The following is a 56,795-nucleotide window of genomic DNA, read 5'->3' on the forward strand; positions in this document are numbered from 1 at the left end:
AGGTCGGGTCGGTGAGCAAGCAGTTCACGGCGGCGGCGGCGATGCTCCTGGTCGAAGACGGGGCCCTGGCCGTGGACGACCCGATTGCCGAGTCGCTGCCCGGCTGCCCGCCCCGATGGCGGGATGTGACGCTGCACCACCTGCTGTCCCACACCTCGGGTTTGGGGCACTGGCCGGAGCTGCCCGGTTTCGACACCAGCGCGGTGCGGGACGCGGACGAGTTCCTGGAGCGGTTCGCGACGGTGCCGCTGCGCGGTGCGCCCGGTACCGCGTGGCGCTACAGCTCGCCGGGCTATCTCCTCGTCGCGCGGATCGTCGAGCAGATCAGCGGCCACCGGTACGGGGACTTCGTCACCGAGCGGATCCTGCGCCCGCTGGGCTTGGAGGCCACTGCCGTCGGCGTTCCCGCGCCGGGAGCGGTGGCGCATGGCTACCGGGGCGGCCGACGGGTGGACGTGGCGGAGTTCGCAGCGCTGCCCGGAGCCGGGGACGTCTGGTCGACCGTGGGCGACCTGGCCCGCTACACCTCAGCGTTCAATGCCGGAGGCGTGGTCACTTCTTCGTCACATGAGGCGATGATCGCCGCACACGCGCCAATCGCGGCAGACCCAGGCGCTGACGGACTCGTTGCCGCTGACAGCTACGGATACGGCTACTGCCTCGGTACCCTCGCCGGCCACCCCGCTCGCTTCCATCCGGGAGACAACCCCGGCTATCGGTCGTTCCTCGGCCGGCTGCCCGAGCTCGACGCGACCGTCGTGATCCTGTCCAACAGCGAGGACACCGATGTCGGGGACGTGCTGCGGCAGGTCATGCCGGCGGTGACGACCGGCGAGCCGCGCTGTCGTCGATGACGGCGCGGGCTGGGCGATCAGTTCGGCGTCGGGGCGGGGCGGTCAGTTCGTCGCCGGCCGCGACGTGCGCCCCCCGGATCACGATGCAGGGCGCGCAAGATCAGACCTGGTTGCTGCACTTCACTGCTGAACAAAAGGCGAGAGCCCCAGTCGGAAGAATCCGACTGGGGCTCTCAGCTGCGGTGGACCTGTGGGGATTTGAACCCCAGACCCCCTCGATGCGAACGAGGTGCGCTACCAGACTGCGCCACAGGCCCTTGCAACGAGTGAAACTCTAGCATCCCGATCGGGGTGCTTGGAAATCCGTTCCCGGGGGGTCGCCGTGCAGGTCACGGGCACGCCGGGAGTGGTGTCACTCGTTGGCCGCGCGCGGCCGGTCCTCGTCCGCGTACTGGTCGAAGAGCGGCGTGCGGCCGCGGTCGCGGGCGCGGCGGGGCTGGGGGGTGCGGCGGCCCGCGGGGGCGTCGGCGGGCGGGTCCGGTGTCTCGCGGCGGGACGGCGTGGGCTCGGCCGTGGAGGAGCGGGCCGCGCTCCACGTCTCCGGATCGCTGACGTCCACGCCGCTCGACGCGCGCGGCGCGACGGGCGCGGTGACGTACGTCGGTAGCGGGACCGGGACCGGCTCCCAGCTGTCGCCGGTCACGGGGCCGCGCTGGCGCTGCTGGTCGACCCACTCCGCGTGGTCGGTCTGCTCGACGAGCGCGCGGCGGCCGGCCTCCTGCGGGGAGAGCTTCGGCGCCGGCTCGGGCTCGGCGCGCTCCGCGGGCTCCTCGTCGGGCAGGGGCGCCTCCGCGACCGCCTGGTGACGGCGGGGGCGGTTCTCGCGGAGCCGCTGGGCCGCGGCCTCGGCCCGCCGGCGGTCCATCGTGAAGGCGAAGCGCCGCCGTTCCTGGGCGCGCATCTGGACGATGTAGGCGCTGAGGAGGACCGCGGGCACAGCGGGCGCCCACAGGAAACCGAGCCCGCCGACGGCCGCGACCACCGCGCCGAGGGTGAACCCGAGGAAGAGGACCGTGGTCGTACGCCTGCGCCGGGCGAGCACCTTGCTGCGGCGCGCGCGCTCGGCTGCCGCGGCGCGCTCGGAGCGACGGGCGGGCCCGGGGCGACGCGCGGCGGCCCGGTCGGCGTCCTGCTCGGCGCTCTCACCGGCGTCCCGGCGAACCTCGGTTCGGGGCGCGGCGAAGGCCCGGACGTCCACGGAACTCAAACGGTCCGTGACGGCATCCGGGTCCACGTCGGGCTCGGGCTGCTCGGCGGTGCGTTCCCGCAGCTCCCTGGCGTAACGGCGCTCCATGGCCGCGCGTCCGGACAGCAGCCGGATGGCGGTGGAGAAGCGCTCCGTCGGACGGGCTTCGTTCAGCTCGTCCTGCCTGCGGAGCCACATCGGCACCAAGTAGGCGGCCCAGGCCCCGACGATGACTGCGTAGATGAGGCCGCTGCTGCTCACGCAACACACCGTAGAGGGATTCGCGCCAGGGCATCCGCCAATTGGCCCGGTGTGTCGCACGATCTGGCTGATATCACGGAACTTTTTTGTGATTGTTCAGATCGAACCACGGCCGGGAGTGACCAATTTCGAACACTTATTTTATTCCCCTGGCCGTTCCGGGTCGTGCCTGGTGCCAGCGGTGGACCATGCCCTCCGGCACCTCCTCCGCCGTCAGCGCAAAGACGAGGTGGTCCCGCCACGCGCCGTCGATGTGAAGATATCGAGGACGCAGACCCTCTTCACGGAATCCGAGTTTCTCCACGACGCGGCGGCTGGGCTCGTTCTCCGGGCGAATGCAGACCTCGATCCGGTGCAGGCCGATCGAGCGGAAGCAGTGGTCCACGGCGAGAGCGACCGCCGTCGGCATGACGCCGCGGCCGGCGACGCTCCGGTCGACCCAGTACCCCACATGGCCCGAGCACATCGAGCCCCAGGTGATCCCGGCGACGGTCAGCTGTCCGACGAGGGCGCCCTGGTAGTCGATCACGAACGGCAGCATCCGGCCGGCGTTCGCCTCCGAGCGCAGATGGCGGACCATCTGCCGGTACGTCGGGCGCTGGACGACCGGGCCGCCCGGGGCCGGCGGCGGGATCGTCGCCTCCCAGGGGCGCAGCCAGTCGCGGTTGCGCCGGTTGACCTCACGCCAGGCCCGTTGGTCGCGCAGCTTTATGGGGCGGAGGGTGACGTCTCCGTCCACCAGGACGACGGGCCAGCTGACGCTCATGACTCGCCGGTATGGTCGCCGCCGCGCAGCTGGTCGACGGCATGGCGCAGGATCGGCTCCAGGACCGTGAGCCCGTCCCGTACTCCCCCGGTGGAACCCGGGAGGTTGACGATCAGCGTGCGGCCTGCGACGCCGGCGACGCCGCGCGACAGCACGGCGGTCGGCACCTTCGCGCGGCCGTGGGCGCGGATCGCCTCCGGGATGCCGGGGACCTCGTGGTCGAGGAGGGCGCGGGTGACGTCGGGGGTCCGGTCGGTGGGCGAGATGCCGGTGCCGCCGGTGGTGACGATGACGTCGTACCGGTCGGCCACGCCCGCGCGCAGCGCCTCGCCGACCGGGTCGCCGTCGGGGACGACCCGGGGGCCGTCCACAGCGAAGCCCATCACCGTGAGCTTCTCGGCGATGACCGGGCCGCCCCGGTCCTCGTAGACACCGGCGGACGCCCGGTTGGACGCGGTGACGACCAGTGCCCGGTAGGGGGCGGTGGCGTGCTCGGCGGTCATGCGTGCGCTCCCTGCGTTCCCGGCGCCCCCTCTGAACCCTGCGCTCCCGCAGAGCCCTGCGCCTGCGATGCCTGCGGTGCCCGGGACGCCCGCGCGGCCTCACGGGTCCAGTCGCCGGACTTGCCGCCCGACTTCTCCTCGACGCGGATGTCGGTGATGACGGCCGTCTTGTCGACGGCCTTGATCATGTCCACGACGGTGAGGGCGGCGACGGAGACCGCTGTGAGCGCCTCCATCTCCACGCCCGTGCGGTCCGTCGTCTTCACCGTCGCGGTGATCTCGACCGCGTCGTCGGCGACGAGAAGGTCCAGCTTCACGCCGGAGACGGCGAGCGGGTGGCAGAGCGGGATCAGAACGGGGGTGCGCTTCGCCCCCATGATCCCGGCGATCCGTGCCGTGGCGAGGGCATCACCCTTGGGGACGCCCTCACCGCGCAGCAACTCCACCACGTGCGACGAGACCAGGACGCGGCCGGTGGCACGGGCGGTGCGGGCGGTGACGTCCTTCCCGGATACGTCGACCATGCGGGCCGCCCCCGCCTCGTCGATGTGCGTCAGCCTGCCTTGCGTACTCATCTGCGCCTGTGCTCCCGGTCCGGGCCCGTCGCGGCCTGTGTGGTGTGACACGCTACCGCCACCGGGGGCCGGTCAGCCCAGGAGGACCACGACGACCTCGGTGCCGGGCTCCACCGACGTCTCGGACTCGGGAACGACGATCAGACAGTCGGCGTGGGCGAGGGCCGCGACCAGATGGGAGCCCGCGCCGCCGACCGGGGTGACGCTGCCGGACTCCGCGTCGTACGTGCCGCGGAGGAACTGGCGCTTGCCGGCCGGGGAGCCGAGCGCCTTGTCCGCCTTGAGCACGGCGCGCGCGGTCGGGCGGTGCACGTCCGGCAGGCCCATGAGCGTACGGATCGCGGGGCGGACGAACAGCTCGAACGAGACGTACGAAGACACCGGGTTGCCGGGCAGGGCCAGCAGCGGAGTGTGGTCCGGGCCGATGGAGCCGAAGCCCTGGGGCTTGCCCGGCTGCATGGCGAGCCTGCGGAAGTCGATCCCGCTGCCCGGCTCGTCCTCGTCGCCGACCGAGGAGAGCGCCTCCTTGACCACGTCGTACGCGCCGACGCTCACGCCCCCCGTGGTGACCAGCAGGTCGGCGCGGACGAGCTGGTCCTCGATGGTGGCGCGCAGGGTCTCGGCGTCGTCGGTGACCGCGCCGACCCGGTACGAGATCGCGCCCGCGTCCCGCGCCGCGGCGGCGAGCGCGAAGCTGTTGGAGTCGTAGATCCTGCCCTCGGTCAACTCCTCGCCGGGCTGGACCAGTTCGCTGCCGGTCGACATGACCACCACCCGGGGGCGGGGGCGGACGCGCACCGTGCCGCGGCCGATCGCGGCGAGCAGCCCGATTTGGGGCGGCCCGAGGACCGTGCCGGCTTCGAGGGCGAGGTCGCCCACCTGTACGTCGCTACCGCGGGCCCGCACATGGGCGCGCTCCTCGGCGGGCCGGTGGACGCGGACCTCGCCGCTCGCGCCCTCGGGGGCCTCACCGGCCGGGAGCATGGTCAGGGCCGCTCCCCCGCCGGCGCCGCCGTCGGTCCACTCGACCGGGACGACGGCCTGCGCGCCGGGCGGCAGGGGGGCTCCGGTCATGATGCGGGCGGCCTGACCGGGGCCGACGGTCGGCAGAACGCCGCCGCCCGCGGCCACGTCGCCGATGACGGTCAGGACGGAGGGGAACTCCTCCGTGGCGCCCGCGACATCGGCGACCCGGACCGCGTACCCGTCCATGGAGCTGTTGTCGAACGGCGGCAGCGCGACCGGCACGGTGACGTCCTCGACGAGGACACAGCCCTGCGCGTCCGGCAGTTGCAACTCGATCGGGTCGAGCGGGCGGATCGCGGCGAGGATGTCCTCGAGGTGGTCGTCGACCGACCAGGTCGTACTGCTCACGGTCCTACATCTCCTCGGTCACAAAACTGCGCAGCCAGTCCCGGAACTCCGGGCCCAGGTCCTCACGTTCGCACGCGAGTCTGACAATGGCACGCAGATAGTCACCACGATCGCCGGTGTCATAGCGGCGGCCCTTGAAGACCACGCCGTGGACCGGACCGCCGGAGCTCACCGCGGCGTCCGTGGCCGACTGCTCGGCCTCCGCGAGCTTCTGCAGGGCGTCGGTGAGCTGGATCTCGCCGCCGCGGCCCGGCTCCGTCTCACGCAGTATGGCGAAGACGGCGGGGTCGAGGACATAGCGGCCGATGATCGCCAGATTGCTGGGCGCGTGGGCCGGGTCCGGCTTCTCCACCAGGTCGGTGATCTTGACGACGTCGCCCTCGGCGGTGGGCTTCACGGCGGCGCAGCCGTAGAGGTGGATCTGGGCCGGGTCGACCTCCATCAGCGCGATGACGCTGCCGCCCTCGCGCTCCTGCACCTCGACCATGCGCGCCAGGAGCGGGTCGCGCGGGTCGATCAGGTCGTCGCCGAGGAGGACCGCGAAGGGCTGGTCACCGACGTGCGGTTCGGCGCACAGCACGGCGTGGCCGAGGCCGCGCGGGTCGCCCTGTCGCACGTAGTGCATGGTGGCGAGGTCGCTGGACTCCTGGACCCTGGCGAGCCTCCCGGCGTCGCCCTTGCGGGAGAGCGCCTCCTCGAGCTCGTAGTTCCGGTCGAAGTGGTCCTCGAGGGGGCGCTTGTTGCGTCCCGTAATCATGAGCACGTCGGAGAGACCGGCCGCCACGGCCTCCTCCACGACGTACTGGATCGCGGGCTTGTCGACCACAGGCAGCATCTCTTTGGGAGTGGCTTTCGTGGCAGGCAGGAACCGGGTACCGAGGCCTGCGGCGGGGATGACAGCCTTGCTGATCCTGGAGTGCGACTGAGTCATGCGGAGACAATAACCGCTGAACATGGGCGGAAGATGATGCTCCGGTTAACTTCGTGACCATAAGGACGTGTACAAGATGTTTACGGATGGTCAATGAACGCCGACATGTCGGAAAAGAGTGAGCTTCGGGCCGAACTTCTGGGCGCTCGCAGGCTCTTGTCGGCACAAGACGTCCAGGAGACCGCCGCGGTTCTCGCGCGACACGCCCTGGGCCTGCCGGAACTGGCGGACGCCGGCACCGTCGCCGCCTATGTCTCGGTCGGGCGCGAGCCCGGCACGCGCGCGCTCCTCGACGCGCTGCGCGCCAGGGGCGTACGCGTTTTGCTGCCGGTGCTGCTGCCCGACAACGACCTCGACTGGGGGACGTACCGGGGTCCGGACCGCCTGAAGCCCGCCGGGCGCGGCCTGCTGGAGCCGGCCGGAGAGCGGCTCGGCCCGGACGCGGTCGTATCGGCGGACGCGGTGCTGCTGCCGGGCCTCGCGGTGGACGCCCGCGGTATGCGGCTCGGGCGCGGCGGCGGCTCGTACGACCGGGTCCTGGCGCGCCTGGCCGCCGCCGGGGCGCACCCGGCGCTGGTGGTGCTCCTCTACGCGAACGAGGTGGTCGCGCGGGTCCCGGTGGAACCGCACGACCACCCCGTGCACGCGGTGGTGACGCCGGACGGCGTCAGCCGGTTCACGGGACCGAGTAGCCCGGCGGGTGGAGAGTGAGCGTGTCGACGGCGTCGGCGGACACCGCGTTCGCGCTGTAGGCCCAGTCCAGCAGTTCGCCCTGCGCCCACTTGTCGGTCTGGTCGGTGTAGTGCGCGCTGAACGCGTGACCGGACGCGCCGGTGAGGTTGATCCACCGGGACTCGTCCCAGTCGCCGACGTTGACGACCATCCGCATCGAGGGAACCCACACGACCTCGTAGCCGCCGGCCGCGTTCCAACCGGTGGCGTTCACGGCCGCCTCGCCGCCGCCCAGGTTCCACGGGCCGCGGTTGAGCATGCGCTGCAGGAAGCCGGGGCCCTCGGTGCCCAGCGTCTGGTTCTTCAGCGTCAGCTGGTGCAGACGGCCCCAGCTCCAGCTGGAGGCGTCCTTGCCGAGCTTGGCGGTCAGCTCCCAGCGGGCGTCCACCATCGCGCGGCCGAGCAGCTCGTCACGCTGGTCGGTCGCCTCCTCCGTACGGGTGCGCGGCGACTGCCACCAGGCGTTGTCCTCGTCCTTCAGCAGCCGGCGCACCACCTCGAACCAGCGGTCGCCGCCGTCCGGCTGGGCCGAGTCCGCGTCGCGCTGGCCGCACTCGCGCACCCGCTCCTCGAGGTCGTCGTCCGGCGCGGTGCTGTCGGCGGGCCGGACGCTGAGGCACTCGCCCTCGACGCGCAGCTCCTTGGGGAGCTTGTTGCCGAACGCCAGCTTCAGGACGTTGCGCCACACGGCGTTGAAGTAGGCGGCGGCGCCGGAGTCCGGCTCCTGGGTGTAGTCCCAGCCCTCCAGCAGCTTCTGCGCCTCGCGGACGTACGGGTCGGAGATGTCGATCTTCAGCAGATAGGGCGTCAGCAGCTTCGCGATCTCGCTGCTGTTGTCCATCTGCATGGTGCGCATGTCTTCGGTCGAGATCTTGCCGCCGTCCTGGATCTTCGACTCGACCAGATCGTTGATGCGCTGGCTGCGGGCGCCGTAGCCGTAGTCCTTGGTGATCAGATACGGGTACTTCTCGGCGTCGATGACGGCCTGGTTGGCGGTGACGATGTAGCCGCGCTCCGGGTCGTACTCGTACGGCAGCTCGTCGAAGGGGATGTAGTTGGTCCACTTGTACGCCGGGTCCCAGCCGGGCGCGGGCATCGAGCCGTCGCCCTCGGCCCTGACCGGGATCCTGCCGGGCGCCTGGTAGCCGATGTGGCCCTCGGTGTCGGCGTAGATCAGGTTCTGCGAGGGCACCTCGAACTTCTGCGCGGCCTTGCGGAAGCTCTGGAAGTCGCTCGCCCGGTTGAGCTCGAAGACGGCGTCCATGGTGTTGCCCGGCTGGAGCGCGGTCCACTGGAGGGCGACGCCGTAGCCCGTGCCGCGGTCGGGCGCGGCGTTGGACACGGGGGCCTTCTCGCCGACCTTCTCCAGCTCGTCGCTGCGGTCGGAGACCAGGGGGCCGTGGCCGGTGGAGCGGACGGTGATCGTCTTGCTGGCGCCGCCGGCGACCTTGATGACCTCCGTCCGGGTCGTCAGCTGCTTCTCCTCGTCGCCGACCAGGTAGCTGTCGCCGGTGAGCTTCTCGAGGTAGAGGTCGGTGACGTCGGCGCCGAGGTTGGTGAAGCCCCAGGCGATGTCCTTGTTGTGGCCGATTATCACGCCCGGCGTGCCGGAGAAGGTGTAGCCCGCGACGTCGTACCGGCACTTCGGGGAGGTCTCCCGGCAGTGCAGACCCATCTGGTACCAGAGCGAGGGAAGCTGCGGCGCGAGGTGCGGGTCGTTGGCGAGCAGGGGCTTGCCGGTGGTCGTGTACTCGCCGGAGACCACCCAGGAGTTGGATCCGATGCCGTTGCCGCTGGGGCCGAGGAGCGCCGGGATGGCGTCGAGGGTGTCGGAGAGCGCGGACAGCTGCGAGTTCAGGCCGGAGGCGGCGTCCGCCGCGCTGCCGGTGCCCGTGCCGGTTCCGGTGCCGTCGCCACTGCCTGTGCCCGTATTCGCTCCGGTGGAGCCGTCGTCGAGGTCGGAGGGCTTGGCCGCCGGGTCGAACTTGCCGGTGGCCTTGCTGATGCCGCCTTCCTCCACGATCGGCTTGTTGCGGTCGAACGGATAGGCCGGGTAGAGGTCCTTGATCTGCTTCTCGCTCAGCCTGCTGGTCAGCAGGGAGCGGTCGATCTCGTCCTCCATGTTGCCGCGCAGGTCCCAGGCCATCGCCTTGAGCCAGGCCACCGAGTCGACCGGCGACCACGGCTCGGGCTTGTAGTTGTTGGTGAAGGCCAGCGCCGCGTACTCCACCGAGATCTCCTCGGCGGAGCGCCCCTCGAGGTACGCGTTGACACCCTCCGCGTAGGCCTTGAGGAACTTCTTCGTCTCGGCCGACAGTTTGGTGTCGTACTCCTGCTGCGCGACGCGGCGCCAGCCGAGCGTGCGGAGGAAGGCGTCCGTCTCGACCTGCTCGGAGCCGAACATCTCGGAGAGCCGGCCGGACGTCATGTGCCGGCGGACGTCCATCTCCCAGAAGCGGTCCTGCGCCTGGACGAATCCCTGAGCGCGGAACAGGTCCTCGTCGCTGTCGGCGTAGATCTGGGGGATGCCGTGGCCGTCCCGCTTGACCTCGACCTGACCGCTCAGCCCTTCGAGTTGGATCGAACCGGTGGTCTGCGGGAACGAGGCACGCACCGTACTGATGCTCCAGTACGCCCCGTATCCGACGCCCGCGACAAGCGCCAGCACCAGGACGAGCACGAGCAGTCGGGCGCGTCGCCCCTTCTTCTTCTTGGGGGAAGAGGCGGTTGTGTTGGCGGGCATCGCTGTCCTTCGAGGGGCAGGGTGGTCCTGGGAATGCTGAGGCAACTCTAGGCGCAGCATCCGACCGGCCCGGACGCGGTATCCACAAGGCACCCCGCACCCTCGGACAAACAGATCATCACACCGTCAAGGGCCCGTAAAAGATTAGGTAAGGTAACGAAGTGTCGCCTGCCGGTACGAAGATCCGGCCGCATGGCGCGAAGGGAAGGATCGGCCACTGACTGTCCACCAGCTCAACGAACTCCTGCTCGTCTGCTCGCTCGTCCTGCTCATCGCCGTGGCGGCCGTGCGCATCTCGTCGCGCAGCGGCCTGCCCAGCCTGCTGCTGTATCTCGGCATCGGGATCGCGATGGGCCAGGACGGGCTGCTCGACCTCCAGTTCGACGACGCCGAACTGACGCAGGTGATCGGCTACGCCGCGCTCGTGGTGATCCTTGCCGAAGGTGGACTCGGCACGAAGTGGAAAGAGATCCGGCCCGCGCTGCCCGCGGCCGCCGCCCTGGCGACCGTCGGCGTGGCGGTGAGCGTCGGAGTGACGGCGACCGCCGCCCACTATCTGGTGGGGCTCGGGTGGCAGCAGGCGCTGATCGTCGGCGCGGTCGTCTCTTCGACCGACGCCGCCGCGGTCTTCTCCGTACTGCGCAAGGTGCCGCTGCCGTCCCGGGTGACGGGAGCCCTCGAGGCCGAGTCCGGTTTCAACGACGCCCCCGTCGTCATCCTCGTGGTGGCCTTCTCCTCCACCGGACCGATCGAAGCCTGGTATCTGCTCGTCGGCGAGATCGCGCTGGAGCTGTCGATCGGCGCGATCGTCGGTCTGGCCATCGGCTGGCTCGGCGCCTACGGCCTGCGCCACGTGGCGCTGCCCGCCTCCGGTCTCTACCCCATCGCCGTCATGGCCATCGCCGTGATGGCGTACGCCGCCGGCGCCCTGGCGCACGGCAGCGGCTTCCTCGCCGTCTACCTCGCCTCGATGGTCCTCGGGAACGCCAGGCTGCCGCACTCCCCGGCCAACCGGGGCTTCGCCGAGGGGCTGGGCTGGATCGCCCAGATCGGCATGTTCGTCCTGCTCGGCCTGCTGGTCACACCGCACGAGCTGCTCCGGGACTTCTGGCCGGCCGTGGTGGTGGGACTGATACTGACCGCGGTCGCCCGCCCGGTCGGGGTGTTCATCAGCCTGGCGCCCTTCCGCATCCCCTGGCAGGAGCAGGTGCTGATGTCCTGGGCGGGCCTCCGCGGCGCCGTGCCCATCGTCTTCGCGACGATCCCCATGGTGTCCGGCGTCGAGGGCAACGACCGGATCTTCAACATCGTCTTCCTCCTGGTGGTCGTCTACACCCTGGTGCAGGGCCCGACGCTGCCCTGGCTGGCGAGGCGACTACGGCTCGGCGACTCGTCGGAGGCGGCCGACCTCGGCATCGAGTCCGCGCCTCTGGAGCGGCTGCGGGGGCATCTGCTGTCGGTCGCGATCCCCGAAGCGTCGCGGATGCACGGAGTGGAGGTCGCGGAGCTGCGCCTCCCGGCGGGATCCGCGGTCACGCTCGTCGTACGCGACGGCAAGAGCTTCGTGCCGCTGCCGACGACGGTGCTGCGCCACGGCGACGAACTCCTCGTGGTGGCGACCGACCCCGTAAGGGACGCGGCGGAGCGGCGGCTGCGCGCGGTCGGGCAGGGCGGCAAGCTGGCCGACTGGCTCGGCACGGGAGACAGGAGAGGCAGAGGAGCCACCGGGACCAGGGGAGGCAAGGGAAGTGCGGGAGGCGCGGGAGGCATCTGGCACCGCAGACACGGTTGACCCGTGGGAGACAGGGCTGAACCGCGGACTCCGGGACTGAATCACAGGAACAGGGCGTGTGATCCCTGTCATTTCCCAGGACAGGCCGGGAAAAATCCCTGTAGCATGAAGGCACACTGATCGACCAACTCTGCCTGACGCAGAGCTGGCGCGACCGTATGGCGGCCGCGGAGTTCCTCTGAGTGGACCCCGGCATCTACCGCAGTTCCGCGCAAGAGGACAGCTCTCGGCGGCTCCCGTACACCCAGGGGAGCGCTACCAGGCGGCAGAAAGGCAAGGACCGTGGAGTCCACGGTCTCTTCTGGCAAGCGCCCTGGTTACGGGCAGCTGCTCCGTACCGCAGGCGCATGGACGTTCCTGCTTCCCGGGTTCGCCGCACGCCAGCCCTTCGCCATGCTCACCATCAGCATCGTGCTGCTGGTGCAGCACACCACCGGCTCGTACGGCACCGCCGGCGCCGTGGCCGCTGTCACCGGCGTGTCCATGGCACTCTTCGCGCCGCAGAGCGGCAAGCTCGCCGACCGCTTCGGCCAGGGCGCCGTGCTGGTGCCCGGCGTACTGATCCACACGGCCTCCGGGGCCGCGCTGACCACGCTCGCTCTCACCGGCGCCCCTCTGTGGGCGCTGTTCGCGGCGGCCGTGCCGACCGGCGCCTCGGTCCCGCAGGTGGGCCCGATGGTGCGTGCGCGCTGGGCCTCACGGCTCCAGGGCTCGCCGCTGATGCCGACCGCCGCGGCCTTCGAGTCGGTGACGGACGAGTTCACCTTCGTGGTGGGCCCCGTCCTGGCCACCGCCCTGTGCACTGGCGTCCACCCGGCGGCCGGCCTGATCGCCGAGTCCGTGCTCACCCTCGCCGGCGGACTGCTGTTCGCGGCCCAGCGCCGCACCCAGCCCGCCCACGGCCTCTCCCTGGCCGACGCGCAGACGAAGCGCACGTCCGCGCTGTCCGTACCCGGCGTGCGGGTCCTGGCGGTCGCCTTCCTCGGGATCGGCTCCGTCTTCGGCGGCATGCAGGTGTCCCTGACGGCGTTCACCGAGGAGATCGGCCAGCCCGGCATGAACGGCGTGCTGTACGGGCTCTTCGCCGCCGGCAACATGCTCGCCGGTGTCGCCGTCGGCACCATCGCCTGGAAGACCGGACCGCGCCGCCGGCTGGTGCTGGGCTACGCGGGCCTCACCGCCGCCGCGTCCCTGCTGTGGACGACGGACTCCGTGGTGCTGCTCGGAGCGCTGGGCCTGGTCGTCGGGCTCTTCATCGCCCCCGCCCTGATCACGGGCTACACGCTCGTCGACTCGCTGGTGCCCGCCTCCGCCCGCACCGAGGCCTTCACCTGGCTGACCGGCGCGGTGGCCCTCGGTCAGGCGGCCGCCGTGACGGCGGCCGGACAGCTGGCCGACGGATACGGCGCGAGCGCCGGATTCGCCGTGCCGCTGATGGGCACCGCACTGGCGCTGACCACCCTGGTGGCACTCCGTTCCCACCTGACGCCGAAGGCTCCGGGACGGGTCGCGGCACGTGGGATCGGTCACCGAGTGCCGGTGACGGTGGACTGATCCAGCGGAATACGTCAGTATGGAGCGTCGTTAGCACTCATCGAGTGAGAGTGCCAGGAGGAAGACAGTGCCGACCTACCAGTACCAGTGCACCGAATGCGGCGAGGGCCTCGAGGCGGTGCAGAAGTTCACCGATGACGCCCTGACCGTGTGCCCCAGCTGTGAGGGACGCCTGAAGAAGGTGTTCTCCGCGGTCGGCATCGTCTTCAAGGGCTCCGGTTTCTACCGCAACGACAGCCGCGGCTCGTCGTCGAGCAGCGCACCCGCGTCCTCGTCGGCCACGAAGCCGTCGGAGTCCAAGACGTCGTCCTCGGCCTCCTCGTCGACGGCCTCCTCCTCGTCGTCGAGCACGTCGAGCACGAGCTCGTCCGGCTCCGCAGCCTGATTCCTACGTTCTGAGGACCCCGCCCCGGCAGCGACCACGGCGGGGTCCTCGGCGTGTTCGCGTGCGGATACTGTGTGCGCCATGGCGACCAATTCGAACGCAAGCGAAGCGGCCGGACCGGCGGAGATCGGCGTCATCGGCGGCTCCGGTTTCTACTCCTTCCTGGAGGATGTCACCGAGGTCCAGGTCGAGACCCCGTACGGCCCTCCCAGCGACTCGGTGTTCCTCGGTGACGTCGCGGGCAGGCGGGTCGCCTTCCTGCCGCGCCACGGGCGGGGGCACCATCTGCCGCCGCACCGCATCAACTACCGCGCCAACCTCTGGGCACTGAGGTCGGTCGGGGTCCGCCAGGTGCTCGGCCCCTGCGCGGTCGGCGGCCTGCGCCCCGAGTACGGGCCCGGCACGCTGCTCGTACCCGACCAGTTCGTCGACCGTACGAAGTCCCGCGCGCAGACGTACTTCGACGGCCTGCCGCTGCCGGACCGGACCGTCCCCAACGTGGTGCACGTGTCGCCGGCCGACCCGTACTGCCCGAGCGGGCGCAGGACCGTGCTCGAAGCGGCACGCGGGCGCGACTGGGAACCGGTCGACGGCGGAACGCTGGTGGTCGTCGAAGGCCCCCGCTTCTCGACCCGCGCCGAATCCCGGTGGCACGCGGCGATGGGCTGGTCGGTGGTCGGCATGACCGGGCACCCGGAGGCGATCCTCGCCCGTGAACTGGAGCTCTGCTACACGTCGATCACGCTGGTCACGGACCTCGACGCGGGCGCGGAAGCGGGCGAGGGCGTCTCGCACGAAGAGGTGCTGGAGGTGTTCGCGGCCAACGTCGACCGGCTGCGGACCGTGCTGTTCGACGCGGTGGCCGGGCTGCCGGCGACCGAGAAGCGCTCCTGCTCGTGCGGGGACGCGCTGGCGGGCATGGACCCGGGGATCCGGCTGCCGTAGGCGGGTCCTGCGCGGGGCCGCTTCTGCGCGGGGGCCGGGGGCGGGGGCTGGCCCGGACGAGGCGCTGGTCGGGTTCGGGCGGCGGCCGGGTGCGAGCAACTGGGGGCCGGGCCGGTCGGCGGCCGGGGCCGGGTTCCGGGGCGTGCGATCACCCTTGCCGGTGAGCGAGTTGTCCACATCCGGCGGCCTGTCCACAGGCCGCTGCAGGTCGGCGGCGGAACGTGGATCGTGAGCAGCGGTCGGTCACGGGCACCGGGCTCGGGCCACTCCGCACAAGGCGGTGCGCAACATGTCCTTTCTGCCTTCCTCCCCTGCCTCCTCCCCCTCTTCTTCTCCCACGCCCGAGCCCTTGGGCGTGCCGCCGTTCGCACCGCTGCGCGTCCGCGGCGGGGCACAACGGCTGCGGCGCGCGGTGTGGCGACAGCGGCGAACGATGGCCGCGGGTCTGGCGGTGACGGCCGCGGCACTGGCCGCGTCGACGGCCCGTGGGGCCGATACCCCGGGCGCGCCCGCGGGACAGGAGGCCAGGGGCGGGGCGGGCGCCGGTGCGCCTGCGGCCGCGGCTCCGACACGTGGCCACCGGCCCGCCTCCGCGCTGGTGTCCGCCCCTGTACGCATCGCTGACGCCGCCACGGTCCGGCTGCTGCGGCCCGGTGACCGCGTCGACGTCATCGCGGCTTCGGACTCGCCTGCGGGTGAGGACGCCGAGGCGAAGGTCGTGGCCTCCGGAGTGCGCGTGGCCGAAGTGCCGGGCGCGGGTGACGACCCCATGGAGAGCGGGGCGCTGGTCGTGCTCACGGTGCCCCGTGCCACGGCGACGGAACTGGCCGGCGCGGCGGCCAACTCCCGTCTGGCGGTAACGCTGTGCTGACGCGTGCTGATGTATTACCGGGCCCCCTGGGGGCGGGTACGGATTGGACAAGGTGGTCGGGCGCTGCCGTAAGTTGCGAAGCTGCCCCCCTCCCCAACAGCTTGTACGAAAAGAGGCTCATTCGTGAGCGAGAAGAAGCCGAGCGTGCTCGAGGGCTTCAAGGCCTTCCTGCTCCGCGGCAACGTGATCGACCTCGCGGTCGCGGTCGTCATCGGTGCCGCCTTCACCAACATCGTGAACGCGGTGGTGAAGGGCGTGATCAATCCGCTGGTCGGCGCGTTCGGCACCAAGGATCTGGACGCCTACGCCTCCTGCCTGAAGGCGCCCTGCAAGCCCGGCCCCGACGGCGAGATCCAGGGCATCCAGATCATGTGGGGGTCCGTGCTCGGCGCGACCCTCCAGTTCGTGATCACGGCCGCCGTCGTCTACTTCCTCATGGTGCTGCCCATGTCGAAGTACCTGGCCCGCCGGGTCGCCGCCCAGAAGGCGAAGGAGGGCGTGCAGGAGACGCTCGAGGTCACCGAGCTGGAGGTGCTGAAGGAGATCCGCGACACCCTGGTGGCACAGCGCGGCTCCGGCACTGCCGGCTCCGGGGGCGCGGCCGGCCCGTCGGGTACGCCGGGGGCCGACGAAGGCCGCTGACGCGGCCGGCGCTGCGTCAGCGCTCAGATGTGGTGGGGCGGCTTCTCGTCGAGGAAGCGCGCAAGATCGGCGGCACTGTCGCCGCTCGCGGGAGGCCGCTCACCCCACCCACGGTCCGTATCGTCCGCCGATTGCTGGTCCAGCGGATCGTCGAAGATCAGCCTCGGCTCGGGACGCTGCTGTCCGGGCTGCTTCGCGTCTCGCGGTCCGGGGGCGGGGGCGGTGCTCATACTTCCAGGATACGGCGAAGTACCGCCGCTTCCTCAAGGCCAGAGCCAGGCAACGCGGGGACCAATCCCCGGCCGCGCTCGCGGCCCGGCCGGCCCCGCCCGTGGCCCGACTGGTCCCGCCCGTGGCCCGACTGGTCCCGCCCGTGGCCCGACTGGTCCCGCCCGTGGCCCGACTGGTCCCGCCCGTGGCCCGACTGGTCCCGGTGTGGGGGCCTTTCACTGGCACAGGTGCCCTTCGCCGGCGCGACAACGCGGCGGGACACGGTCCGCGGCGCCGACAGGGCGGGCCGGCGGCGGTCCCTCGGACTGCCGGGTCGCCGGGCTACCGGACCGCAGCGCCTGTCAGCTCGCCCGGCGGGCCGCCGGGCGCCGCAGGACCAGGACCGTACGCCCAGGCAACGAGCCGGTCCGGCGCGGGACGGCCCCGGCCCGCCCCAGCAAGGAGCCCCTCCAATTAACCTGACGGGCATGGTCGTTATGGAGAGGGTCGACGGTCCGGCGGGCGGTCTCACGGACGTCGCGGGCCTGCGGGTCGGTCATGCGCAGGTCGCCGGGCCCGGTGCCCTCAGCGGCACCACGGTCGTCCTCGCGCCTGCGGGCGGAGCGGTCGCCGCTGTGGACGTCAGAGGCGGAGGTCCCGGCACCCGGGAGACGGACGCCTTGGACCCGCGCAACGTCGTCCAGCGCATCGAGGCGGTGGTGCTGACCGGTGGCAGCGCGTTCGGCCTCGATTCGGCCGCCGGCGTGATGGCCTGGCTGGAGGAGCAGGGCCGCGGCGTACGCGTCGGCCCCGACCCCTCGCAGGTCGTGCCGGTGGTGCCGGCCGCGTGCGTCTTCGACCTGGGGCGCGGCGGGAACTGGCAGGCGCGTCCGGACGCGTCGACGGGTCGCGCCGCCGTGGTCGCGGCGGCCGCCACCGACGAGGGCGCGCCGGTCGAGGAGGGCTCCGTCGGCGCCGGGACGGGCGCGGTGATCGGGCGGCTCAAGGGCGGGATCGGCACGGCGAGCACCGTCCTCGACTCCGGGATCACCGTCGCGGCGCTGGTCGTGGCCAACGCGGTGGGTTCGGCGGTCGATCCACGGAACGGCGTCCTCTACGGCGAGTTGGTCACCGAGGGCGTGGACCGCGCGGCGCTCCCGGCCTCGGCCGTGCACGCCGCGGCCCAGCTGCGGCTGGCGGAGGCGGGCGGGCAGTACGGGCCGCCGCCGCTGAACACGACGCTCGCCGTCGTCGCCACGGACGCCGATCTCACCCGCTCGCAGGCGCACAAGCTCGCGGGCACGGCGCACGACGGCATCGCGCGCGCCGTGCGGCCCGCGCACCTGCTCAACGACGGCGACACGGTGTTCGCGCTGGCCACGGGCTCGGTCGCACTGGACTCCGGCAGTCCGCTCGCGCTCAACGACGTGCTGGCCGCCGGCGCCGACGTGGTGACCCGGGCAATCGTGCGCGCCGTGACGTCGGCGGCGAGCGTCGACGGACCGGGTGGCAGCTTCCCTTCCTACACGGAGTTGTACGACATCGACTGACGTATCGGGCGCCCGAGTGGGGGGCGCGCGGGAACTTCTGCCGTGCGCCCCTTCGTTTTACCCAACCCAGAAGCACACTGTCAGACGGAAGCGCTACTTTTAGCAATCACCAAGTGACTTGTGGCGACGGCCTGGAGACCCCTCTTGAACGATCCCATCGAGCCGTACGGTCCGTACGATCCGTATGAGGCAACCGAGACGCACATCGAGCGACTCCTGGGTCGGGCGCTCAACTCCTTCGATCTGCCCGACTCGACGGTCGAGCGGCTCGATACCGCGCTGGCACACGCCAGTTCCCTGCACTCGTCACACCACAGCGCGTCGCTGCACCGTTCCACGTACCGCCATGCCTATCTGCTCGGTGACGGCAGTTCCCTCGTGCTGTGGGAGCTGGTGCACAACACCGGGCGCGACGGCACCGACCAGCACGAGCTGTACGCGGAGGAGTCCGAGGCGCGGCTGGCCGCGTCCCGGCTGCCCGCCGGTTTCCCCGGGTTCGCCGGGTCGGGGAGCACGCTCGGCCAGGAGCTCGGTATGGACCTGGACGACGAGCTGGACGACGAGCTGGAGCTGCTCGCCGCGCTGATGGCACCGCCCCCGGCCCCGCTGCCGCCGATGTACGTGCCCGACAACTCCGCAGACCACGCGCGCCGGCTGCTGCGCCGGGCGGAGAACGACGACCGGCCGGGCGAGGAGACGGCGCGTCTGCTGCGCGCCGCGTTCGCCCACCACATCACCCAGGTCTTCGGACGCCAGTTCCGCGTCGCCGGGAAGGACGCGGGCTTCACGCTCTACGAACACGCCTTCCTGCTGCTCGACGGCACGGAGCGGAGTCTGTGGGAGGTCGAGCACACGGCGACACCCGACGGCCGCCACATGTGCGAGGTGTACGAGGCGGAGCACGACGCCCGCGAGGCGATGGAGCTCCGCGCCCGGGTCCGGTAGCCCGTCCCGCCGCCCCGGACCGCGGGCCCACGTGCCCCGTAAGGCACAGGTCCCGTGGCGGGGCGGGCCGGTCGCAGGCCCGACCGGTGACCCGCCGCGACTGTCGACCCCGCGCACGACGGTGCCCGTGCCACGGCAAGTGGCACGGGCACGGGCACGGGGTATCGAGGGCACGGGGGCTAAGGACGTTCAGCGCGAAAGCGCCGACTCCGGCTCCGGTTCGGCGTCCCGCTTCCCGAGAGGCACCGCCGGGTCGCCGCCCCCGTCGCCGCCCTCACCGTCGCCCAGGACATCACTCTCGACGTGCTGCTTCGGCCGCGCCGGCAGGGCGAACATCACCAAGAAGATCACGACCAGCACCCCGACCACCCACCACAGGGAGCTCTCGAAGGCCTCCACGAAGGCCGGGCCCATGACGTCCGGCGACGCGGCCGCGTGCTCAGGGACCGGCCCGCCCCCCGACGCACTCCTCGCCGCTTCGGCCGACGCGTCGATCGAGCGGAAGAAGACGAGAGACACCAGACCGAGGCCGAGCGCCATGCCCATCTGCGCGGTCGTGTTGATGAGTCCGCTCGCGGAGCCGGCGTGCTCGCGCGGCACGTCGGAGAGGACGGCGTCGGTCAGCGGCGCCACGATGAGCCCCATGCCCACGCCCATCACGACCAGCGGCAGGGTCATCTGCCACGAGTGGATGGCCATGCCGTAGCGGTCGGCCTCCCATATGTAGATGACGAGACCGGCGGCCATCGTGGCCGCTCCGGCCTGCAGCACCTTGCGGCCGAACCGCGGCACCAGCAGCTGCACGGACATCCCGGCCGCCGCCGAGACGGCGACGGAGAACGGCACGCCGGTCAGCCCTGCCCGCAGCGGGGTCCAGCCGAGACCCCGCTGCATGTAGAGGGTCCAGACGAGGAAGAAGATGCCCATCACGACGCCGAAGGTGAGCTGTACGGCGATACCGGCGGCGAAGCTCTTGACCTTGAACAGCGACAGTTCGACCAGCGGCGAGCCGTCCTTGCGCGTCTTGTGCTTCTCGTACGCCACGAAGGCGGCGAAGACGAGCAGGCTGCCGGCCATGCACAGATGGCCCGAGAGCGGCCAGCCCAGCTCGCGGCCGCGGGTGAGCGGATAGATCAGCATCAGCAGGGCGGCCGTCACCATCACGACGCCGACGAGGTCGAGCCTCAGCGCCTTGGGCGCACGGGACTCGAGGATGAACTTCCGGCCGAGGATCAGCCCCGCGATGCCGACCGGCAGGTTGATGAGGAAGATCGGCCGCCACTCGAGGCCGAAGAGGTTCCACTGGGTCAGCAGCGCGCCGAGCAGCGGACCCGAGACCGCGCCGAGGCCGACGACGGCACCGAACAGCCCGAAGACCTTGCCCCGTTCGTGCGCCGGGAAGGTGACGTGGACGATCGACAGCACCTGCGGCACCATCAGCGCGGCGGTCGCGCCCTGCAGCAGCCGGGAGCCGACGAGCATCTCCGCGTTGACGGCGAATCCGCACAGCGCGGAGGCGAGCGTGAAGCCGGTGATGCCGACGAGGAACAGCCGCCTGCGGCCGTAGATGTCGCCCAGCCTGCCGCCCGTGATCAGACCGGCGGCGAACGCGAGCGCGTATCCGGCGGTGATCCACTGGATGGCGCCGAAGCCCGCGCCGAGGTCCTGCTGGATGCTGGGGATCGCAATGTTGACGATGGTGACGTCGACCAGGTCCATGAAGGCCGCGGTCATGACGATCGCCAGGGCGATCCAGCGCCGGCGGTCCGTCGCCGCCTCTGGTCCGGCTGCCGTTTCTGCCACGGCGGGCTGCTGTGAACTCATACGAGGAAACTAGGCAGCGTATAGGTCAGATCATGTCCTAGATGGCGGGCATCCTGAAGAACATGACGGACACTCCGGCACGACTTCTGAATCTGCTGTCGCTTCTCCAGACACCGCGGGAATGGCCCGGCAGCGAACTTGCCGAACGCCTCGAGGTCAGCCCCCGCACGATCCGGCGGGACATCGACCGGCTGCGGGACCTGGGCTATCCCGTGGAGGCGACCAAGGGCGCGGTCGGCGGGTACCGGCTGGTCGCGGGCGCGGCCATGCCGCCGCTGCTGCTGGACGACGAGGAGGCCGTGGCGATCGCGGTCGGCCTGCGGGCGGGGGCCGGGCACGCCATCGAAGGCATCGAGGAGGCGTCGGTACGGGCGCTGGCGAAGCTGGAGCAGGTGCTGCCGTCCCGCCTGAGGTACCGGGTGGCCACGCTGCAGGCGGCCACGCTCCCGCTCACCAGGGGCGACGGGGCAACGATCGATCCGAAGACGCTGACGGTCATCGCGGGGTCGGTGACGGCACGCGAACGGCTCCGCTTCGCCTACCGGGCGGGCGACGGCGCCGAGTCACGGCGCCAGGTGGAGCCGTACCGGTTGGTGTCGACCGGGCGGCGGTGGTACCTCGTCGCGTACGACCTCGGGCGCGAGGACTGGCGCACCTTCCGGGTGGACCGGGTGGCGGAGCCGTTCGCGACGGGCGCCCGGTTCACACCGCGAGAAGCGCCGGTCGGGGACGCGGCGGAGCTGCTGAGCCACTCGACCTCGCGCCAGCAGCAGGAACACGACGTCGATGTGAGTTTCGGGGCGCCGGCGTCGTTCGTGGCGGCACGGCTGCCGGAGCACCTGGGCGCACCGGCCCCGACGGGTGAGGAGAGCTGCCGGCTGCGGACACGGTCGGCGGACTCGGTGGAGTGGCTGGCGCTGCGGCTGGCACTGGTCGACTGCGAGCTGACCGTCCATGGGCCCGCACCGCTGCGCGCCTACATGACGGACCTGGCGACCCGACTCGCCCGCGCCACGGCCTGACCCGGTCCGCGAGGGACAACGAGTCACGCCACGACGGCCACCCCCGGCGCGCCCCGCACCGCGGTCTCGGCCGGAGGCGGACCCCCGGCCGAGCCGACCGGGCGCAGCCCCGCGGGCTACGCGGCCGGCTCGAAGCCCGTGTCGCGGGCCATCCGCTTGAGCTCGAGCAGCGCGTGCTTCTCGATCTGGCGGATCCGCTCGCGCGTCAGGCCGTGCTCCTTGCCGACCTCGGTCAGCGTCCGCTCCCGGCCGTCCTCGATCCCGTACCGCATACGGATGATCGAGGCGGTGCGGTTGTCGAGCTTGCCTATCAGGTCGCCGAGCTCCTCGCTGCGCAGCAGGGTGAGCACGGACTGCTCCGGGGAAACGGCCGAGGTGTCCTCCAGCAGGTCACCGAACTGGGTCTCGCCCGCGTCGTCCACGGCCATGTTGAGGCTGACCGGGTCCCGGGCCCAGTCGAGGACGTCTATGACGCGCTCCGGGTTCGAGCCCAGCTCCTTGGCGATCTCCGAGGGCTCGGGATCCCGGCCGTTCTCCCGGTTGAACTCGCGCTGGACGCGGCGGATGCGGCCGAGCTCCTCCACCAGGTGGACGGGGAGCCGGATGGTGCGGGACTGGTCTGCTATGGAGCGGGTGATCGCCTGGCGGATCCACCACGTCGCATACGTGGAGAACTTGAATCCCTTGGCGTAGTCGAACTTCTCGACCGCGCGGACCAGGCCTGCGTTCCCTTCCTGGATCAGATCGAGCAGCGGCAGTCCGCTGCGCGGATAGCGCCGGGCGACAGCCACGACGAGCCGCAGATTCGAGCGGATGAAGATGTCCTTGGCGCGCTCGGCCGCTTCGGCCAGCGCCTCCAGCTCCTCCCGCGTGGCACCGCCCGCCTCGCTCTCCCCCGCCGCGGCAGCGGCTGATGTCACGTTCCCCTCGAGGATCTGGCGGGCGTACACACCTGCCTCGATGGTCTGGGACAGCTCGACTTCCTTGGCGGCGTCGAGCAGCGGCGTGCGCGCGATCTCGTCGAGGTACATGCCGACCAGGTCGCGGTCGGCGATCTCCCCGCCCACGGCGCGAACGCTGCTTGCCCTGTCGGTCGCCCCACCGGAGTCGGACTGACGACGGGCGACGGCACGGGTTGCCATGCGAGCTCCCTTACTGAGTAGGTCGCGACACCCTCCCGGGTGCCCTGCATCCGAAGGAAACAACGACTGGAATCCGGACAGAATTCCCATCGGGTGCATCGAATTCCGCGATCATGCAGTACCCTGTGCCGCCACCCAGAGAGGGAACGATGCCGCCGGAACACGCGGAAGTGCAGGTCAGGGCGGGCACCGACGCCGACCTCGAAGCGCTTACGGACATCTACAACCACTATGTCCGCGAGACCCCCATCACCTTCGACACCACGGTCTTCACCCCAGAGCAGCGCCGCCCATGGCTGCACTCTCACCCTGAAGACGGCCCGCACCGGCTTCTGGTTGCTCAGGATGTCCGTTTTGTCGACAGTAATCCGCCGGCCGGCCTCCTCGGATACGCCACCAGCAGCCCCTTCCGCCCCAAGCCGGCCTACTCGACCTCCGTCGAGGTCAGTGTCTACTGCACCCCCGAGGCCGCCGGGCGCGGCATCGGCACGCTTCTTTACGAGGCGCTCTTCAAGGCGCTGGGGACCGAGGACGTGCACCGGGCCTACGCGGGCGTCGCCCTGCCGAACGAGCCCTCGGTCCGTCTGCACAGCCGCTTCGGCTTCCGGCACGTCGGCACGTACGAGCAGGTGGGCCGCAAGTTCGGCCGGTACTGGGACGTGGCCTGGTTCGAGAAGCGCCTGGACTGAGCCGCCCGGCCGGCCCTGCGCACCCCGCGCCGCCCGGACCGACCCGGCTCGTCCCACGCCACTCGGCCCGACCCGGCCCACCCCACACAACCCCGGTGGGCTCAGCCGAACTGCACCGACCGCTTCGCCAGCCCCATCCAGAAGCCGTCGATGACGCTGCGGCCGGTCCCGACCTCCGCCTCCGACGCGCCCAGGGTGACGAACAGTGGCGCGAAGTGCTCGGTACGCGGGTGGGCGAGCCTGCCTGCCGGAGCCTTGTTCTCGAAGTCGAGCAGCGCGTCCACATCGGCGGCCGCCAGTGCGCGCTGCCCCCAGTCGTCGAACTCGGCCGACCAGCCGGGCGTACCGCCGTGCCGCAGCGCCGCGAGGTTGTGGGTGAAGAAGCCGCTGCCGACGATCAGCACGCCCTCGTCCCTGAGCGGGGCGAGACGTCGTCCGATCTCGAGCAGCTTCTGCGGGTCGAGCGTGGGCATGGAGATCTGCAGCACGGGGATGTCGGCGTCCGGGTACATCTCGACCAGCGGCACATACGCGCCGTGGTCGAGACCCCGGTCCGGGATGTCCTGCACCGGCATACCGGCGCGACGCAGCAGTTTGCGCACCGAGTCGGCCAGTGCGGGGGCGCCGGGGGCGTCGTACCGGACGCGGTAGTAGTGCTCGGGGAAGCCCCAGAAGTCGTACACCAGCGGCATGGTCCGGGTCGCGCCGAGCGCGAGGGGCGCCTCCTCCCAGTGGGCGGAGACCATCAGGATCGCCTTCGGCCGGGGCAGCGAGCCGGACCAGTCGGCCAGCTCCGCCGGCCAGACGGGGTCGTCGGCCAGGGGCGGGGCGCCGTGGGAGAGATAGAGGGCGGGCATACGCGGGGCGGTGGGGGTGGCGTTCATGACGGTCGGCTCCCGGTCTGCTGAACCTGGTCTGCTGCGCTGAGCGAATATTGCTTGAAGTTTCAAGCTCAGAATAACCCTAACCCCATTTAGTTCAAGTTTCAAGGAGGGGGGTCGTAGAGTGGATACATGAATAGGGCACTCAATGGTGAGGGCGGTCCCGGACCACGCTGGCTGAGTGACGAGGAGCAGCGCGTCTGGCGCGCGTACCTCCATGCCACCACCCTCCTGGAGGACCACCTCGACCGCCAGCTGCAGCGCGACGCGGGCATGCCGCACATCTACTACGGCCTGCTGGTGCAGCTCGCGCAGGCCCCGCGCCGCCGTAAGCGGATGACCGAGCTGGCCATCGACGCCAAGATCACCCGCTCCCGCCTCTCGCACGCGATCGCCCGGCTCGAGAAGAACGGCTGGGTGCGCCGCGAGGACTGCCCCTCCGACAAGCGCGGGCAGAACGCCGTACTGACGGACGAGGGCTTCGGCGTCCTGGAGCGGACTGCTCCGGGCCATGTCGAAGCCGTCCGGCAGGTGATGTTCGACCTGCTGACCCCGGAGCAGGTCGCGCAACTCGGCGAGATCATGCGGGTCATGGCGGAGGGCCTGCAGCCCCAGGACACCGGCGCGGACCTCCCCTGGCTCAGATGACCCCGCAGCCGGACCCCGCCCCGCCGCAGTAAGCGCCCCACGGCACGAAAGGGCCCGCCCGGGCCGCCAAAAGGGCCCGCAGTCGCGAAAGGGCCCCGCCCGGGTGCAGAACCTGCACCCGGGCGGGGCCCTTTCTCATGCGCGTACGACCTGCCGCTCCGGCGGCTGCGCTGCCGCCGGCCGACCGCTCAGTGCGCGATGACAGGGATCTTGACCTCGTCCTGCGCGCCGGCGTCCTTGCCCGGGCCGGCCGCGACCGGGCCGGACTGCGGGCGGCCGGTGTTGATGAGCGTGAACGCGATCGCCGCGGCGGCCGCCAGGATGCCGACGGCCCACCAGATGGCCGACGAGAAGCCGTGCACCATGCCCTGGAGTTCGAGCAGCTTCGGGTCGGTCGCCCCGGCGGCGTGCGCGGCGACGTACGAGGTCGTGGCGGAGGCCGCGATGGTGTTCAGCAGCGCCGTGCCGATCGCGCCGCCCACCTGCTGCGAGGTGTTGACCATCGCGGAGGCGACACCGGCGTCGGCCGGGTCCACGCCGTGCGTGGCCAGCGACATCGCCGGCATGAACGCCGTACCCATGCCCAGGCCCAGCATCAGCTGCGCCGGCAGGATCAGACCGAGGTAGGAGCTGTCGATCTCCAGCTGGGTCAGCAGCAGCATGCCGAGCGCCGCGAGCACGAAACCGGGGCCCATCAGCAGACGCGGTGCCATGCGGGTCATCAGCCGGGCGCCGATCTGGGTGGAGCCCGTGATCATGCCCACGATCATCGGCAGGAAGGCGAAGCCCGTCATGACGGGCGAGTAGCCCTTCACGACCTGCAGATAGAACGTCAGGAAGAGGAAGAGCCCGAACATCGCGATGATGGCGAGGCCCAGCGAGAGGTAGACACCGCCGCGGTTGCGCTCGGTCAGGACGCGCAGCGGCAGCAGCGGCGACTTCACCTTCGCCTCGGTGACGACGAACGCGGTGAGCAGCACCGCGGAGGTGATGAACATGCCCACGGTCAGACTGTCGGACCAGCCGGCGGACTCGGCGCGGGTGAAGCCGTAGACGAGCGCCACCAGACCGAGGGTGGAGAGCACCACACCGGGGATGTCGAGCGAGGAGCGGTTGCGCGAGCCCTCCGGCTCGCGGATCACCAGGTACGCGCCGACGGCGGCGACGATCGCGAACGGGATGTTGACGTAGAAGGTCCAGCGCCAGTTCAGGTACTCGGTGAGGACGCCGCCGAGGATCAGGCCCACGGCGCCACCGCCACCGGCGATCGCACCGTAGATGCCGAAGGCCTTGGCGCGCTCCCTGGCGTCGGTGAACATCACGGCGAGCAGCGACAGCGCGGCGGGCGCGAGCAGTGCGCCGAAGGCGCCCTGCAGGGCGCGGGCACCGAGCATCATCGCCTCGCCGGTGGCGGCGCCACCGAGCGCGGAGGCCGCTGCGAAGCCGAGCAGGCCGACGACGAAGGTCCGCTTACGGCCCCACAGGTCGGCGATGCGGCCGCCGAAGAGCAGCAGTCCACCGAAGGCGAGGGCGTAGGCGGTGATGACCCATTGCCGGTTGGCGTCGGAGATACCCAGGTCCTGCTGGGCGGTGGGGAGCGCGATGTTCACGATCGTCGCGTCGAGCACCACCATCAGCTGGGCGAGGGCGATGAAGACCAGGGCTTTCCAGCGGCTCGGGTCGGGGAGTGGGATGTCGGCTGTTCTGGGCATGGGTCTGGCCACCTAATCGGTACGGGAGATCACGCGGTACGAGAAGTCACGCGGTACGGCAGGTCACGCGGTCCGCGGTGAAGGGTTCTGAGCGTCAAGCGCCTTACGCGTTACGGGTTTTGAGCAGCAAAGGTGCTGCGCGGGTTGCGCACGCCAAGGGCTCGAGCGCTGTCGTGAAGAGAGGACCCGGGGAGAGCGCCGGCTCCGTCACGGCGTCACTGAGTGGTCCGTAGGTCCTCCAGAGTCGCTGCGGTGCCCGGCAGTTCGGAGCGCGCCGGCGCCTCGATCCCGTCCAGGAGCAGCTGCAGATGACGGTGGACGAACCGGTCCATGTTCGGACAGGCGGTGCCCGGCAGCGGCCGGGTGAGCTGGGAGAGCGCGATCATCAGGTCGCCCACGGCGACATCGGTGCGCATCCTGCCCGCCGACTGCGCCGCCTCGACCAGGCCGCGCACGGCGTCCTCGAGGTGCTCGCGTCCGGCGTGGAGGTCGGAGTGGTCGTGGTCGAAGGCGCCGGAGAGCATCGGGCACAGGGCGCCGATCCGTTCGTCGGCCGCCTGGTGGACGAAGCGCCGCAGCGCGGCGAAGGGGTCGGCCTCCTCGGCCGCCGCCCGGTCCGCCTGTTCCGTGGTGCGGGACATGACGCTGAGGACGACCTCGCGGACGAGGGTCGCCCGGTCCGGGAAGTGCCGGTAGAGCGTGGCGTTGCCGACGCCGGCGCGGCGGGCGATCTCGTCGAGCGGGACCTCCGGCCCGAACTCGACGAACATCTCGCGCGCGGCCGACACGATCCGCTCGCGGTTGCGCAGGGCGTCGGCCCGGGGGCGCGGCGTGCGGCGCGTCCCGGCGGCGGCGCTCGCGGCGTCACACCCGGCGGTGCCCACGCCTCCGTACTCGGCCGTGCTCACGGCTCCACACCCTTTCGGCACTCGGCCCCAAGCGGGGACACCTTCCCCGTTTCGCGGGACACCGGTGCAAACGGGGAAGGTGTCCCCGGTTATTTCCGCCACACGGTGAGACCTGGGACACATATGCGTCCCGCCGGAAAAACCCCACGATCGGACCACCCGGCGCGCGTCCTCCCGGCGCCCGACCCAGGCTGATCGAACAGAGCGCAGCCAGGGTCCGGCCTGCTGCCGGGGACCGGAAGGCGATCGCATGGAGCAGGCTCGTCACCGGATACGCGGACGGGGCAGGCTCGGCGTACTCGCCGCCTCCGGCGCCCTCGCCCTCGCCGCCCTGACCACGGCCAGCTCGACGGTCCCCGTCCCCGACCGGGTCTCGGCCGGGCCGAGCGCCGCCCCGGACTCGGCGAGCCTCGGGCCCTGCCGGATCCCGACCGCCGTCGGCGTCCAGATGTCCGAGGGCCTGCCCACCCCGGGCGGCTACGTCCGCTCCACCGGCGTGGTCCACGCCCTCAACCTGATGATCGACTTCCCGGACGCCGAAGGCAGCGGCTCCGCCCTCGACCGGCTCGCGGAGTTCTTCCCGCAGACCGAGAAGTGGTTCGCGACCAGCTCGTACGGCCGCCTCAGCTACCGGCCGCACGCCCCCGTGAACGACTGGCTGCGGATGCCGAAGCCGTTCGCCGCCTACGGGATAGAGCGCGGCTCACCGTACGAACCGGGGTACCGCCACCTGGTCGAGGATCTGGTCGCGGTCGCCGACCCGAAGGTGGACTTCGACGCGTACGACCTCGTCAACGTCCTGGTCACCCCCAACGCGGGCCCGTCCGCGCTGGACACCGTGCTGTCGGTGACGTTCTCCGGCAACGAGCAGGCGCCGGTCGCCGACGGGGTGCCGCTCGCCAACACGTCCTTCGTCTACAGCCGCCAGGACGACGGCTCCGGTTCGTACGCGGAGACCGGCTACCGCGTCCTGCCGCACGAGAACGGCCATGTCTTCGGTCTGCCCGACCTCTACACCGCCGACGGCGGCGGCGCGGTCGGCCACTGGGACATCATGTCCGAGGACTGGGGGGCCAACAACGACCTGCTCGGCTGGCACAAGTGGAAGCTCGGCTGGCTCGACAACAGCCAGGTCAACTGTGTCGCGGCCCCCGGCACCAGCGAGTACGCGCTCACCCCGCTCGCCACCCGCGGCGGCTCCAAGATCGCGGTCGTGCCGCTGACCGAGAACACCGGCTACGCGGCGGAGGTGCGCACCCGGGCAGGCAACGACGACCACGTGTGCGAGCCCGGCGTCCTCATCTACCGGGTGAAGTCCGACGTCGACACCGGACAGGGCCCGGTGACGGTCTCCGACAGCGACGACGACAGCGGCGGCTGCACCCGGCAGCCCAACGTCCACGCGGAACTGTCCGACGCCCCCTACCGGCCGGGCCAGTCCTTCACCGACCGCGAGAACGGCGTCCGCATCTCCGTCGTCGACGAGGAGGAGGAGGACGGCGGCTACCGGATACGGGTCACCCGCTCCTGAGGAATCACCCGCTCCTGAGGAGCGCCGAGCGGGCCGAGCGATTCCCGAAGGACCCGCTTGAGGATCTTGCCCGTCGGATTGCGCGGCACCGGCTCGTCCCGCACCACCACATGGGCGGGCACCTTGAAGGCGGCGAGCACCCCGCGGACGTGCTCCCGCAGCCCGTCCGCGGTGACCGTGGCACCGGGCCGCAGCTGCACGACCGCCGCGACCTCCTCGCCGAGCACCGGATGCGGCACGCCCAGCACCGCGGCGTCGGCGACGTCGGGGTGGTCGTGCAGCACGGCCTCGACCTCCACGCAGTACACGTTCTCCCCGCCGCGGATCACCATGTCCTTGATCCGGTCGACGATGCTCACCCGGCCGTCGCGCAGCGTGGCGAGGTCCCCGGTCCTGAACCAGCCGTCCCGGAAGGCCGCCGCCGTGGCCGCCTCGTCGCGCCAGTAGCCGCGCATCAGACCCTGGCCGCGCAGCCACAGTTCCCCGACCTCGCCCTCGGGCAGCGCCTCCCCTTCCGGCCCGGCGATCCGCACCTCGACGGCGGGCGCGGGACGGCCGACGCCGGCCGGGTGCTCGCGGCAGGCGTCCCCGAAGTTCGCCATGACACCGCCGCTGGTCTCGGTCAGCCCGTAGCCGTTGCGCGGCTCGATCCGGTGTCCGTAGGCCGCCGTGAGCCGGGCGACGAGGCCGGGCGGGGCGGCGGCGCCGCCGGTGCTCAGGTTGGTCAGCGTCTCCAGCCCCGCCCCGGTCCGCCCGGCCGCCTCCACGAGCTGGAGCGCGGTCGTCGGCACACCCGAGTAGTGCGTGACCCGGTGCCGCTCGATGAGGGCGAGCGCCGCCTCGGCGTCCCACTTGCGCATCAGGACGAGCGTGCCGCCGACGGCCATCGTGGAGTACAGCGTGGTGAACGCCGCCACATGGAAGAACGGGAACGTCATCAGCGTGACCGGCGCGGGCCCCTGCCCGGGCAGCACGCCACGTGCCAGTGCCGCCGCGGCCGCGTGGTAGCGGGGGTGCTGGGCCGCGCCGGCCTGGGCGAGCTGCGTGGCGACGGCGCCCTTGGGCCGGCCGGTGGTACCCGACGTGTAGATGATCGTGGCATCCGCCTCCGCCGCGACGTCGACGGCGGGCGGCGCGGCGAGCGGGTCCGCGGCGCCGAAGTCCTCGTACCGCTCGACGCCGTCCGGCACGTCCCCGCCGTGCTCCTCGTGGTGGAAGACGACGGTGCGCGCGCCGTGCGCCGCGGCCCACCGCTCCACCCGGGGCAGCCGCTCACCGTCGACCAGCAGGACGCGCGGCGTGCAGTCGTCCAGCGCGTACGTCAGCTCGTCCTCGGTCCACCAGGCGTTGAGCGGCACCGCCACGAGCCCGGCCAACTGGGCCGCCCAGAAGGCGATCTGCCACTCCGGGTGGTTGCGCATCGCGACGGCCGCCCGGTCCCCCGGCCGCAGCCCGTACGTGTCGGTGAACCGGCACGCGAGCGCGGACGCGGCGGCGAAGAACTCGCCGTACGTGTACGTCCCGCTCTCCGCCACGAGGAACGGCCGCTCCCCGTACGCCCAGGTCGTCTCGACGAACTCCCGCAGTGTGCGCGGCCCGTTCGCGTACTGCAGCGTCCCGTCCTCGCCGCGTACGACGGCGAAGGGGGCGCCCGGCGCGGTGAGGGCGGCTTCGGGGTACGCGGCGTGCGGCACGGTCGGCCCTCCAGGCGCTTTGCTCGATCCGCCGCGACGCTATGCCGCCCCCAGAACCCCGTCAAGGCCCCGCCGACCTGCGGGAACCGCCATGTCCGGGCCGGCGGCCGGCGCGGCTCGCGGAGTTCGGCGCGCGGGGTGACAGGGGCGGGAAGTTACCGGCAGATGAAGAGTCCCGCACGACCTGACGAAGACCGCCGCCGCGGCTGTGGCCCCGGCCGACCCGCCTCCTAGCGTCGTCTGCATGGCAGCCACAACCGAAGTCAAGCCCCAGGGCAGGAGCAAGGCCCCTGCCAGGGCGGCCACGCTCACCATCGCCCTCGCCACCGCCGCGTCGGTCGTCGCCCTCGTGCTCCTCGTGGCGATCGGCGAGACCATCGACCAGGTGCTCCTCGTCCCGCCGCTCGCGGCCAGTGCCGCACTCGTCTACGGGGCGCCCGCGCTGCCCCTGGCCCAGCCGCGCAGCGTCATCGGCGGGCAGCTGCTCTCCGCGCTGACCGGGTTCGCCGTACTGCTGGTGTCGGGCAGCTCGGTGTGGGGCGCCGGCGTCGCGGGCGGGCTCGCGCTCGGCGTGATGATGGCTGCGCGCACTCCGCACTCCCCGGCCGCCGCGACCGCGGTGATCGTCGTCCTGACCGAGCCGTCCGCCAAGATGTTCCTGCCGCTGCTCGCGCTCGCCGCCGTGGTGCTGGTGCTGGTCGGCGTCCTCGCGGGACGCACCGGCCGGCTGCCCCGCTACCCCACCTACTGGTGGTGACCTCCGCCCCCGCCGCGTCCCTCGTCACAGCCGTGTCCGCTCGCCCGGCGGGCAGCGAGCGGGGCGGGGCGTGACCGTCGCGCTCGCCGCTCTGCCGCTGCTGGTCACGCTCGGCCTGCTCGCCGCCCGGGTGAAGGCGTTGTACGCCGGGCTCGCCGCGTTCGGCACGGCGGCGGTGCTCACCGCGCTGGCGTTCCGCACGCCCGCCGGCGAACTCGCGGACGCCGGGCTGCACATGTTCCCCACCGCCGTGGAGCTGGCCGCGATCATGCTCGGCGGCATCCTGCTCAGCGAGCTGATGAGCCGCACCGGAGCACAGCAGCGGCTCGGCGACCGGATCGGCGGGGCGTGCGGTTCGCCGGGGCGGGCCGTGCTGCTCGTGAGCCTCGGCGTGACGCCGTTCGCCGAGTCGCTCACCGGCTTCGGCATCGGCGTCGTCGTGGCCGTCCCCCTGCTCCGCCGCCTTGGTCTTCCCCCGGCCAGGGCGGCGGCCGTCGGTCTGCTCGGTCTGGTCACCGTGCCGTGGGGCTCGCTGGCGCCGGGCAGTCTGATCGCCGCCGAGCTGGCCGGCGTCGGCTTCCAGGAACTCGGCGTGCACTCCGCGCTGTTGTCGGGACCCGTCTTCCTCATCTGTGCCGGCGCCGCGCTGCTCGCCGGCGTGGGTGTGCGCGGCGCGCTCGCCTCGGTCCGGGATCTGCTGCTCGCCGTCGGCACGCTGTGGACCGTCGTGTGGGCGGTCAACGCATTCGTCGGCGTCCCGCTGGCCGGCGTCCTCGGCGGCCTGGCGACCATCGCCGTACTCCTGCTGCTCCCGGCCGGACCGCCCGCACGCGCCCCGGAGCCGGTCGGCCGCGCCCTCGCCCCGTACGCCTTCCTCGTCGGCGGCCTGCTCGCCGGCCGGTCCGCGCTCGCCGCGCTGGGCGTCGGGGACGGCTGGTGGGGCGTGCTCGCCGGGCCCGCGGGCTGGCTGCTGCTCACGGTGGCGCTGACGCCCACGCTGCTGGGCACGCGGGAGCCCGTGCTGCGCACCTCCCTCCGGGTGGCGCTGGACCGGTGGTGGCCGGTGGCTCTGACGACCCTGGTGTTCCTCGCGCTCGGCACGCTGCTCACGGTGTCCGGGCAGAGTCGCGCACTGGCCCGGGCCGCGGCGGAACTCGGCCCCGGCTATCTGTTCCTGGCCCCGTGGATCGGCGCCGTCGGCGGGTTCCTGACAGGCTCCAACGCGGGCGCCAACGCGATGTTCGCCGCCGGCCAGGGCGCCACCGCGCAGGCTCTCGGCTATCCGGAGGTGCGGCTCGTGGCCGTGCAGAACGTCAGCGCCGCGCTGGCCTCCGGCGCGGCGGTGGCGCGGGTGGTCCTGGCGGTCCGGCTCGCGCGGGACGCGCCCGGGCCCGGTGCGGGGGAGCCGCGCGTCGCGCAGGAGGGGCGTGCGGGCACGGCGGCGACGGCCGTGCTGGAGGCCCCGGCGGAGACGGGCCGCGCGGCGGACACCGCGGTGGTGCTGCGCACGGTGCTGACGGCGTACGCGCTGGTGTTCCTGTCGCTCGGAACGATCGCGGTCCTCTGGAGGTGAGAATCGGCCCAGCACATGGCCGAAACGCCCGATGCCGCCCCCCTCACCGGGGGGCGGCATCGGCGTTTGTTCTGTTCGTACGGCCTACACGGCCATCGTCACCGGCGCGTTGGCCCAGCGCTGGGCGATGCCGAGCACCGCGGAGACCGCCGGCGGCAGCCAGGACTGCTCGCCCCAGATGATGCGGGCGACCCGGTGCTGACGCGGCACCTTGTCGAGGACGATGACATCGCCGCGCTCCACCTCACGCGCCACGGCCGCCTCGGGAAGCATCGCCACGAAGGCGCCGTTGCACATGAGCTCGAGTACCCCTCGTATCGAGCCGGCGGAGGTGAACTCCGGGGTGACGCCGTACGCCTGCGTCAGTTCGTCTCGTAACTGCTGATGCGACGGACAGCCCGAATCCATCGTCAGGATGCGGATGTTGCCCGGAACGCCGCGCACCCCGAGCATCGGCTGCACGGAAGGGCTCGCCACCGGCACCATCTCCACCGCGTGCAGGTCCGCGTGGTGCAGCGGGGCCGTGGTCTCGACGGGGTGGTCGGGGTGGGCCACGACGAGTCCGAGGTCGAGCTTGCCCGCCGCGATCTCCTCGGGGATGCGTGAGGAGTGCATGGTCATGGGCGAGACCTCGACCTTGGGATAGCGGTACTGGCACTCCCAGATCAGCCGGGTGATCTCCTTGTCGACGAGCACGGACGCGACACCGACCGATACCCGTCCGGTGGTTTCCCCACGGGCGGTGAGCGCGTCCGACAGTTCGTCGACAAGGCTGAACAGGCGTGCGACATAGGAGTGGAAGGTCTCACCGTCGGCGGTGAGCCGGACGCCGTGCGGCAGGCGCTGGAAGAGCGAGGCCCCGGTCTGTGACTCAAGGGTCCTTATATGGGACGTCACAGTGGACTGCGAGTAGCCGAGGCGGCGTCCTGCCTGCGTGATGCTTTCGGTACGGGCGACTTCCCAGAAGGTGCGGAGCTGATACAAGGCGATGTCCATCAAGTCCCTCCCCGTTCATCTGGGGAAATCATGGCTGGTACTCATCGGAAACGCCGTGCGCCCTGGGCTACTTCGTCAGTTGTCCACCGGAATCGCCGCTGCGCCCTGGGCCACTTCGTCAGCTGTCCTACCGGTATCTCCCGTACCGCTGTTTTCGGACACCGCCCGCGGGCGGTCCCGCCGCTGGTGACGTGCGGCGCGGGCGCGGTTGCCGCAGGCCGGGGAGCACCAGGTGCGGCGCGGGTGGTTCTTCACGTAGAAGAGGACGCAGCGGGGCCCCTGGCAGGCGCGCAGCGCGGCGAGTCCGGGCCCGGTGAACAGAGAGATCGCCGACTCGGCGAGCTCGGCGAGGGCCGCGGCGACGGGCCGGCCGGCGCTGTGGGCCGTGGCGCTCGGCGCTTCGGTTCCCGGGTCGTCGCCGCCCCAGGTGAGCGCGCGCCAGTGCGGCGCGGCCCGGGCGGCCTCGTTGACGGTGTCGACCGCGCCGTGTGGCGGGGGTGTCCGGTGCACGGCGGCCGCGGCCAGCGCCCGGACGGCGTCGCGCAGCGCACGGGCGGCGCGGAGGTCGTGCTCGTCGGCGCCGAGCAGGTCCTGGTCGGTCAGCCGGGTCGCGAGCCGGGGGCGGACGTCGCGCAGCCAGGCGGCGAGCTCCTCGCGCCCCGCCAGCCCCTCCTGCGGCCGGCCGCGCACCGCGTACGCCGTGTTGGCCAGCTCGATCGCGGGCGGCTCGCCGAGAAGCGGGGCGCCGCCCGACGCGAGTTCCGAGACGTTCACCAGGTCGATGCTACTGGCCCCCGGCTTTCAGGGACCGGGCGAAACGGCTCGCCGGGCCGCCGGGGGCGGTGACGCCCCGGCGACCCGGCGGTCGAGCGGTCCGACGTACGGCTACCGGCCCGCCGCCGCGCCGAGCGCTCGGCGTCGCGCCGAGGCGCGGAGGGCCGCAACGAGCGTGAGCAGCATGGTGAGGACGGAGATGCCGGTGACGACATAGAGGCCGTTGTGGTAGCCGGACAGCGTTCCGGCCGCGTCCTTTGCCGGGCCGTCGACCGTCATAGTGGCGGTCACGACGGCGAGGACGACCGCCGCGCCCACCTGGTAACCGGTCTGCAGGACGCCCGCCGCGAGACCCTGCTCGGACTCGTCCACGCCGGACGTCGCCTGGACGTTCGCGGCGGGGAAGGAGAAGGGGAAGGCCACGCCGATGAGCAGGATGCTCGGCAGGATCACCCAGACGTACGAGGACGACTCGTCGATCCGCAGGAAGAGCAGGTACGACGCGGTGTAGGCGACGAATCCCGCGAAGATCATCCACTGGACGCCGAAGCGCGAGATCAGCTTGCCGGCCCTCGGCGCGATCGTCATGATCAGCAGGCCGATGGGGAGGAAGGCCAGGGCCATCTGCATCGGGGACCACTCCCGCAGGGACTGGAGATACAGCCCGCCGATGAACTGGAAGCTCATGTAGGTGCCGAGGATCGCCGCGGCGACCAGGCTCGCCCCCACCAGCGCGCGGTTGCGCAGCAGGCCGAGGCGCAGCAGGGGCTGAGCCGCCCGGCGCTCGATGGCGACGAAGGCCAGGAGGAGGACCACAGAGGCGGCGAACATCCCGAGCGTACGGGGCGAGACCCAGCCCGCGTGGGGCGCTTCGACAATGGTGTAGACGAGGAGCAGCATCGCGGCGGTGACGGTGACGGCGCCGGCCACGTCGAACCTGGCCCCGCTCCGGTCACGCTTCACGTCACGCGGCACCAGCGCGACGGCACCGGCGAGAGCGACGAGGGCGACGGCGACGGGGAGCAGGAACGTCCAGCGCCAGTTGATCTCGGTGAGCGCCCCGCCCACGATGACGCCGGTCGAGTAGCCGACCGCTCCGCAGGCGGTGTAGATGCCGAGCGCCCGGTTGCGCTGCGTGCCCTCGGGGAAATGGGTGACGATGATGGCCAGGCTGGCCGGGGCGGTGAACGCGGCACCGATGCCCATGACGAACCGGGCGGCGATCACGACCAGTCCGTCATCGGTGAGGCCGCCGACCAGCGATCCGGCCGCGAAGACGGTCACACCGATCAGGAACATGCGGCGCCGGCCGAGCAGGTCCGCCATGCGTCCGCCGAGGAGCAGGAATCCGCCGAATCCGAGGACGTAGGAGCTGACGACCCATTGCACGGACTCGGTGCTCATCCCGAGCTCCGCCTGGATCGGCGGGACCGCGACCCCGACCATGATGTTGTCGAGGGCGTCGAGGAAGAACGCGGCGCAGACACTGATCAGCAGTCCCCACTCGCGCAGTCCCCAGGACTTCTTGGCCGGGTCCTCCTTCCTCCTGCCTCCGGCCGCCGTCCCGGCCGTCTCGACTTCTGCTTCGCTGGAAGTTGACATGAGCTGTCCTCAATCACTAGTCACGGGGCGGCCGTCGGTCGTCGGCCGATGCCGGGAAGGGCGCGATCCGGCGGTGCAGCGGTGCAGGGGTGCGGGGATACGGCGGTGCGAAGATGCGGCAGTGCGGCGGTGCGGGGATGCGGCAGTGGGTGCGGCGGTGCGGGGATGCGGCAGTGCGGCGGTGCGGGGATGCGGCAGTGGGTGCGGGGATGCGGCAGTGCGGCGGTGCTGAGATGCGGCCAAGGACACGGCACCACCGCCATGTCCTTGGCCGCCGTCACGATGCCGTCCGTCCGGCCTATCCCTTGAGGCCGAGAGGGAAGGGCGCCAGAGGTGTTCCGCCCAGGAGATGGGCTCCGGCCGACTGAACGATCTGGTCCTGGGCGAGAATGTGCTGGCACATGGTGTGGGTGTCGCGAAGCCAGCGGTCCAGCGGGGACGTCCGGTAGATCGAGGCCGTTCCGACGAGGTCGGCGAGGCGGGTGACGATCGACCGGGCGGTGCGGAAGGCGTTGACGCGGGCGAGCGCCGCGGAGACCTGCTGCTCACGGGTGGGCGGGGTACCGGATGTGAGCCGGTTCCACAGGTCGTCCAGAGTGCCGTAGACCGCGTAGCGAGCGGCGGAGAGTTCCATCTCCGCCTCGCCGATGGCGGTCTGTACGCGGTAACTGTCCTTCCAGGCCGTGTCCGTGCCCCGCTCGACGCGGTCGGCCGCCAGTTCACGTACGTGATCGAGTGCCGCACGGGCGACTCCCAGAGGCACGCCGGGAACATTGCCCAGGAACGCGTCGGGAGCGGCCAGCGGACCCGAGCCGTGGGGGTCCGTGAAGTCGAACGAGCGCTCTTCCGGGACGAACAGGTCGACGGCTCGGTAGTCCATGCTGCCGCTGCCGGCCAGACCGGTGGTGTGCCAGGTGTCAACCGTCTCGAACTCCTCGGCGCGGGCCATGATCAGCCGCCAGTTCACGGGAGCACCGTCCGGCCCGGGCTCGGGCTCTCCGTCGCTGTGGACGACGCAGCCGCCGACGACCCAGTCCGCGTGTGTGACTCCGCTGCCGAACGGCCAGCGGCCGGTGACGCGGTAGCCGCCCGGCACTCGGTCGGCGCGGCCGGACGGGAAGATCAGACCGGCGGTGATGGCGTCGGGGTCAGTGAGCATCTCCTTCACGACCGGCTCGTCCAGGTAGCCGGCGTAGATCCAGGTGTCCATGCCGATCATGGCGCACCAGCCGGCCGCGGGGTCACCGTAGGAGAGAGACTCAATCACCTCGGCCTGCTGGGCGAAGGTGAGTTCGGGCCCTCCCCATCCCCTCCGCAGGCCGACGCGGAAGGCGCCCGTGTCGCGTACCAGCCGGACGACGTCCTCGGGGAGGTGCCTGGTGCGCTCGATCTCGGCCGAGCGCTCGCGCAGCAGCGGGGCCGCCGCCCGTGCGCGCGCCAGGATCTCCTCCGCGGAGAGCGCGGAGAGAGCGGCCTGCTCGTCTCGTGGTGCGGGACGCAGGGTCTCCTGAACAGTCATTGAAAGCCTCCTGTGCCTGGGTGTTCGTCTCTCGGGCGGTCTCACGCTATGAACGGCGGCGTCTCGGCTGTCGCGTGAATGCGCACGTGATCTGGCACATCCGCACACGTGGAGCGCGGTCCCTTCCGGAACCCCCTGCACTAACCATCATCCGTGACTTTAGAGGTTAGAAACCGATCCACGCAACCGGTCATACGCGTTTGAGCAGTTAGGGCTGGAAGGGGGCCCCAGCCTGAGCTGGGGCCCCTTCCGGCGTACGGGTCGTACGGGTCAGGAGGCCGGCGCCGGTCCGTCGGCGCGGGCGGAGCCGCGTGACGACTCGAACCGCTCCCGGAGCTGTGCCCTGCGCAGCTTGCCGATACCGGTCTTGGGGATGTCCTCCCTGGTGACCGGCACGACGTACCTCACATCGACACCGAGGGCGTCGGCCAGCCGGTCGCGGACCGCGTGTTCCGCCGCGGAGAAGTCCGCCCCCTCGCGTGGGTGGAAGAAGACCGCGAGCTCCTCCGTCGCGCCGTCCTCGCCCGTCACCAGGCAGGCCACGGTGTACGAAGGCACGACGACGTCGAGCTCCTCCACCCGGGCCTCCATCTCGTGGCCGTGGTAGGTGACGCCATGAAGCTGGATGACGTCGTCGGCCCGGCCGGTGACCGTGAGGATCCCGTTCCGGACGTAGCCGAGATCGCCCGACCGGAACCAGCCGTCGGCCGTGAACGACTGCCGGTTCTGTTCGGCGTTCCGGTAGTAACCGGCGGTCACGGTGGCGCCGCTGACTTCGAGTCTGCCGGTGGCGCCGGCGGGGACGAGCTCGCCCTGCTCGTCGACGACGCGCAGGGCCGTGCCGGGCTGGGGCCGGCCCACCGGTACGTACCGGTCGTCTCCGGTGCTGACGGCGGAGAACTCGCAGTCGGCCACTCCGGCGGAGGTCTCCGACATGCCCCAGCCCGGGTGCATCGCGTCCTGGGGAAGCCCGAAGGGAGCCAGCAGCTCCAGGAACCGGCGCACCACACCGCTCCGGACGGCTTCCCCGCCGTTCATGATGTAGCGCAGGCAACTGAGGTCCCAGGAGCGCTCCTCGAGCCGGTCGGCCTGGTCGTTGAGGAGCCCGAAGGCGAAGTTGGGCGCCCATGTGGTGTCCGCGCGGTGCCGGTCGATCGCCGCGATCCAGCGCAGCGGGTCCTCCAGAACCCACTCGAACCGGGCATGGACCTGATGACAGCCGAGGTAGACGTCGCGGGCGTGGAACATGACCAGGCCGCCCACATGGTCCAGTGGCATCCAGTTGAAGGTGCGTGTCCGACGGCCGAGCCGGTTGGTCCGGGCCGTGGCGGCGGTGCGGCTCAGCACGTTCCGATGGCTGAGCACCACGGCTTTGGGCACGCCGGTACTGCCCGAGGTGAGCAGGTACATGGCCGGGTCGTCGGGGCCCGCCGCGTGCCACACGTGGTCGGGGGCGAACGCGCGCAGCCGGCCGGTGTCCCCCAGCCACGCGGTCTGCCAGCGCGGATCGGCGACGACCTCGGGTGCCACCTCCTGCCCGGTACCGGTGATCACCCTCGGATTCCCGTAGCCGTTCCAGACGCGCCGCAACAGTCCGGGCGCGGCCGCGCGCTGGTCCGAGGTCGCGCCGGCGCCGACGGGCATCGGCACGAAGCCGCCCAGGACGCACGCCCAGAAGGCGGCCAGGAGTTCCGCGCCGTCCTCCACCTGGAGAACGACCGTCTCCCCGGGGGCGGTGCCGGCCGCGCGGATTCCGGCGAGCATGCGCGCGGCGTCGTCCAGCAGTTGCCTGTACGTCATTCCGGATTCGGTTCCGTCGGCCCCGATGAAGCGGAGACCTTCCGCGCTTTCCGCGCCTTCCGCACCTTCCGTCCGTGCCGCCGCGCGCACGAGCGCCGCACCGAGGTGGGCGACGTCCGGCGTGACGGCCGGGCCGCCGTCGAGAAGAGAGATGCCGGGGTTCGTCATGCCGCCATCTCCTTCGCGGTCGCCACGACGACCAGCGGGCCATGCCCGTGGCCGGGTGCCGGCTCCTTGCGGAAGCCGCCGTACTCGGCGGTGACGGCCAGACCGGCGTCGGCCAGCAGCCCCCGTACCTCGGGCCCGGTGAGAACCGCCTGGTCGAAGAAGTTGTCGTACATGGACACCTGACCGTCGGGCCCGCGCACGAGAAGGGTCTCCTCGTTCCTCCAGGTCGCCGCGTGCGGGTTGAGCGACTGGCGGGAGAGCCGGGTGATGAGGACGCCGTCACCGCGGTGATGGGCGACGCCGTGCTGCTGGTAGTTCTCCACGAAGTTCAGCATGTGGCCGAATTCCAGGACGAGATGCCCGCCCGGCAGCAGCATCTCCCGCATCTTCTCCAGGGCGGGGCGCAGCTGCGCCCGAGGCAGGTAGTTCAGGGTCATGAACATGCTGTAGACCAGATCGAACCGGTCGTCGCGGTCTAATGTCTCGACCCGTTCACGGACGTATTCGACGTTGTTCCCGCCGGCCCGCCGCGCGTATTCGATGAAGCTGGCGCTCTGGTCCACTCCGACACACGAGTAGCCGCGCGCGCCGAGCTCCCGGAGATTGACGCCCGTAGCGCATCCGAGATCGAGTATCCTTCCGCCGGGTGGCACGAAGGAGGCGAGAAAGTCCGTTTCCGCGGCGAGATTCCGGAAGTCTCCACGCATGATTTCGTAGTACTCTCCGGGGAATTCGAAGCCTGTCATGGTGTTACCTTTCCCTTGATTGATTGATCGATTGATCGCGGCCCAGTCAGGTCAGTCGGAGAGAGTTAACTCTCTCCTTCTCCGGTATTCCCGAGGTGTGATTCCGTACCGGTCCCGGAAGAGGCGGCTGAAGTGGGACGCCCCGTAGAACCCGGACCGTTCACCGATCAGCGCGATGGGCAGATGGTCGAGCTGGGGATCGGCCAATTCGGCCCGGCAGCGGGCGAGTCTCTCGTCCCTTATCCACCGCGCGGGGCTCGTGTCGCGCTCGTGGAATATCTTCTGCAGATAGCGGAGCGAGACATTGTGGTGCTGCGCCACGGTCACCGGGCTGAGATCGGGGTCGGCCAGCCGGTCACGTATGAAGGCCTGGACGCTCAGCATCAACGCCTGCCTGCCCACTCCGGGTTCGGCGGACATCGACCGCATGCGCTCCGCGAAGAGAGCGGCGGCCAGGCCGGCCACGCTGCCGCCCAGGAGGTCGATCGCCGTATCGACCTCCTCGCTGTGCTGCTCGAGGCCGGCGAGAAGGTCGGACATCAGCGCACCGAGACCCTGCGCACCGTGCCACGCCTTCGCCGTGAGCAGCTCGGTGTTCTTCGGAGTGAGGCCCATCAGCCGATGCGGCAGCAGTAACGTCACCATGCGGAATCGTTCCGGCATGATGACCTTGTAGGGCCGTGAACTGTCGTAGCAGACGAGCTGCGTACCCCGGGCCACCGCGTGCCGTCCGCCCTGGAAGACCCATATCTCGCCGGCCAGCAGACGGCACACCCGCAGGTATCCGTACGCGCTCTGGTCGATCAGCCGATCGGGTCTGATCATTTCGCGGGGTCCGCCCTCGACGAGGGAGAACCGGACTTCCCCGAATCTTCTGCTCGCCGTACTTCCCTCCGGCTCCCCCTCGTGATCGCGGACAATTTCTACGCAGCCCTGGGACTGGCTTGAAATCTCCTGGCGGATTACAGCCTGACGTGCACTCCGTACATCGACGTCCAGCATCGAGTCACCCCCGTCCGGCGAGGACACGCAGGTTGCCAGGATCCATCTCTCCGCGGTATTACCCGGCCGCTTCTTTGCGGCCGGCGCGCCCCCCAATGGGCCGACGCTGCCCTGGACCCGCTTGTCCGTGAGAATCGGACGGTACCCGCACGCCGCGTTTACGCAATCGGGCCTTTATCGAAGTTCGTCAGCTTGGCCCGGACGCCGGGCAAACGGAGCTCAGGAGGGCGTGTACAGGCAATTCTCCGTGCGCGCCCGGACAAGTACTTCCGCCGGCCTCTCTGTAGCGTCCCTGCCATCGAACTCGTCTCCCCTACCGGAGAGGACCAATGATGAGTGAGGTATCAGCAGCACCGGCAGGAAATCTGACGGCTTTTGCCGTGAAAGACGACCTGCGTTCCGTCATGCGCAATTTCGCCACCGGCGTGTGCATCGTCAGCACATTCTCCGACGGAATATCGACCCGAACGCATAATGCGCTCACGATCAATTCGCTGACATCCGTCTCGCTGGATCCGCCGCTGGTGTCGCTGAGCATCCGCGGCGACTCGACCTTCCTGAACGACCTGATGGAGTCCCGGGCGTGGGCGGTCTCCATCCTCGATGCCGCTTCCGAGGACCTGGCCCGGATCTTCGCCCGTCCCGAGAAAGACAGGAAGAAGGCGCTGCGCGACCTGCGCGCAGAGCCGGGCGCGCAGACAGGTGCGCTCCTCTTCGACTCCGTGGCCTGGCTGGAATGCCGGTACCGGACCCATGTGGTGGCCGGCGATCACATCCTGCTCATCGGGGATGTGGTCGGTCTCGGGACGGGTGACTCGCGCACGCCACTCGTATTCCTTCAGGGGGCGTTCCGCCGGACCACGTCCGACGAGGCGTGAGCGGATCCCTTGCCTTCCCTCGATCGAAAGGTGACTGACATATGTCTGGAATCTCCATCGGTGTGGTCGGAGGCGGCGCGTCCGCCGTGTGCCTCATCGACGCGTTGGCCGGGACACAGGGTGGCCCCGGCAGCATCACCGTGTTCGAGCCGTCGCCCAATCTGTGGCGAGGCCGGGCCTATCAGGTCGACTCCGAGATCCCCAAGGTCAATTCGACACCCGACGACCTCTCCGTCCGCGTCGGCGACCCGGGACACTTCGAGCGCTGGCTGGAGAACCGGGAGCGCGCGGTCGAGGACAGCGGCAGCGTCGACCCTCATTCCGGGGTGCGGTTCACGCCGCGAACCGTCTACGGCGAGTATCTGGAGCAGACGGCCTACGCGGCACTCGGCGAACTACGCAGACGGGGCTGGCGGGTCGACCTGGTCGGCGCCGCGGTCACCGCGGCGCGGCGGACCGCCGACCATGTGCTGCTGAGCACCAGGAACGGCAGCGCGGGCGCGTTCGACTACGTGGTCCTGTGCGTCGGCGGCGACAGTCCCAAGGACACCTACGGGCTCACCGGCGCACCCGGCTTCACAGCGGACCCCTACCCCGTGTCGCACAGCCTCCGGGGCATCGACGAGCAGGACCACGTGGCCGTCATCGGCAGTGGCCTGACGGCGGTCGACGCCGTTCTCTCCCTCGCCGCGCAGGGCCATCAGGGACGGATCAGCTTGCTGTCCAGGCGGGGTGTACTCCCCGGCGTCCGCCAGCGCCCGATCCCCTTCGAGCTCCACCACCTCACCCCGGAACGGATGCGTTCCCTGGGCCGGCGGCGACGGGAGATCTCCCTCGGGGACTTCGCGGCGCTCGTCCGGGCCGAACTCCGTGACGCCGGCGCGGATCTCGACGCAGTGCACTCCGAGGTCGTCGGCGTGGACGTGGAGCCACCGGTGGACCGTCTGCGGCGTCAGTTCGCCGCCGTGAACTCGCCCGACCTGGGGCTGCGCATCCTGCAACGCGCGGTTCCCGAGATCGGCCCCGACGTGTGGCCGATCCTGCGGGAGCAGGACAAGGTCCAGGTGCTCCGCGCCCACTACCGCACCATCATGAGTCTGTGCTGCCCCATGCCGCCGAGCAGCGCGGCCGTGCTGCTCGGCCTCGTCGACGCCGGCCGGCTGGAGTTCCGCGCCGGGCTGCGGACCGTCGACGCGCGCCCCGGCGGCGGCTTCGAGCTCGTCACCTCCGACGGGACGGCCCTCAGGTCGGACAAGGTCGTCAACGCGGTCAACGCGTCCGAATGCCGGATACCCGTCGGTGCCCTGCCGCTGGTGACCAGCCTCACGCAGAGCCGCGCCGCCGGCCGCCACCCCTACGGCGGACTGCACCTCACCCGGGCGACCAGCCGGCTCGTCGCCGACGGCGCACCGGATCCGCGCCTGTACGGACTCGGCAACATCGGAGCCGGGGCGCTCTTCTTCACCTTCGGGATCCCGTCCCTGGTGGACCGCAGCGAGGACATCGTCGCCGCCATCCTTCAGCACGCCGACGCCGCGAACACGGCCCGGACCGAGGACGTCCTGCTTCCCGCGTAGCGCCGCGCGGACCGTCCGTCCGCGTTCCTTCGTCAGCCCGCCACAGAGAGACGAAAGAAACCATGACCACGAGCACCGGCACGACCGCCGAACCGCGCGGGGAGTTCCTCGCGGACACCGCGACCGGCCTGCCGATCCCCGGCGAGCCCACGTTCGACACCCCGGAGGAAGCCCGCCGACACCGCAAGCAGCGCCTGGCCGCGGCCGTCCGCCTCTTCGGCAAGTACGGCTTCGGAGAGGGGATATCCGGGCACATCTCCGTCCGTGACCCGGAACACCCGGACCGGTTCTGGGTCAACCCCTTCGGCATCTCCTTCAAGCACGTCCGGGTGGCCGATCTGATCTGCGTGGACTCCACGGGCCGCGTCGTCCACGGTAGACACCGGGTCAACCCCAGTGCCTTCGTCATCCACTCCCAGATCCACGAACTCCGTCCCGAGGCCACCGCGGTGGCCCACGGCCACACGGCGCACTCCCGCGCTCTCGGCGCACTCGGCCGTCTGCTGGAGCCCATCGACCAGGAGTCGGCCGCCTTCTACCGGCGGCAGACCCTGTACGAGGCGTACGAAGGGCCGTCCGTCTCCCTCGAGCAGGGCCGGGACATCGCGGAGAAGCTCGGTGACAACCGTGCCGCGCTGCTGCGTCACCACGGGCTCATCACCGTGGGAGGCTCTCTGGACGAGGCCGTGCACTGGTTCTTCACGTACGACAGCTGCGCCCAGGTCCAGTTGATCGCCCGGGCGGCCGGCACTCCGGAGAGGTTCACGCACGAACAGGCCGTGGCCGCGGGGGAGGGATTCGGCGACGCACAGCTCGGCTGGTTCAGCTTCCAGCTGCTCTGGGACGAGATCGTCGCCGAGCAGCCCGATCTGCTCCTGGAGGAGACGGAGAAGGAAGTGGCGCATCCGTGAGGACGCCCGCCGGCCGGGGGCCTTCCGTCACGCAGCCCTCTGGCCGGCGGGCGTCGCCCGCCTGCCGAACGTTGTCGAGGCCGGGGTCCCTGGTGGCCGGTCGTCAGGCCTTTGCCGGGTCCTGGCCCGGGCCCTGGTCCTGGAGAGAGCGCAGCTCGGCGTTCTCGCGCTCCAGGAGGGTGACCTTCTCGAGCAGTTCGTCCAGGGTGTGCCGGACCTGGGCCTCTGTGTACAGCGCCGGGATGTGCTGGGGGCAGTTCCAGTCGAACGCCTCCACGTGGATGAGCAGGGCGCGTTCGGGATGCGCCTTGTAGCCCTCCGGGGTGAGCCGGGCCATCAGCTCGGGGTCGGCGGCGGCCTCCACGGCGGAGGCCCTGCCGTACATCTTCAGCCGGGTCTTGTGCGCGTAGTCCATCAGGAAGAGCGCGACCCGGTCGTCGTGGTCGATGTTGCCGCGGCTGATGTACTGCCGGTTGCCGCGGAAGTCGGGGAACCCGAGGGTGTGGTCGTCGAGGGGGCGCAGGAAGCCGCGCGGCCCGCCGCGGTGCTGGATGTAGGGCCAGCCGCTCTCACCGACGCTGGCCAGGTAGAAGCTGTCGCGGAGGCTGATGAAGTACCGCTCGTCGGGGCCGAGGGGCTCGCGCTCGGCGGTGGGGCCGGCGGTCCTGGGCCCGTACGCGCGATAACTGCCGTGCAGGCGCTGATGGCCCTGCACCTTGGGCGAGAAGGCGATCTGGGCGTAGCGGTCGGTCATGGTCCGGCTCCTGTGGTCCAGCTCTCTCAAGGGCGGCGCGCGGCCCGTGCGCGGGGGGAGGCGCGCACGGACCGCGTGGGGGTGAAGGCTTCGAGCGTACGGGCGGGGGCGCCGGATCAGTTGTCGTGGCGGACCACCGGCCAGTCGATCTCGGTGCCGGCACCCTTGTTGAGGAAGTTGGTGAAGACGTTCAGGGCGACGTTGGCGATGACCTCGGCGATCTCACCGTCGGTCAGTCCGGCGGCGCGGGCGTTCTGCGCGTCGGCGTCGTTGATGCCGCCCTTGGTGCGCAGCACCGCGTCGGCCAGGGTGAGGACCGCCTGCGCCTTGGCGTCGGCGGACTTGCCGCGGCGGGCGGCGGCGGTCTCGGAGTCGTCCAGCTTGGCGACGTTGGTGGCCAGGTAGGTGTGGGCGGAGAGGCAGTAGTCGCAGCCGTTGACCTGGGCGACGAGCAGCGCGATGCGCTCGCGCTCCGGGGCGGACAGCGAACCCTCGCCCAGGGCGCCCGAGAAGCCGAGGTAACCCTTCAGCACGGCGGGGCTGTTGGCCATCGCCTTCGTCATGTTGGGCGTGACGCCGAGGGCCTTCTGCACGCCGGCCAGCAGTTCGGCGGCTGCACCGGTGGCGGACTCGGGCTGAATCAGGGGCAGACGGGACATCTCGGTACCTTCCGGGTCGGTGTGGTGCTCGTTGGCGGTCTGGGTCTGGTCGGTGTCGTTCTTGCGGAACAGGGCGCGGAACACGATGGTCTCCCGGTGCGGTGGTGTGGACCGGACGAGTGGACCGGTCTGGACAGTACGGGAAGTTCTCACGGTTGTAGACGCTTGTAACCGTTAGATCGGCGGGAGGTATTCCCGCCTCGGAGAGAGGAATCCCAAATGAAGGTCCGCAACTCGCTGCGCTCACTGAAGAAGAAGCCGGGAGCGCAGATCGTGCGCCGCCGCGGCAAGGTGTACGTCATCAACCGCAAGGACCCGCGCAGCAAGGCACGCCAGGGCTGAGACCCTCCCCGCCGCGAGGCGACGGTACCGGGCCGGACCCCTGCGGAACGGGAGTCCGGCCCGGTATCGGAAATTCCGCTGACGCCATCGGCGCGGCCGGTGAACTGATCTCCGGAGAGTCCGATTTCAGCCATGCGGGATGTCGTCGTTCACCGGGCTTATTTTTCACTAACGTCTTCTCCAGGACGCGACACCGCCGCCCCCGAAACCACGTGGGCCTTGTGTGCGGACAGTTTTCGCGAGCCGCCCCCCACGCCGAGACGCCTCGGCCGGCGCCTCCTTGAACCAGCGCTGTTCTTCCGCGGGTTCCGTGCTCCACCTTCCGTGTTCCACGTGTTCCGTGATTCCGCGTGTCTTGGAGAGGACGAGTTAATGAGTTCCAGAATTACCCGTGCCGGCCGGAGCCGCATATCCGGCGCTGTCGCCCTGCTGCTGGCGGCCGGCTCCCTCGCCGTCGCGACGCCCACCGCGGCCACAGCGGAGGTGCTGCCCGCCCCCGGAGGCACGAACGCGAGTGCCGCCTACGCCTGGAACAAGTACACGGTCGACGCCGTGATCAAGGCGTCCGGCGGGGCCACCGCGCCGCCCGTGGGCGCCCGCTACTTCGCCGTCGTGAGCACCTGTGTCTACGACGCCTGGGCCGCGTACGACGCCACGGCGGTCGGTACCCGGCTCGGCGGCACCCTGCGCCAGCCCGCGTACAAGCGCACCAACGCGAACAAGACGAAGGCCGTCAACTACGCCGCGCACCGGGCCCTCGTCGACCTCTTCCCCGCACAGAAGAGCAGCCTCGACGCCAAGCTGAGCGCCATGGGTGGCGACCCGGCCAACAACGAGGTCAACACGACCACCCCGGCCGGCATCGCCCACAAGGCGTGTGACGCCGTCCTGGACTACCGCCACACCGACGGCGCCAACCAGCTCGGCAACCCCGCGTACTCGGACCCGAACCCGGACTCGTACGACTACAGCAACGGGTACATGGACTACGACAACTTCGACAAGACCACGGTCGTGGACCCGTACAAGTGGGCGCCCATCCGCAAGAACGGCGTCACGCAGAAGTTCATCGGCTCGCAGTTCCCCACCGTGAAGCCCTTCGCGATGCAGAGCGCGGACCAGTTCCTGCCGCCGACGCCGCCGGCGTACAACTCGGCGGAGCAGCAGGCGGCCGAGGCCGAGCTCCTGAACTACAGCGCCAACCTGACGGACACGCAGAAGGTCATCGCCGAGTTCTGGATCGAGGCCAAGGAGTCCCCGACGGGCCACCAGAACGAGTGGGCGCAGTTCGTCTCGAAGCGTGACCAGCACACGCTGGACGAGGACGTGAAGATGTTCTTCGGCCTCAACCTGGGCATGGGCGACGCCGGCATCGCGATCCGCCACTCCAAGAAGCACTACGACATCGCCCGCCCGATCTCCACCATCCGCTACGACCACGCGGGCACACAGATGCAGGCCTGGGGCGGCCCCGGCCAGGGCACCCAGACCATCGACGGCGGCGACTGGAAGCCGTACATCTCCACCCCGGCCTTCCCCGCCTACGTCTCCGGCCACTCCACCTGGGGCTCGACCGCGGCCGAGTACCTGAAGCTGTGGACCGGCAGCGACACCTACGGTGACTCCGTCACCATCCCGGCCGGCTCCTCCAACATCGAGCCCGGCATCACCCCGGCCCAGAACGTGACCCTGAAGTGGAACACCTTCAGCCAGGCGGCCGACGAGGACGGCATGTCCCGCCTGTACGGCGGTGTCCACTGGAGGTACGACATGAAGGCGGGCCGCCAGCTCGGCATCGACCTGGCCCAGAACGCCTACAACGTGGCCCAGGGCTACTTCAACGGTCAGGCCCCTGCCACCTCCTGACCCGCGCTCACGCCAGGGCCGGGGCGCCTCCTGACAGGCGCGCCGGCGACGGCTCACGGGCCCGCCACCCACGCGGTGACGGGCCCTGCGCCGTGCCCCCGGCCGGCCGCCTCCCGGCCCGGATCGTCGCACTTGACGGAGTGTCGGAGCCGAGGTGGTGGGGCCTGTCGCCCTCGCGCATCGTCGTGGTGGCGCCGCGCACGGCGAAATCTTCCGGACGGGCGGAATAACGCTCTAACCGTTAAAGTTGTGATAGACAGTTAGGCGCCACAGAGCGCGAAGAAGGAGGAGAAGGAGCGTCATGAAGATCCACGTCGACAGGGACCTGTGTGACAACCACGGACAGTGTGTCTTCGCCGCCCCCGAGGTGTTCTCCTTCGACGACGACGACTACCTCGTCTACCAGGAGGAAGCCTGCGACGAGCTGCACGAGAAGGTCGCCAAGGCCGCCGCCGTCTGCCCGGTCCGCGCCATCACTTTCACCGGCGGCCCGCTGGAGGCCGGCGCATGACGGGCCCGCACACGCCCGCCACGGGCCGGCACGCGTCCGCCACGGGCCCTGGCATCGTCGTCGTCGGCGCCTCGCTCGCCGGAGTGCGCGCCGCGCGCGCCCTGCGCGAGCGGGGATACGGCGGCCGGCTGACCCTGGTCGGGGACGAACCGCACCTGCCCTACGACCGGCCGCCGCTGTCCAAGGAGTTCCTGACGGGCCGGGCCGACGCCGAACGCGTCCGGCTCCCGCTCGAGGGGCTGGACGCGGACTGGGCCCTGGGCCGGGCCGCCGCAGGGCTCGCCCCGGAGCGCCGCGTCGTCGTCCTGGTCGACGGTACGGAGCTGCCGTACGAGGGGCTGGTGATCGCCACCGGCTCCCGCGCCCGCGCCTGGGGCGCCGGCGCGCCACGCCACGGCGTCCACACGCTGCGGGGACTCGACGACGCGCGTGCTCTCGGCGCGGCACTGGCCCGCGGCGGGCCGCTCCTCGTCGCGGGCGCGGGCTTCGTGGGCACCGAGGTCGCCGCCGCCGCGCGGGCCGCCGAGGTGCCGGTCACCCTGGTCGACAAGGCCGCCCGCCCCTGGATCGGACGCTTCGGCGACGAGGCCGCGGCCTTCGTGGAGCGCCTGCACCGCGACGCGGGCGTGGATCTGCGCTGCGGCACCCTGGTGACGTCCCTGAAGGGCGACGACCGGGTGACCGGGGCAGAGCTGTCCGACGGGACCTCGGTGGCGGCCGACGCCGTGGTCGTCGCCCTGGGCGCGGTGCCTGCCACCGAGTGGCTCATCGGCTCGGACATCGCCCTCGACGAGGGCGTACTCGTCGACGCGTACTGCCGGGTGCTGCGCACGGACGGCAGCCACCTGCCCGGCGTCGTCGCGGCCGGGGACGTGGCGCGCTGGCCCCATCCCTGGACGCCGGGGCGCGGACTCTCCCTCGGGCACTGGAGCAACGCCGTCGAGCAGGCCGAGGCGGCGGCGGCCACCCTGCTCTTCCCCGACGAGCCGGCCGCGTACCGGCCGGTGCCGTCCTTCTGGTCCGACCAGTACGGCGTCAAGTTCCGCTCGGTGGGCCTGCCGGAGCTCGCCGACACGGTCGAGGTGCGCGAGCAGAGCGTCGAGCGCCGCCGGCTCGACCTGGCCTACTACCGCGACGGAGCGCTCGTCGGCGCCCTGACCGCCAACCGCGCGGCCCGGACCGCCTCCTACCAGGCACAACTGGCGGCGGCCCTCGTCACGGCCCCGGACGCGCCGCCCGCCGGCCGGCAGCCCGTCACCACCTGACCGCCGGCGCCCCTCCCCAGACCCCCACGAAGAACCACGGCACACGGACTTCCGGGTGCGAAGAACCTCCCGGACTTCACAAGAAGGAATGTGACTGACCATGAGCACCATGCAGACCGGACACGTCGGCATCAACGTCACCGACATCGAGCGTTCGATCGCGTTCTACAGCAAGGTCTTCGGCGTTTCCATCGGCACCGAGGGCAAGGAGGACGGCCGCCGCTTCGCCCTCATGGTCCGTGACGGGCAGCTCCTCGTGGCCCTGTGGCAGCAGTCCACGGAGGCCTTCGACACCAACCGCGCGGGACTGCACCACATGTCCTTCCAGGTCGAGTCGATCGAAGACGTGAAGACCGCCGAGCAGTCGCTCCGCGAGCTGGGCGCCGAGTTCGCCTACGACGGAATCGTTCCGCACGGCGAGGGCGCGGGCTCCGGCGGCATCTTCTTCACCGACCCCGACGGCACCCGCCTGGAGATCTACTCGCCGACCGGCGCCGAGGGCACGGCTCCGGTGGCCGGCGCGCCCACCTGCGGCTTCTTCTAAACCGCGGCACCGCGCGACCGGCCGGCCGGTCGACCGCGCAACCGCCGCGTAGGGAACCCGTACCCCCTCTGTCCGCCACCCCGACCGAACCCGGAGAGCATGTCGTGGCCACCTATCACACCGGAGAAGTAGCCGTACAGGAACGCGCGGGCCTTCGGCAGTACGCCGAGATGTCGCTCGGCGCCATCGGCTCGACCGTCCCGGACATCGCCGCGGAGTTCCTGCTCCAGCAGCCGATGGTCGTGCTCGGGGCGGCGGACGAGGCGGGCCGGATGTGGGCCACGGTCCTGGCGGGTGAACCCGGCTTCCTGCGAGCCGTCAACCCGATCACGCTGACCGTCGACGCCCTGCCCGCCCCCGACGACCCGCTGGCCGGCGTCCTCGCCGCCACCGCCCGCGTCGGGATGATCGCCATCGAGCCCGCGAACCGTCGCAGGATGCGGATCAACGGGCTCGCCCACCCCGCCAGGAACGGGCTCCAGGTCGATCTCCACCAGGTGATCGCCAACTGCCCCAAGTACATCCAGAAGCGGGACTTCACCCTGCTGCCTCCCGAGGAGCAGGCCCCCCGCTCGGCCACCACCGGCACCGCGCTCACCCCCGACCAGCAGCGCGCCGTGAGCGAGGCCGACACCTTCTTCGTCGCCACCGCCTCCCCCGAGGGCGACGCGGACGCCTCGCACCGCGGCGGCAGCACCGGCTTCGTGCAGGTGCTCTCCCCCACGCATCTGCGCTGGCCGGACTACGTGGGCAACTCAATGTTCCTCACGCTGGGCAACCTCGCGCTCAACCCGGCCGCCGGCCTGGTCTTCCCTGACTGGCGGACCGGCACCCTGCTGCACGTCACGGGAAGCGCGCACACCGACTGGGACGCCGACTCGGCGGCTCAGGTCCCCGGCGCCCAGCGGCTGGTCGACTTCCACGTCAGCGAGGTGCGCGAGGTCCGGGGCGCGGTGCCACTGCGCTGGACCGACCCCGTCTTCTCGCGCTTCAACCCGCCGGCGCCCACGGGGTCCTGACCCCCGCGCCCTCCGAGGGCGCACGCCGGCTGACCGGCTCCTCCCCGCAAGCCTCCGGGCCCGCACCGTTTCGGTGCGGGCCCGGAGGCTTTTGTGCTGCCTTCAGTCAGGGCCGGCCGACCGCGGACTGCCTGCTCAAGGGGCCTGCGGCCGACTTCGTCAGGTCCCATCGGCTGCACCGTTGGCCCCCCATCGGATAGACCGAGGTTCTGGGCCCAGGTCCCCCGCCTAGATTTGTTCATGACGGAGAGAGCGGCCGCGAAAAGGGCCACTGAATTCTCCGCGGAACGAGCGGACAACTAAATGCGATAAACGGCGGACAACGCGTCGAGCGTTATACGCCACACCAATTCGCTCAGCCCGCGAATGGACACACCGACCGGCGTATCCATTTCCCGCAGAATCTCATGCGATTACTGACCAGAGAATGGAACAAGGGGACCCCCATGTCCGAAATCGAGTACATCAAGAACGTCTTCCGGAGCGGTTTCGAGCTGACCGGAATCGAGTGGTCGACCTGGGCGGAGCCGGGCCGTGTGGGCGTCGAGCACCACGTCCTGTGGGCCCCCGACGAGGCGGCCGGCGAGCAGTCCGTCGGCCTGCTGCTGCGCTTCCCGCCCACCGCGCACGGCGACTTCCACGAGCACCTCGGCTACGAGCTGATGCTCGTCCTGGACGGCCGGCTCGACCACAGCGACGGCACCTCCTACGTCAAGGGCGACCTGGTCGTCGAGGGCCCCGGCACCGAGCACCAGATGTCCAGCGCCACCGGCTGCACGGTCCTCGCGATCCGGACCAAGCCCGCGGCGGCCCGCGAGCCGAAGCAGCCGATCCGCCCGGTGGGCGCGGCGGCGTCCGCCTGACCCACCGACGCGCCGGCCCGCCGGTGTCCGCCCCGCCCCCAGGAAAGAGAGAGGTCCATGTCTGTGCCCGCCCGACCGAGGGACGCCCGGCCTGCCACCCGGCACGGCGGCGGCCGTCGCGTCCTGGTCTCGAGTGTCTCCTCCGACTCCCACACCTGGAACCTGGTGTTCCTGCAGCTGCTGCTCGAAGAGCTCGGCCACGAGGTGGTCAACGTCGGAGCCTGTGTCCCGGACGAGCTGCTGATCGCCGAGTGCCGCCGCACCGCCCCCGACATGGTGGTCGTCAGCAGCGTCAACGGCCACGGTCACCTCGACGGCAGGCGCCTGATCGGCCGGCTGCGCGCCGAGCCCGACCTGCGGCACCTGCCGGTGGTGATCGGCGGGAAGCTGGGCACGAAGGGCGCGGAGAACGGCACGTACGGGCCGGAGCTGGTGGCGGCGGGTTTCGACGCGGTCTTCGAGGACTCGGAGGGCATCGCCCCGTTCCGCCAGTACCTCGCAGGCGCCTCCGAGCAGACGGCGCTCACCACTGGCCCCGCCGCGGCGGACGCGGCCGGCCACCTCTCCCTCACCGCGGTGATCACCTCCGAGCGCACCCCCGTCACCGCGGCGGTCCCGTCCCCGGCCACTCTCACCACGGGAGGTGCGGCATGAGCGCCGCCGATCTCACCCCGCAGTCGCCGGGGGCCACGCCGGCCCCCGCCCGGCGGGCGTCCACCGCTCCCTTCGGGGCGACGGTGGCCGCCGCCGCGGCGGCCGGACGGCTCGTCGTCCAGCCCCGCATGGGCATGCCGACCGTCCCCGCGATGCAGGAGGGTCTGCGCGCCGTCCGCGCCGCGAACGCCACCACCGTCGGCACGGTCACGCTCGACAGCTACACCCGGGTCGGCGACCACGACTCGGCCCGCAAGGCCCTCCGCGACGGCAGCGACCTCAACGGCTTCCCGATCGTGGCGCACGGCGCCGACACCACCCGGGCCATGCTCGCCGGAGTGACGGACGGCGACTTCGCGATCCAGGTACGCCACGGCTCCCCGCTCCCGCTGGGCATCGTCCAGGCCCTCCTGGACGCCGGCCTCGACGCCACCGAGGGCGGCCCGGTCTCCTACTGCCTGCCCTACAGCCGGACCCCGCTGGCCGAGTCGGTCGACGCCTGGGCCCGCGCCTGCGAACTCCTCGCCGAACGCGTGGAAGGGGCCCACCTGGAGAGCTTCGGCGGCTGCATGCTGGGCCAACTGTGCCCGCCCAGCCTGCTGGTGGCGATCTCCCTCCTGGAGGGCGTCTTCTTCAAGCAGCACGGCCTGCGCTCGATCTCCCTCAGCTACGCCCAGCAGACCAGCTTCACGCAGGACGTCGACGCGATCGCGGCCCTGCGCCACCTGGCCGCCGAGTTCATCGGCGACACCCAGTGGCACGTCGTCCTCTACACGTACATGGGCGTCTTCCCCCGTACGACACCGGGCGCGCTCGCCCTCCTGCGCAACAGCGCGGTCCTCGCCGCGACCACCGGCGTCGAGCGGATGATCGTGAAGACGCCGGCGGAGGCCCACCGCATCCCGACCGTCGCCGACAACATCCAGGCGCTCGAGGAGGCCTCCCGCGCCTCCGAGAAGCTGATCGTCTTCGGCGACCGCCCGCTGCTCAGCGGCGGCGGCGCGGGGGCGGACATCAACGACAACCCCGTGTACGCGGAGGCCCGCGCCCTCGTCGACGCGGTACTCGAACTCGACCCGGACGTCGGCCGGGCCCTGCTGAAGGCCTTCGCCAAGGGCTACCTGGACGTCCCCTTCTGCCTCCACGACGACAACGCCCAGCGCACCCGCGCCCACATCGACGAGCGGGGCGCGCTGCAGTGGCTGTCGGTCGGCTCGATGCCGCTCCGGGCCAAGAGCGCGACGGGCGCCGGCCGCCTGCGCGCCGACGACTTCCTGGACATGCTCGGCCATGTGCAGCGGCACTTCGACCAGGCGGCGCTGGAGCCCCGGGACCCGTCCACGGCCCCGCAGCCCACGCTCGCCCCCTCCACGTTCTCCACTACCGCCCTCGCGAAGGACTGAACGCCCGTGTCTGCCACCAGCAACAGCGCCAGCGACGCCACTCCCTCCACCCCCCTCTCGCTCGCCGTCATCGGCACGGGCCCCCGCGGTATCTCCGTGCTGGAGCGGCTGGCCGCCCGGCTGGCGGACGGCACGTACGGGGACCGCCCGGTCAGGATCCACGTGATCGACTCGGTGGAGGTGGGCGCCGGCCGCATCTGGCGCACCGACCAGGACGACTGGTTCACCATGAACACGGTCGTCGGCCAGGTCACCATGTACTCCGGCGCCCCCGACGACGGCCCCGCCCGCCCCGGCGCCGGCCCCTCGCTCGGCCAGTGGATCGAGGAGCGCGCCCGCACCCACGGCGAGCCCCCGCTCGGCCCCGACGACTACGCCTCGCGCCGGCGCTACGGCCAGTACCTCCGGTCCGTCTACGCCTCGGTCGTCGGCCACCTGCCCGAGCACGTGGAGCTGGTCGAGGTCAGGGGCCGGGTCTCGGGCATCGTGCCGCGCCCCGAGGGGGGTTACGTACTGGAGCTCGACGGCGCGCCGTACCTCGTCGAGGCCGACAAGGTCCTGCTCGCCACCGGCCACCCGCAGAACGAGCCCGACGACTTCGAGAGCCGCATGCTCTCCTTCGCCTCCCGCCACGACGGCGTCCACTACATCTGCGGCGACTCGGCCGCGGACATGGACCTCGGCGAGAAGGTGATCCCGCCGGCGTCCACGGTCGCCATCCGGGGCCTCGGCCTCTCCTTCTACGACGTGATGCTGAGCCTCACGGTCGGCCGCGGCGGCACCTTCGCCCGCGACACCGACGGCACCCTGCGCTACCTGCCCAGCGGCCTGGAGCCGCACATCGTCACCGGCTCGCGCAGCGGCCTGCCGATCCCGGCGCGCGGCCGCAACCAGAAGCGCCCCGACCACACCCACCGCCCGCTGTTCCTCACCAAGGAGGCGGTGGCCGAGGCCCGCAGCCGCCGCCTGGAGGCCACCGGAAGCGACCGGCTGCGCTTCGCCGAGGACGTACTGCCGCTGCTGACGAAGGAGGTGGAGCACGTCTACCAGGAGACACACCGGCGCAATGGCGGCGCGGACGGTGAACTCCCGCCCCTGGACCTGCACTCCCTGGCCCGCCCCTTCAAGGACGCGCACTTCTCCTCGCCCGACGAGTTCCGCACCCACCTCCTGAAGGTCATGGGCGCCGACCTGGAACAGGCGGAACTGGGAAACGTGGAAGGCCCGTTGAAGGCCGCACTTGACGTACTGCGCGACATCCGCAACGTCGTACGCGAGGCCGTCGACTACGGTGGGCTGCACCCGGACTCCCACTCGACGGAGTTCGAGCGTGACTTCCTCCCGGTGAACTCCCTGCTCTCCGCGGGTCCGCCGGCCGAACGGGTGGAGCAGCTCGTGGCCCTGGTGACCCAGCAGGTGGTGGAGGTCGTGGGCCCCGCGACGCGGTTCACCCCGGACGAGGAGGCCGGTGGCTTCCTGGTCTCGTCCGACCAGGTGGACGGCTCGGCCCGGATCGCCACCTGTCTGATCGACGCCCGCATCCCCACCCCGGACCTGCGCCGCGACACCTCGCCGCTGACCCGGACGATGCTGGCCGACGGCCTGGTGCGCGAGTACGTCCGCGCCGAGCCGAAGACGGGCGCCGAGGTCACCACGGGCGGCCTGGACGTGACCCGGGCCCCCTTCCACGTGGTCGACGCCGACGGCACGGTCCGCTCGGACCTGTACGCGCTGGGCATCCC

51 protein-coding genes, 1 tRNA gene and 1 pseudogene (2 of these 53 cut by a window edge) are annotated in these 56,795 nt (G+C 71.2%); 29 read left to right on the forward strand and 24 right to left on the reverse strand.

What is annotated here, in order from left to right:
* A protein-coding gene (locus tag ACWD01_RS13750) for a serine hydrolase domain-containing protein (protein WP_451161309.1) crosses the window boundary here: on the forward strand, window positions 1–854 show its 3' portion. Its footprint begins 127 nt before the window's first position; the window shows 854 of its 981 coding nt (coding positions 128–981); the start codon falls outside the window, past its left edge; it ends in the stop codon at window positions 852–854.
* Between the two features lie 183 nt (window positions 855–1,037).
* On the opposite strand, the gene ACWD01_RS13755 is transcribed toward ACWD01_RS13750, so the two are convergent.
* From ACWD01_RS13755 to galU, 7 genes and pseudogenes are all read right to left on the reverse strand, one after another.
* Window positions 1,038–1,111, reverse strand: a tRNA-Ala gene (locus ACWD01_RS13755).
* Between the two features lie 95 nt (window positions 1,112–1,206).
* Window positions 1,207–2,301: a divisome protein SepX/GlpR gene (sepX, locus tag ACWD01_RS13760; protein ID WP_451161311.1), complete on the reverse strand. Its 1,095-nt coding sequence runs from the start codon at window positions 2,299–2,301 to the stop codon at window positions 1,207–1,209.
* A gap of 136 nt (window positions 2,302–2,437) precedes the next feature.
* Window positions 2,438–3,067, reverse strand: coding sequence for a GNAT family N-acetyltransferase (locus tag ACWD01_RS13765; protein WP_451161313.1), 630 nt, complete (start codon window positions 3,065–3,067; stop codon window positions 2,438–2,440).
* The gene (locus ACWD01_RS13770) at window positions 3,064–3,570 is read right to left on the reverse strand and encodes a MogA/MoaB family molybdenum cofactor biosynthesis protein (RefSeq protein ID WP_451161315.1); all 507 of its coding nucleotides are present in this window, start codon (window positions 3,568–3,570) and stop codon (window positions 3,064–3,066) included. Before ACWD01_RS13770 ends, ACWD01_RS13765 begins: the two co-directional genes overlap by 4 nt.
* Before the next feature lie 101 nt (window positions 3,571–3,671).
* A pseudogene (gene moaC / locus ACWD01_RS13775) lies at window positions 3,672–4,145 on the reverse strand (cyclic pyranopterin monophosphate synthase MoaC); the annotation flags it as partial.
* 72 nt (window positions 4,146–4,217) lie between these two features.
* Window positions 4,218–5,519, reverse strand: coding sequence for a molybdotransferase-like divisome protein Glp (glp, locus tag ACWD01_RS13780; RefSeq protein WP_451161317.1), 1,302 nt, complete (start codon window positions 5,517–5,519; stop codon window positions 4,218–4,220).
* 4 nt (window positions 5,520–5,523) lie between these two features.
* A complete protein-coding gene (gene galU / locus ACWD01_RS13785) occupies window positions 5,524–6,450 on the reverse strand; it encodes a UTP--glucose-1-phosphate uridylyltransferase GalU (protein ID WP_451161319.1) in 927 nt (308 codons plus the stop codon).
* 93 nt (window positions 6,451–6,543) lie between these two features.
* Here galU and ACWD01_RS13790 point away from each other — a divergent pair, with 93 nt between their 5' ends.
* Window positions 6,544–7,161 carry a 5-formyltetrahydrofolate cyclo-ligase gene (locus ACWD01_RS13790; protein ID WP_451161321.1) on the forward strand — a complete coding sequence of 206 codons (618 nt, stop codon included), beginning with the start codon at window positions 6,544–6,546 and terminating at the stop codon, window positions 7,159–7,161.
* Here the strand turns inward: ACWD01_RS13790 and ACWD01_RS13795 are convergent.
* Window positions 7,127–9,925 carry a penicillin acylase family protein gene (locus tag ACWD01_RS13795; protein WP_451161323.1) on the reverse strand — a complete coding sequence of 933 codons (2,799 nt, stop codon included), beginning with the start codon at window positions 9,923–9,925 and terminating at the stop codon, window positions 7,127–7,129. The genes ACWD01_RS13790 and ACWD01_RS13795 overlap by 35 nt on opposite strands.
* A gap of 217 nt (window positions 9,926–10,142) precedes the next feature.
* Here ACWD01_RS13795 and ACWD01_RS13800 point away from each other — a divergent pair, with 217 nt between their 5' ends.
* From ACWD01_RS13800 to ACWD01_RS13825, 6 genes are all read left to right on the forward strand, one after another.
* Entirely contained in the window at window positions 10,143–11,717 is a 1,575-nt protein-coding gene (locus ACWD01_RS13800) for a potassium/proton antiporter (RefSeq protein ID WP_451161520.1), read from the forward strand.
* A gap of 282 nt (window positions 11,718–11,999) precedes the next feature.
* Window positions 12,000–13,271 (forward strand): MFS transporter, encoded by a 1,272-nt coding sequence (locus tag ACWD01_RS13805; RefSeq protein ID WP_451161325.1) that lies wholly within the window; start codon window positions 12,000–12,002, stop codon window positions 13,269–13,271.
* 67 nt (window positions 13,272–13,338) lie between these two features.
* Window positions 13,339–13,656, forward strand: coding sequence for an FmdB family zinc ribbon protein (locus ACWD01_RS13810; protein WP_451161327.1), 318 nt, complete (start codon window positions 13,339–13,341; stop codon window positions 13,654–13,656).
* An 81-nt stretch (window positions 13,657–13,737) separates the two neighbouring features.
* Window positions 13,738–14,601 (forward strand): S-methyl-5'-thioadenosine phosphorylase, encoded by an 864-nt coding sequence (locus tag ACWD01_RS13815; protein ID WP_451161329.1) that lies wholly within the window; start codon window positions 13,738–13,740, stop codon window positions 14,599–14,601.
* 289 nt (window positions 14,602–14,890) lie between these two features.
* Window positions 14,891–15,472, forward strand: a complete 582-nt coding sequence (locus ACWD01_RS13820; protein ID WP_451161331.1) for an RcpC/CpaB family pilus assembly protein — start codon at window positions 14,891–14,893, stop codon at window positions 15,470–15,472.
* Window positions 15,473–15,595: 123 nt separating this feature from the next.
* Window positions 15,596–16,114 carry a large conductance mechanosensitive channel protein MscL gene (locus ACWD01_RS13825; protein WP_451161333.1) on the forward strand — a complete coding sequence of 173 codons (519 nt, stop codon included), beginning with the start codon at window positions 15,596–15,598 and terminating at the stop codon, window positions 16,112–16,114.
* A gap of 23 nt (window positions 16,115–16,137) precedes the next feature.
* Here the strand turns inward: ACWD01_RS13825 and ACWD01_RS13830 are convergent, their stop codons facing one another.
* Window positions 16,138–16,344 carry a hypothetical protein gene (locus ACWD01_RS13830; RefSeq protein WP_189886260.1) on the reverse strand — a complete coding sequence of 69 codons (207 nt, stop codon included), beginning with the start codon at window positions 16,342–16,344 and terminating at the stop codon, window positions 16,138–16,140.
* Window positions 16,345–16,821: 477 nt separating this feature from the next.
* Between ACWD01_RS13830 and ACWD01_RS13835 the strand changes: the two genes are divergently transcribed.
* Both ACWD01_RS13835 and ACWD01_RS13840 read left to right on the forward strand, forming a co-directional pair.
* A complete protein-coding gene (locus ACWD01_RS13835; RefSeq protein WP_451161522.1) occupies window positions 16,822–17,874 on the forward strand; it encodes a P1 family peptidase in 1,053 nt (350 codons plus the stop codon).
* 144 nt (window positions 17,875–18,018) lie between these two features.
* Window positions 18,019–18,819, forward strand: a complete 801-nt coding sequence (locus tag ACWD01_RS13840) for a DUF6227 family protein (RefSeq protein ID WP_451161335.1) — start codon at window positions 18,019–18,021, stop codon at window positions 18,817–18,819.
* A 189-nt stretch (window positions 18,820–19,008) separates the two neighbouring features.
* Here ACWD01_RS13840 and ACWD01_RS13845 read toward each other — a convergent pair whose 3' ends face one another.
* A complete protein-coding gene (locus tag ACWD01_RS13845; protein WP_451161337.1) occupies window positions 19,009–20,643 on the reverse strand; it encodes an MFS transporter in 1,635 nt (544 codons plus the stop codon).
* 62 nt (window positions 20,644–20,705) lie between these two features.
* Between ACWD01_RS13845 and ACWD01_RS13850 the strand changes: the two genes are divergently transcribed.
* A complete protein-coding gene (locus ACWD01_RS13850; protein WP_451161524.1) occupies window positions 20,706–21,665 on the forward strand; it encodes a helix-turn-helix transcriptional regulator in 960 nt (319 codons plus the stop codon).
* A gap of 116 nt (window positions 21,666–21,781) precedes the next feature.
* Here the strand turns inward: ACWD01_RS13850 and ACWD01_RS13855 are convergent, their stop codons facing one another.
* Window positions 21,782–22,807, reverse strand: a complete 1,026-nt coding sequence (locus tag ACWD01_RS13855) for a sigma-70 family RNA polymerase sigma factor (protein ID WP_451161339.1) — start codon at window positions 22,805–22,807, stop codon at window positions 21,782–21,784.
* 149 nt (window positions 22,808–22,956) lie between these two features.
* Here ACWD01_RS13855 and ACWD01_RS13860 point away from each other — a divergent pair, with 149 nt between their 5' ends.
* On the forward strand, window positions 22,957–23,496 hold the full coding sequence (locus ACWD01_RS13860; RefSeq protein ID WP_451161341.1) for an N-acetyltransferase family protein: 540 nt from the start codon (window positions 22,957–22,959) through the stop codon (window positions 23,494–23,496).
* Window positions 23,497–23,597: 101 nt separating this feature from the next.
* Here the strand turns inward: ACWD01_RS13860 and ACWD01_RS13865 are convergent, their stop codons facing one another.
* On the reverse strand, window positions 23,598–24,380 hold the full coding sequence (locus ACWD01_RS13865; protein WP_451161343.1) for a dioxygenase family protein: 783 nt from the start codon (window positions 24,378–24,380) through the stop codon (window positions 23,598–23,600).
* 129 nt (window positions 24,381–24,509) lie between these two features.
* On the opposite strand from ACWD01_RS13865, the gene ACWD01_RS13870 reads away from it, so the two are divergent.
* The gene (locus ACWD01_RS13870; protein ID WP_451161345.1) at window positions 24,510–25,025 is read left to right on the forward strand and encodes a MarR family winged helix-turn-helix transcriptional regulator; all 516 of its coding nucleotides are present in this window, start codon (window positions 24,510–24,512) and stop codon (window positions 25,023–25,025) included.
* A 188-nt stretch (window positions 25,026–25,213) separates the two neighbouring features.
* On the opposite strand, the gene ACWD01_RS13875 is transcribed toward ACWD01_RS13870, so the two are convergent.
* Together ACWD01_RS13875 and ACWD01_RS13880 are read right to left on the reverse strand one after the other, a co-directional pair.
* A complete protein-coding gene (locus tag ACWD01_RS13875) occupies window positions 25,214–26,737 on the reverse strand; it encodes an MFS transporter (protein ID WP_451161347.1) in 1,524 nt (507 codons plus the stop codon).
* Window positions 26,738–26,952: 215 nt separating this feature from the next.
* Window positions 26,953–27,621: a TetR/AcrR family transcriptional regulator gene (locus ACWD01_RS13880; RefSeq protein ID WP_451161526.1), complete on the reverse strand. Its 669-nt coding sequence runs from the start codon at window positions 27,619–27,621 to the stop codon at window positions 26,953–26,955.
* 274 nt (window positions 27,622–27,895) lie between these two features.
* Here ACWD01_RS13880 and ACWD01_RS13885 point away from each other — a divergent pair, with 274 nt between their 5' ends.
* Window positions 27,896–29,176: a M6 family metalloprotease domain-containing protein gene (locus ACWD01_RS13885; protein ID WP_451161349.1), complete on the forward strand. Its 1,281-nt coding sequence runs from the start codon at window positions 27,896–27,898 to the stop codon at window positions 29,174–29,176.
* Here the strand turns inward: ACWD01_RS13885 and ACWD01_RS13890 are convergent.
* Window positions 29,149–30,870 carry a class I adenylate-forming enzyme family protein gene (locus tag ACWD01_RS13890; protein ID WP_451161351.1) on the reverse strand — a complete coding sequence of 574 codons (1,722 nt, stop codon included), beginning with the start codon at window positions 30,868–30,870 and terminating at the stop codon, window positions 29,149–29,151. The two genes, ACWD01_RS13885 and ACWD01_RS13890, sit on opposite strands and share 28 nt — an antisense overlap.
* 244 nt (window positions 30,871–31,114) lie before the next feature.
* Between ACWD01_RS13890 and ACWD01_RS13895 the strand changes: the two genes are divergently transcribed.
* Window positions 31,115–31,627, forward strand: coding sequence for an HPP family protein (locus tag ACWD01_RS13895; RefSeq protein ID WP_451161353.1), 513 nt, complete (start codon window positions 31,115–31,117; stop codon window positions 31,625–31,627).
* A gap of 70 nt (window positions 31,628–31,697) precedes the next feature.
* Complete coding sequence (locus tag ACWD01_RS13900) at window positions 31,698–33,200, forward strand: L-lactate permease (RefSeq protein WP_451161355.1); 1,503 nt, start codon at window positions 31,698–31,700, stop codon at window positions 33,198–33,200.
* Between the two features lie 84 nt (window positions 33,201–33,284).
* On the opposite strand, the gene ACWD01_RS13905 is transcribed toward ACWD01_RS13900, so the two are convergent.
* The 7 genes from ACWD01_RS13905 to ACWD01_RS13935 all read right to left on the reverse strand — a co-directional run bounded on the left by ACWD01_RS13905 (window position 33,285) and on the right by ACWD01_RS13935 (window position 41,807).
* A complete protein-coding gene (locus ACWD01_RS13905) occupies window positions 33,285–34,196 on the reverse strand; it encodes a LysR family transcriptional regulator (RefSeq protein ID WP_451161357.1) in 912 nt (303 codons plus the stop codon).
* 75 nt (window positions 34,197–34,271) lie between these two features.
* On the reverse strand, window positions 34,272–34,970 hold the full coding sequence (locus tag ACWD01_RS13910; RefSeq protein WP_451161359.1) for a CGNR zinc finger domain-containing protein: 699 nt from the start codon (window positions 34,968–34,970) through the stop codon (window positions 34,272–34,274).
* A gap of 111 nt (window positions 34,971–35,081) precedes the next feature.
* Window positions 35,082–36,572 (reverse strand): MFS transporter, encoded by a 1,491-nt coding sequence (locus ACWD01_RS13915; RefSeq protein ID WP_451161361.1) that lies wholly within the window; start codon window positions 36,570–36,572, stop codon window positions 35,082–35,084.
* Window positions 36,573–36,870: 298 nt separating this feature from the next.
* Entirely contained in the window at window positions 36,871–38,091 is a 1,221-nt protein-coding gene (locus ACWD01_RS13920) for an acyl-CoA dehydrogenase family protein (protein WP_451161363.1), read from the reverse strand.
* A 270-nt stretch (window positions 38,092–38,361) separates the two neighbouring features.
* Complete coding sequence (locus ACWD01_RS13925) at window positions 38,362–40,059, reverse strand: AMP-binding protein (protein ID WP_451161365.1); 1,698 nt, start codon at window positions 40,057–40,059, stop codon at window positions 38,362–38,364.
* Complete coding sequence (locus tag ACWD01_RS13930) at window positions 40,056–40,805, reverse strand: class I SAM-dependent methyltransferase (RefSeq protein WP_451161367.1); 750 nt, start codon at window positions 40,803–40,805, stop codon at window positions 40,056–40,058. Before ACWD01_RS13930 ends, ACWD01_RS13925 begins: the two co-directional genes overlap by 4 nt.
* A gap of 51 nt (window positions 40,806–40,856) precedes the next feature.
* Window positions 40,857–41,807 (reverse strand): helix-turn-helix domain-containing protein, encoded by a 951-nt coding sequence (locus ACWD01_RS13935; RefSeq protein ID WP_451161369.1) that lies wholly within the window; start codon window positions 41,805–41,807, stop codon window positions 40,857–40,859.
* A gap of 329 nt (window positions 41,808–42,136) precedes the next feature.
* On the opposite strand from ACWD01_RS13935, the gene ACWD01_RS13940 reads away from it, so the two are divergent.
* The 3 genes from ACWD01_RS13940 (at window position 42,137) to ACWD01_RS13950 (ending at window position 45,173) form a co-directional block, all read left to right on the forward strand.
* Complete coding sequence (locus tag ACWD01_RS13940) at window positions 42,137–42,685, forward strand: flavin reductase family protein (RefSeq protein ID WP_451161371.1); 549 nt, start codon at window positions 42,137–42,139, stop codon at window positions 42,683–42,685.
* 41 nt (window positions 42,686–42,726) lie between these two features.
* Window positions 42,727–44,262 carry an FAD/NAD(P)-binding protein gene (locus tag ACWD01_RS13945; RefSeq protein WP_451161373.1) on the forward strand — a complete coding sequence of 512 codons (1,536 nt, stop codon included), beginning with the start codon at window positions 42,727–42,729 and terminating at the stop codon, window positions 44,260–44,262.
* Between the two features lie 62 nt (window positions 44,263–44,324).
* Window positions 44,325–45,173 (forward strand): class II aldolase/adducin family protein, encoded by an 849-nt coding sequence (locus ACWD01_RS13950; protein ID WP_451161375.1) that lies wholly within the window; start codon window positions 44,325–44,327, stop codon window positions 45,171–45,173.
* 103 nt (window positions 45,174–45,276) lie between these two features.
* On the opposite strand, the gene ACWD01_RS13955 is transcribed toward ACWD01_RS13950, so the two are convergent.
* Together ACWD01_RS13955 and ACWD01_RS13960 are read right to left on the reverse strand one after the other, a co-directional pair.
* Entirely contained in the window at window positions 45,277–45,927 is a 651-nt protein-coding gene (locus ACWD01_RS13955) for a pyridoxamine 5'-phosphate oxidase family protein (protein ID WP_451161377.1), read from the reverse strand.
* Between the two features lie 116 nt (window positions 45,928–46,043).
* Window positions 46,044–46,670, reverse strand: a complete 627-nt coding sequence (locus tag ACWD01_RS13960) for a carboxymuconolactone decarboxylase family protein (protein ID WP_451161379.1) — start codon at window positions 46,668–46,670, stop codon at window positions 46,044–46,046.
* Window positions 46,671–46,805: 135 nt separating this feature from the next.
* Between ACWD01_RS13960 and ykgO the strand changes: the two genes are divergently transcribed.
* From ykgO to ACWD01_RS14010, 10 genes are all read left to right on the forward strand, one after another.
* Complete coding sequence (gene ykgO / locus ACWD01_RS13965; RefSeq protein WP_451161381.1) at window positions 46,806–46,928, forward strand: type B 50S ribosomal protein L36; 123 nt, start codon at window positions 46,806–46,808, stop codon at window positions 46,926–46,928.
* A gap of 372 nt (window positions 46,929–47,300) precedes the next feature.
* Window positions 47,301–48,794: a vanadium-dependent haloperoxidase gene (locus ACWD01_RS13970; protein ID WP_451161383.1), complete on the forward strand. Its 1,494-nt coding sequence runs from the start codon at window positions 47,301–47,303 to the stop codon at window positions 48,792–48,794.
* A gap of 301 nt (window positions 48,795–49,095) precedes the next feature.
* Window positions 49,096–49,305: a ferredoxin gene (locus tag ACWD01_RS13975; RefSeq protein ID WP_451161385.1), complete on the forward strand. Its 210-nt coding sequence runs from the start codon at window positions 49,096–49,098 to the stop codon at window positions 49,303–49,305.
* A complete protein-coding gene (locus ACWD01_RS13980; RefSeq protein WP_451161387.1) occupies window positions 49,302–50,570 on the forward strand; it encodes an NAD(P)/FAD-dependent oxidoreductase in 1,269 nt (422 codons plus the stop codon). Before ACWD01_RS13975 ends, ACWD01_RS13980 begins: the two co-directional genes overlap by 4 nt.
* Window positions 50,571–50,670: 100 nt before the next feature.
* A complete protein-coding gene (locus tag ACWD01_RS13985) occupies window positions 50,671–51,114 on the forward strand; it encodes a VOC family protein (RefSeq protein ID WP_451161389.1) in 444 nt (147 codons plus the stop codon).
* A gap of 104 nt (window positions 51,115–51,218) precedes the next feature.
* Window positions 51,219–52,133, forward strand: coding sequence for a pyridoxamine 5'-phosphate oxidase family protein (locus ACWD01_RS13990; RefSeq protein ID WP_451161391.1), 915 nt, complete (start codon window positions 51,219–51,221; stop codon window positions 52,131–52,133).
* A gap of 446 nt (window positions 52,134–52,579) precedes the next feature.
* On the forward strand, window positions 52,580–52,996 hold the full coding sequence (locus tag ACWD01_RS13995) for a cupin domain-containing protein (protein ID WP_356896316.1): 417 nt from the start codon (window positions 52,580–52,582) through the stop codon (window positions 52,994–52,996).
* A gap of 57 nt (window positions 52,997–53,053) precedes the next feature.
* Entirely contained in the window at window positions 53,054–53,650 is a 597-nt protein-coding gene (locus tag ACWD01_RS14000; protein ID WP_451161393.1) for a cobalamin B12-binding domain-containing protein, read from the forward strand.
* Window positions 53,647–55,053, forward strand: a complete 1,407-nt coding sequence (locus ACWD01_RS14005; protein ID WP_451161395.1) for a methylaspartate mutase — start codon at window positions 53,647–53,649, stop codon at window positions 55,051–55,053. Before ACWD01_RS14000 ends, ACWD01_RS14005 begins: the two co-directional genes overlap by 4 nt.
* 6 nt (window positions 55,054–55,059) lie before the next feature.
* Window positions 55,060–56,795: the 5' portion of an FAD/NAD(P)-binding protein gene (locus ACWD01_RS14010; protein ID WP_451161397.1), read on the forward strand. The gene runs 271 nt beyond the window's last position; 1,736 of the gene's 2,007 nt are visible here — the first part of the coding sequence; the start codon lies at window positions 55,060–55,062; its stop codon lies off the right edge, out of view.

The sequence above is a fragment of the Streptomyces sp. NPDC002835 genome (assembly GCF_053591995.1).

Bases quoted from the DNA above. Each gene is read 5' to 3' on its own strand.
- ACWD01_RS13930 (WP_451161367.1), bottom strand. From the start codon at position 40,805: ATGACAGGCTTCGAATTCCCCGGAGAGTACTACGAAATCATGCGTGGA.
- ACWD01_RS13920 (WP_451161363.1), bottom strand. From the start codon at position 38,091: ATGACTGTTCAGGAGACCCTGCGTCCCGCACCACGAGACGAGCAGGCC.
- ACWD01_RS13860 (WP_451161341.1), top strand. From the start codon at position 22,957: ATGCCGCCGGAACACGCGGAAGTGCAGGTCAGGGCGGGCACCGACGCC.
- ACWD01_RS13885 (WP_451161349.1), top strand. From the start codon at position 27,896: ATGGAGCAGGCTCGTCACCGGATACGCGGACGGGGCAGGCTCGGCGTA.
- ACWD01_RS13975 (WP_451161385.1), top strand. From the start codon at position 49,096: ATGAAGATCCACGTCGACAGGGACCTGTGTGACAACCACGGACAGTGT.
- ACWD01_RS13870 (WP_451161345.1), top strand. From the start codon at position 24,510: ATGAATAGGGCACTCAATGGTGAGGGCGGTCCCGGACCACGCTGGCTG.
- ACWD01_RS14005 (WP_451161395.1), top strand. From the start codon at position 53,647: ATGAGCGCCGCCGATCTCACCCCGCAGTCGCCGGGGGCCACGCCGGCC.
- ACWD01_RS13925 (WP_451161365.1), bottom strand. From the start codon at position 40,059: ATGACGAACCCCGGCATCTCTCTTCTCGACGGCGGCCCGGCCGTCACG.
- ACWD01_RS13875 (WP_451161347.1), bottom strand. From the start codon at position 26,737: ATGCCCAGAACAGCCGACATCCCACTCCCCGACCCGAGCCGCTGGAAA.
- ACWD01_RS13820 (WP_451161331.1), top strand. From the start codon at position 14,891: ATGTCCTTTCTGCCTTCCTCCCCTGCCTCCTCCCCCTCTTCTTCTCCC.
- ACWD01_RS13845 (WP_451161337.1), bottom strand. From the start codon at position 20,643: ATGAGTTCACAGCAGCCCGCCGTGGCAGAAACGGCAGCCGGACCAGAG.
- ACWD01_RS13855 (WP_451161339.1), bottom strand. From the start codon at position 22,807: ATGGCAACCCGTGCCGTCGCCCGTCGTCAGTCCGACTCCGGTGGGGCG.
- ACWD01_RS13790 (WP_451161321.1), top strand. From the start codon at position 6,544: ATGAACGCCGACATGTCGGAAAAGAGTGAGCTTCGGGCCGAACTTCTG.
- ACWD01_RS14000 (WP_451161393.1), top strand. From the start codon at position 53,054: ATGTCTGTGCCCGCCCGACCGAGGGACGCCCGGCCTGCCACCCGGCAC.
- ACWD01_RS13765 (WP_451161313.1), bottom strand. From the start codon at position 3,067: ATGAGCGTCAGCTGGCCCGTCGTCCTGGTGGACGGAGACGTCACCCTC.
- ACWD01_RS13985 (WP_451161389.1), top strand. From the start codon at position 50,671: ATGAGCACCATGCAGACCGGACACGTCGGCATCAACGTCACCGACATC.
- ACWD01_RS13905 (WP_451161357.1), bottom strand. From the start codon at position 34,196: ATGGACATCGCCTTGTATCAGCTCCGCACCTTCTGGGAAGTCGCCCGT.
- ACWD01_RS13850 (WP_451161524.1), top strand. From the start codon at position 20,706: ATGACGGACACTCCGGCACGACTTCTGAATCTGCTGTCGCTTCTCCAG.
- ACWD01_RS13940 (WP_451161371.1), top strand. From the start codon at position 42,137: ATGATGAGTGAGGTATCAGCAGCACCGGCAGGAAATCTGACGGCTTTT.
- ACWD01_RS13945 (WP_451161373.1), top strand. From the start codon at position 42,727: ATGTCTGGAATCTCCATCGGTGTGGTCGGAGGCGGCGCGTCCGCCGTG.
- ACWD01_RS13980 (WP_451161387.1), top strand. From the start codon at position 49,302: ATGACGGGCCCGCACACGCCCGCCACGGGCCGGCACGCGTCCGCCACG.
- ACWD01_RS13955 (WP_451161377.1), bottom strand. From the start codon at position 45,927: ATGACCGACCGCTACGCCCAGATCGCCTTCTCGCCCAAGGTGCAGGGC.
- ACWD01_RS13895 (WP_451161353.1), top strand. From the start codon at position 31,115: ATGGCAGCCACAACCGAAGTCAAGCCCCAGGGCAGGAGCAAGGCCCCT.
- ACWD01_RS13995 (WP_356896316.1), top strand. From the start codon at position 52,580: ATGTCCGAAATCGAGTACATCAAGAACGTCTTCCGGAGCGGTTTCGAG.
- ykgO (WP_451161381.1), top strand. From the start codon at position 46,806: ATGAAGGTCCGCAACTCGCTGCGCTCACTGAAGAAGAAGCCGGGAGCG.
- ACWD01_RS13935 (WP_451161369.1), bottom strand. From the start codon at position 41,807: ATGCTGGACGTCGATGTACGGAGTGCACGTCAGGCTGTAATCCGCCAG.
- ACWD01_RS13865 (WP_451161343.1), bottom strand. From the start codon at position 24,380: ATGAACGCCACCCCCACCGCCCCGCGTATGCCCGCCCTCTATCTCTCC.
- ACWD01_RS13835 (WP_451161522.1), top strand. From the start codon at position 16,822: ATGGAGAGGGTCGACGGTCCGGCGGGCGGTCTCACGGACGTCGCGGGC.
- ACWD01_RS13950 (WP_451161375.1), top strand. From the start codon at position 44,325: ATGACCACGAGCACCGGCACGACCGCCGAACCGCGCGGGGAGTTCCTC.
- ACWD01_RS13915 (WP_451161361.1), bottom strand. From the start codon at position 36,572: ATGTCAACTTCCAGCGAAGCAGAAGTCGAGACGGCCGGGACGGCGGCC.
- ACWD01_RS13795 (WP_451161323.1), bottom strand. From the start codon at position 9,925: ATGCCCGCCAACACAACCGCCTCTTCCCCCAAGAAGAAGAAGGGGCGA.
- ACWD01_RS13830 (WP_189886260.1), bottom strand. From the start codon at position 16,344: ATGAGCACCGCCCCCGCCCCCGGACCGCGAGACGCGAAGCAGCCCGGA.
- ACWD01_RS13770 (WP_451161315.1), bottom strand. From the start codon at position 3,570: ATGACCGCCGAGCACGCCACCGCCCCCTACCGGGCACTGGTCGTCACC.
- galU (WP_451161319.1), bottom strand. From the start codon at position 6,450: ATGACTCAGTCGCACTCCAGGATCAGCAAGGCTGTCATCCCCGCCGCA.
- ACWD01_RS13815 (WP_451161329.1), top strand. From the start codon at position 13,738: ATGGCGACCAATTCGAACGCAAGCGAAGCGGCCGGACCGGCGGAGATC.
- ACWD01_RS13970 (WP_451161383.1), top strand. From the start codon at position 47,301: ATGAGTTCCAGAATTACCCGTGCCGGCCGGAGCCGCATATCCGGCGCT.